At 41.3% G+C, this 56960-nt stretch carries 59 protein-coding genes (1 of these 59 running past the window's edge); 34 read left to right on the top strand and 25 right to left on the bottom strand.

What is annotated here, in order from left to right; all coding sequences use genetic code 11:
• The 3 genes from radC to ACM0OR_RS14430 all read right to left on the bottom strand — a co-directional run.
• A protein-coding gene (gene radC, locus ACM0OR_RS14440) for a RadC family protein (protein ID WP_190707602.1) crosses the window boundary here: on the bottom strand, positions 1-104 show its 5' portion. The gene continues 628 nt to the left of window position 1, outside the view; only the first 104 of its 732 coding nucleotides appear in the window; its start codon is at positions 102-104; its stop codon lies beyond the left edge, outside the window.
• Positions 105-236: 132 nt separating this feature from the next.
• A complete protein-coding gene (locus tag ACM0OR_RS14435) occupies positions 237-770 on the bottom strand; it encodes a rhodanese-like domain-containing protein (RefSeq protein ID WP_414576929.1) in 534 nt (177 codons plus the stop codon).
• Positions 771-797: 27 nt separating this feature from the next.
• Positions 798-1487 carry an MBL fold metallo-hydrolase gene (locus ACM0OR_RS14430; RefSeq protein WP_414576927.1) on the bottom strand — a complete coding sequence of 230 codons (690 nt, stop codon included), beginning with the start codon at positions 1485-1487 and terminating at the stop codon, positions 798-800.
• Between the two features lie 122 nt (positions 1488-1609).
• Here ACM0OR_RS14430 and ACM0OR_RS14425 point away from each other — a divergent pair, with 122 nt between their 5' ends.
• From ACM0OR_RS14425 to ACM0OR_RS14410, 4 genes are all read left to right on the top strand, one after another.
• The gene (locus tag ACM0OR_RS14425) at positions 1610-1993 is read left to right on the top strand and encodes an ArsR/SmtB family transcription factor (protein ID WP_414576925.1); all 384 of its coding nucleotides are present in this window, start codon (positions 1610-1612) and stop codon (positions 1991-1993) included.
• Between the two features lie 221 nt (positions 1994-2214).
• On the top strand, positions 2215-3804 hold the full coding sequence (locus ACM0OR_RS14420; RefSeq protein ID WP_323268742.1) for a B12-binding domain-containing radical SAM protein: 1590 nt from the start codon (positions 2215-2217) through the stop codon (positions 3802-3804).
• A gap of 127 nt (positions 3805-3931) precedes the next feature.
• Complete coding sequence (locus tag ACM0OR_RS14415; protein WP_414576924.1) at positions 3932-4291, top strand: VOC family protein; 360 nt, start codon at positions 3932-3934, stop codon at positions 4289-4291.
• Between the two features lie 50 nt (positions 4292-4341).
• The gene (locus tag ACM0OR_RS14410) at positions 4342-5634 is read left to right on the top strand and encodes a recombinase family protein (RefSeq protein WP_414576922.1); all 1293 of its coding nucleotides are present in this window, start codon (positions 4342-4344) and stop codon (positions 5632-5634) included.
• A gap of 81 nt (positions 5635-5715) precedes the next feature.
• Here ACM0OR_RS14410 and ACM0OR_RS14405 read toward each other — a convergent pair whose 3' ends face one another.
• The gene (locus tag ACM0OR_RS14405) at positions 5716-7302 is read right to left on the bottom strand and encodes a hypothetical protein (RefSeq protein ID WP_414576920.1); all 1587 of its coding nucleotides are present in this window, start codon (positions 7300-7302) and stop codon (positions 5716-5718) included.
• Positions 7303-7528: 226 nt separating this feature from the next.
• On the opposite strand from ACM0OR_RS14405, the gene ACM0OR_RS14400 reads away from it, so the two are divergent.
• Entirely contained in the window at positions 7529-9145 is a 1617-nt protein-coding gene (locus tag ACM0OR_RS14400) for a glycosyltransferase family 39 protein (protein WP_323268746.1), read from the top strand.
• Between the two features lie 107 nt (positions 9146-9252).
• On the opposite strand, the gene ACM0OR_RS14395 is transcribed toward ACM0OR_RS14400, so the two are convergent.
• On the bottom strand, positions 9253-9633 hold the full coding sequence (locus tag ACM0OR_RS14395; protein ID WP_414576918.1) for a hypothetical protein: 381 nt from the start codon (positions 9631-9633) through the stop codon (positions 9253-9255).
• 439 nt (positions 9634-10072) lie between these two features.
• Here ACM0OR_RS14395 and ACM0OR_RS14390 point away from each other — a divergent pair, with 439 nt between their 5' ends.
• On the top strand, positions 10073-11950 hold the full coding sequence (locus ACM0OR_RS14390; protein WP_414576916.1) for a chloride channel protein: 1878 nt from the start codon (positions 10073-10075) through the stop codon (positions 11948-11950).
• Between the two features lie 83 nt (positions 11951-12033).
• Here ACM0OR_RS14390 and ACM0OR_RS14385 read toward each other — a convergent pair whose 3' ends face one another.
• Positions 12034-12447, bottom strand: a complete 414-nt coding sequence (locus ACM0OR_RS14385; RefSeq protein WP_190707637.1) for an AbrB family transcriptional regulator — start codon at positions 12445-12447, stop codon at positions 12034-12036.
• Positions 12448-12916: 469 nt separating this feature from the next.
• Here ACM0OR_RS14385 and ACM0OR_RS14380 point away from each other — a divergent pair, with 469 nt between their 5' ends.
• From ACM0OR_RS14380 to pyrR, 3 genes are all read left to right on the top strand, one after another.
• On the top strand, positions 12917-13360 hold the full coding sequence (locus ACM0OR_RS14380) for an Rrf2 family transcriptional regulator (RefSeq protein WP_190707640.1): 444 nt from the start codon (positions 12917-12919) through the stop codon (positions 13358-13360).
• 75 nt (positions 13361-13435) lie between these two features.
• On the top strand, positions 13436-14419 hold the full coding sequence (gene cbiB, locus ACM0OR_RS14375; protein WP_414576914.1) for an adenosylcobinamide-phosphate synthase CbiB: 984 nt from the start codon (positions 13436-13438) through the stop codon (positions 14417-14419).
• A 110-nt stretch (positions 14420-14529) separates the two neighbouring features.
• Positions 14530-15072 (top strand): bifunctional pyr operon transcriptional regulator/uracil phosphoribosyltransferase PyrR, encoded by a 543-nt coding sequence (pyrR, locus tag ACM0OR_RS14370; RefSeq protein WP_190707645.1) that lies wholly within the window; start codon positions 14530-14532, stop codon positions 15070-15072.
• Positions 15073-15128: 56 nt separating this feature from the next.
• Here pyrR and clpB read toward each other — a convergent pair whose 3' ends face one another.
• Entirely contained in the window at positions 15129-17747 is a 2619-nt protein-coding gene (gene clpB / locus ACM0OR_RS14365; RefSeq protein WP_414576913.1) for an ATP-dependent chaperone ClpB, read from the bottom strand.
• 452 nt (positions 17748-18199) lie between these two features.
• Between clpB and ACM0OR_RS14360 the strand changes: the two genes are divergently transcribed.
• The 6 genes from ACM0OR_RS14360 to ACM0OR_RS14335 all read left to right on the top strand — a co-directional run bounded on the left by ACM0OR_RS14360 (position 18200) and on the right by ACM0OR_RS14335 (position 23189).
• Positions 18200-18541, top strand: coding sequence for a DUF3011 domain-containing protein (locus ACM0OR_RS14360; protein WP_414576912.1), 342 nt, complete (start codon positions 18200-18202; stop codon positions 18539-18541).
• A 218-nt stretch (positions 18542-18759) separates the two neighbouring features.
• Entirely contained in the window at positions 18760-19143 is a 384-nt protein-coding gene (locus ACM0OR_RS14355) for a hypothetical protein (protein ID WP_414576910.1), read from the top strand.
• Positions 19144-19213: 70 nt separating this feature from the next.
• Positions 19214-19471, top strand: coding sequence for a TIGR02450 family Trp-rich protein (locus ACM0OR_RS14350; protein WP_237995789.1), 258 nt, complete (start codon positions 19214-19216; stop codon positions 19469-19471).
• 540 nt (positions 19472-20011) lie between these two features.
• Positions 20012-20878 carry a ferredoxin:protochlorophyllide reductase (ATP-dependent) iron-sulfur ATP-binding protein gene (gene bchL / locus ACM0OR_RS14345; protein WP_323268752.1) on the top strand — a complete coding sequence of 289 codons (867 nt, stop codon included), beginning with the start codon at positions 20012-20014 and terminating at the stop codon, positions 20876-20878.
• 28 nt (positions 20879-20906) lie between these two features.
• Positions 20907-21617 (top strand): DUF5331 domain-containing protein, encoded by a 711-nt coding sequence (locus ACM0OR_RS14340; RefSeq protein ID WP_414576907.1) that lies wholly within the window; start codon positions 20907-20909, stop codon positions 21615-21617.
• 168 nt (positions 21618-21785) lie between these two features.
• Positions 21786-23189 (top strand): ferredoxin:protochlorophyllide reductase (ATP-dependent) subunit N, encoded by a 1404-nt coding sequence (locus ACM0OR_RS14335; protein ID WP_414576905.1) that lies wholly within the window; start codon positions 21786-21788, stop codon positions 23187-23189.
• Positions 23190-23249: 60 nt separating this feature from the next.
• Here ACM0OR_RS14335 and ACM0OR_RS14330 read toward each other — a convergent pair whose 3' ends face one another.
• On the bottom strand, positions 23250-23741 hold the full coding sequence (locus ACM0OR_RS14330) for a hypothetical protein (protein ID WP_414576904.1): 492 nt from the start codon (positions 23739-23741) through the stop codon (positions 23250-23252).
• A gap of 358 nt (positions 23742-24099) precedes the next feature.
• On the opposite strand from ACM0OR_RS14330, the gene ACM0OR_RS14325 reads away from it, so the two are divergent.
• Positions 24100-24351, top strand: coding sequence for a hypothetical protein (locus tag ACM0OR_RS14325; RefSeq protein WP_414576903.1), 252 nt, complete (start codon positions 24100-24102; stop codon positions 24349-24351).
• On the top strand, positions 24332-24592 hold the full coding sequence (locus ACM0OR_RS14320) for a Txe/YoeB family addiction module toxin (RefSeq protein ID WP_414576901.1): 261 nt from the start codon (positions 24332-24334) through the stop codon (positions 24590-24592). The genes ACM0OR_RS14325 and ACM0OR_RS14320 overlap by 20 nt, the downstream gene beginning before the upstream one ends.
• Before the next feature lie 101 nt (positions 24593-24693).
• On the opposite strand, the gene ACM0OR_RS14315 is transcribed toward ACM0OR_RS14320, so the two are convergent.
• Positions 24694-25743 (bottom strand): anti-sigma factor antagonist, encoded by a 1050-nt coding sequence (locus ACM0OR_RS14315; RefSeq protein WP_190707669.1) that lies wholly within the window; start codon positions 25741-25743, stop codon positions 24694-24696.
• A 194-nt stretch (positions 25744-25937) separates the two neighbouring features.
• Between ACM0OR_RS14315 and ACM0OR_RS14310 the strand changes: the two genes are divergently transcribed.
• Positions 25938-26732 (top strand): 7-carboxy-7-deazaguanine synthase QueE, encoded by a 795-nt coding sequence (locus ACM0OR_RS14310; protein WP_414576946.1) that lies wholly within the window; start codon positions 25938-25940, stop codon positions 26730-26732.
• Positions 26733-26807: 75 nt separating this feature from the next.
• Here ACM0OR_RS14310 and ACM0OR_RS14305 read toward each other — a convergent pair whose 3' ends face one another.
• The gene (locus ACM0OR_RS14305; protein WP_414576900.1) at positions 26808-27452 is read right to left on the bottom strand and encodes a DUF3318 domain-containing protein; all 645 of its coding nucleotides are present in this window, start codon (positions 27450-27452) and stop codon (positions 26808-26810) included.
• A gap of 77 nt (positions 27453-27529) precedes the next feature.
• Positions 27530-28087, bottom strand: coding sequence for a hypothetical protein (locus ACM0OR_RS14300; protein WP_190707708.1), 558 nt, complete (start codon positions 28085-28087; stop codon positions 27530-27532).
• 431 nt (positions 28088-28518) lie between these two features.
• Between ACM0OR_RS14300 and ACM0OR_RS14295 the strand changes: the two genes are divergently transcribed.
• The 5 genes from ACM0OR_RS14295 (at position 28519) to ACM0OR_RS14275 (ending at position 34306) form a co-directional block, all read left to right on the top strand.
• Complete coding sequence (locus ACM0OR_RS14295; RefSeq protein ID WP_414576898.1) at positions 28519-29571, top strand: amino acid ABC transporter substrate-binding protein; 1053 nt, start codon at positions 28519-28521, stop codon at positions 29569-29571.
• Positions 29572-29639: 68 nt separating this feature from the next.
• On the top strand, positions 29640-30566 hold the full coding sequence (locus ACM0OR_RS14290) for an amino acid ABC transporter permease (protein ID WP_414576897.1): 927 nt from the start codon (positions 29640-29642) through the stop codon (positions 30564-30566).
• A 71-nt stretch (positions 30567-30637) separates the two neighbouring features.
• On the top strand, positions 30638-31654 hold the full coding sequence (locus ACM0OR_RS14285) for an amino acid ABC transporter permease (RefSeq protein WP_414576895.1): 1017 nt from the start codon (positions 30638-30640) through the stop codon (positions 31652-31654).
• Between the two features lie 65 nt (positions 31655-31719).
• Positions 31720-32460 carry an amino acid ABC transporter ATP-binding protein gene (locus tag ACM0OR_RS14280; protein WP_414576894.1) on the top strand — a complete coding sequence of 247 codons (741 nt, stop codon included), beginning with the start codon at positions 31720-31722 and terminating at the stop codon, positions 32458-32460.
• 574 nt (positions 32461-33034) lie between these two features.
• Positions 33035-34306 carry a glycosyltransferase family 4 protein gene (locus tag ACM0OR_RS14275; RefSeq protein WP_414576893.1) on the top strand — a complete coding sequence of 424 codons (1272 nt, stop codon included), beginning with the start codon at positions 33035-33037 and terminating at the stop codon, positions 34304-34306.
• A 114-nt stretch (positions 34307-34420) separates the two neighbouring features.
• On the opposite strand, the gene ACM0OR_RS14270 is transcribed toward ACM0OR_RS14275, so the two are convergent.
• Positions 34421-34633 (bottom strand): hypothetical protein, encoded by a 213-nt coding sequence (locus ACM0OR_RS14270; RefSeq protein ID WP_414576892.1) that lies wholly within the window; start codon positions 34631-34633, stop codon positions 34421-34423.
• Between the two features lie 351 nt (positions 34634-34984).
• Here ACM0OR_RS14270 and rsfS point away from each other — a divergent pair, with 351 nt between their 5' ends.
• From rsfS to ACM0OR_RS14245, 5 genes are all read left to right on the top strand, one after another.
• Positions 34985-35443 (top strand): ribosome silencing factor, encoded by a 459-nt coding sequence (rsfS, locus tag ACM0OR_RS14265; protein WP_190707692.1) that lies wholly within the window; start codon positions 34985-34987, stop codon positions 35441-35443.
• Entirely contained in the window at positions 35440-35940 is a 501-nt protein-coding gene (locus ACM0OR_RS14260) for a CGLD27 family protein (RefSeq protein ID WP_414576890.1), read from the top strand. Before rsfS ends, ACM0OR_RS14260 begins: the two co-directional genes overlap by 4 nt.
• Before the next feature lie 76 nt (positions 35941-36016).
• Positions 36017-36970 carry an asparaginase gene (locus tag ACM0OR_RS14255; RefSeq protein ID WP_414576888.1) on the top strand — a complete coding sequence of 318 codons (954 nt, stop codon included), beginning with the start codon at positions 36017-36019 and terminating at the stop codon, positions 36968-36970.
• 446 nt (positions 36971-37416) lie between these two features.
• Positions 37417-37896 (top strand): group I intron-associated PD-(D/E)XK endonuclease, encoded by a 480-nt coding sequence (locus ACM0OR_RS14250; RefSeq protein WP_414576886.1) that lies wholly within the window; start codon positions 37417-37419, stop codon positions 37894-37896.
• A 41-nt stretch (positions 37897-37937) separates the two neighbouring features.
• Positions 37938-39380, top strand: coding sequence for a YcjF family protein (locus tag ACM0OR_RS14245; protein WP_414576884.1), 1443 nt, complete (start codon positions 37938-37940; stop codon positions 39378-39380).
• 213 nt (positions 39381-39593) lie between these two features.
• Here the strand turns inward: ACM0OR_RS14245 and ACM0OR_RS14240 are convergent, their stop codons facing one another.
• From ACM0OR_RS14240 to ACM0OR_RS14200, 9 genes are all read right to left on the bottom strand, one after another.
• Positions 39594-40103, bottom strand: coding sequence for a GNAT family N-acetyltransferase (locus ACM0OR_RS14240; protein WP_414576882.1), 510 nt, complete (start codon positions 40101-40103; stop codon positions 39594-39596).
• Positions 40103-40408: a DUF1778 domain-containing protein gene (locus tag ACM0OR_RS14235; RefSeq protein ID WP_414576881.1), complete on the bottom strand. Its 306-nt coding sequence runs from the start codon at positions 40406-40408 to the stop codon at positions 40103-40105. The genes ACM0OR_RS14240 and ACM0OR_RS14235 overlap by 1 nt, the downstream gene beginning before the upstream one ends.
• A gap of 121 nt (positions 40409-40529) precedes the next feature.
• A complete protein-coding gene (locus ACM0OR_RS14230) occupies positions 40530-41192 on the bottom strand; it encodes a Na(+)/H(+) antiporter subunit B (RefSeq protein ID WP_323268689.1) in 663 nt (220 codons plus the stop codon).
• Positions 41189-41773, bottom strand: a complete 585-nt coding sequence (locus ACM0OR_RS14225; protein WP_414576879.1) for a DUF4040 domain-containing protein — start codon at positions 41771-41773, stop codon at positions 41189-41191. Before ACM0OR_RS14225 ends, ACM0OR_RS14230 begins: the two co-directional genes overlap by 4 nt.
• A complete protein-coding gene (locus ACM0OR_RS14220) occupies positions 41766-42044 on the bottom strand; it encodes a monovalent cation/H(+) antiporter subunit G (protein ID WP_323268691.1) in 279 nt (92 codons plus the stop codon). Before ACM0OR_RS14220 ends, ACM0OR_RS14225 begins: the two co-directional genes overlap by 8 nt.
• Positions 42041-42298: a hypothetical protein gene (locus ACM0OR_RS14215; RefSeq protein ID WP_237991522.1), complete on the bottom strand. Its 258-nt coding sequence runs from the start codon at positions 42296-42298 to the stop codon at positions 42041-42043. The genes ACM0OR_RS14220 and ACM0OR_RS14215 overlap by 4 nt, the downstream gene beginning before the upstream one ends.
• A complete protein-coding gene (locus ACM0OR_RS14210; protein ID WP_414576876.1) occupies positions 42295-42681 on the bottom strand; it encodes a Na+/H+ antiporter subunit E in 387 nt (128 codons plus the stop codon). The genes ACM0OR_RS14215 and ACM0OR_RS14210 overlap by 4 nt, the downstream gene beginning before the upstream one ends.
• Positions 42678-44111, bottom strand: a complete 1434-nt coding sequence (locus tag ACM0OR_RS14205) for a cation:proton antiporter (RefSeq protein WP_414576874.1) — start codon at positions 44109-44111, stop codon at positions 42678-42680. Before ACM0OR_RS14205 ends, ACM0OR_RS14210 begins: the two co-directional genes overlap by 4 nt.
• Positions 44108-44443, bottom strand: a complete 336-nt coding sequence (locus ACM0OR_RS14200) for a cation:proton antiporter subunit C (protein ID WP_190710038.1) — start codon at positions 44441-44443, stop codon at positions 44108-44110. Before ACM0OR_RS14200 ends, ACM0OR_RS14205 begins: the two co-directional genes overlap by 4 nt.
• 447 nt (positions 44444-44890) lie before the next feature.
• Between ACM0OR_RS14200 and ACM0OR_RS14195 the strand changes: the two genes are divergently transcribed.
• The 6 genes from ACM0OR_RS14195 to ACM0OR_RS14170 all read left to right on the top strand — a co-directional run bounded on the left by ACM0OR_RS14195 (position 44891) and on the right by ACM0OR_RS14170 (position 51964).
• A complete protein-coding gene (locus tag ACM0OR_RS14195) occupies positions 44891-46036 on the top strand; it encodes a DNA cytosine methyltransferase (RefSeq protein WP_323268694.1) in 1146 nt (381 codons plus the stop codon).
• Between the two features lie 280 nt (positions 46037-46316).
• Positions 46317-46997 carry a deoxyribose-phosphate aldolase gene (deoC, locus tag ACM0OR_RS14190; protein WP_414576872.1) on the top strand — a complete coding sequence of 227 codons (681 nt, stop codon included), beginning with the start codon at positions 46317-46319 and terminating at the stop codon, positions 46995-46997.
• Between the two features lie 63 nt (positions 46998-47060).
• Positions 47061-48047: a DNA repair protein RecO gene (gene recO / locus ACM0OR_RS14185; protein WP_414576870.1), complete on the top strand. Its 987-nt coding sequence runs from the start codon at positions 47061-47063 to the stop codon at positions 48045-48047.
• Complete coding sequence (locus tag ACM0OR_RS14180) at positions 48031-49644, top strand: MFS transporter (protein ID WP_414576868.1); 1614 nt, start codon at positions 48031-48033, stop codon at positions 49642-49644. The genes recO and ACM0OR_RS14180 overlap by 17 nt, the downstream gene beginning before the upstream one ends.
• Positions 49645-50011: 367 nt before the next feature.
• The gene (locus tag ACM0OR_RS14175) at positions 50012-51160 is read left to right on the top strand and encodes a glycosyltransferase family 4 protein (protein WP_414576867.1); all 1149 of its coding nucleotides are present in this window, start codon (positions 50012-50014) and stop codon (positions 51158-51160) included.
• A 177-nt stretch (positions 51161-51337) separates the two neighbouring features.
• Positions 51338-51964 (top strand): Uma2 family endonuclease, encoded by a 627-nt coding sequence (locus ACM0OR_RS14170; protein WP_414576865.1) that lies wholly within the window; start codon positions 51338-51340, stop codon positions 51962-51964.
• A gap of 67 nt (positions 51965-52031) precedes the next feature.
• Here ACM0OR_RS14170 and ACM0OR_RS14165 read toward each other — a convergent pair whose 3' ends face one another.
• From ACM0OR_RS14165 to ACM0OR_RS14150, 4 genes are all read right to left on the bottom strand, one after another.
• On the bottom strand, positions 52032-52880 hold the full coding sequence (locus ACM0OR_RS14165; RefSeq protein WP_414576863.1) for a peptidase: 849 nt from the start codon (positions 52878-52880) through the stop codon (positions 52032-52034).
• 26 nt (positions 52881-52906) lie between these two features.
• A complete protein-coding gene (gene secG, locus ACM0OR_RS14160; RefSeq protein WP_190710024.1) occupies positions 52907-53140 on the bottom strand; it encodes a preprotein translocase subunit SecG in 234 nt (77 codons plus the stop codon).
• A 146-nt stretch (positions 53141-53286) separates the two neighbouring features.
• Positions 53287-54885 (bottom strand): 2,3-bisphosphoglycerate-independent phosphoglycerate mutase, encoded by a 1599-nt coding sequence (gpmI, locus tag ACM0OR_RS14155; RefSeq protein ID WP_414576860.1) that lies wholly within the window; start codon positions 54883-54885, stop codon positions 53287-53289.
• A gap of 214 nt (positions 54886-55099) precedes the next feature.
• A complete protein-coding gene (locus ACM0OR_RS14150; RefSeq protein ID WP_414576858.1) occupies positions 55100-56794 on the bottom strand; it encodes an ABC-F family ATP-binding cassette domain-containing protein in 1695 nt (564 codons plus the stop codon).
• Between the last annotated feature and the right edge of the window lie 166 nt (positions 56795-56960).

Raw genomic sequence — 56960 nt, 5'->3', positions numbered from 1 at the left:
GCTATCAATTCAGCTGTGGCTAGGATTTTGGGGCCGTGACTCATTAAACGTTCGCGGGGACGCTCATTTTCAGGTATATCAGCAATTCTCAGGCAATAGGTCATAAAACAACTAAAAAATAGCCACTTATGTAGATGCAACTATTTTTAGTTATGCCCTGTTTGCGATCGCAATTATCCTATCTTGAGCAAATCTTTAAATTTTAGAGATGATATTGTTTCTGCACGTTAGCAGAACTAAGGCTTCTGACGGTTATAAGGTAGTTTCTCTAGTAACATTCCCATTGCACAGGTATTTGTCACCCCAGCAAAGACTAATCCGCTACCTACAAAACCACTCAAAATTAAACACCAAGGTGAGACAAATGCACCAAGCACAGTTCCGATGACAACTAATGAACCTGCAACAATTTGTACTTGTCGCATCGTGCTAATTGGCGCATGAAGATTAATTTCGGTTGGTAAACCTGCTGCTTTCCAAGTTGGTAGTCCTCCTCGCAGTTGATAGACGTTGTGAATATCTGCGGCGATCAACTTTTTGGCTGCTTGGGCGGAACGATTCCCCGAACGACAGTATAAAACTATGGCTTCTCCTTGTGAGGTTACTTGGTTTGGCTGCAAATTAGAGAGAGGAAGTAACTTTGCACCGGAGATATGTTCTTCTGCATATTCAGAAGGTTCGCGCACGTCAATTAGTAAGACGTTGTTGTAGTCCAGCCATTGTTTGAGTGTGACTGCATCAATTTCAGCGAGTTTTTGAGTTTGTGTCATAATTCCTGATTTTGAATTTTGAATTTATTAGACTGCTCGTCCGCAGAGTTGATTGGCTGGTACTGCTTCCATAATCTTTGTCGGATTGGGTAGGTTTAAATTACCCATCAATTTGATAAAATCTGAGCGATCGCGTCCTACAAACCGAGGATTAAATTTTTTCTCCTCGCCAATAGTTGAAACCATGTGTCCCCGATAATCGTGTCCTGGATAAACGAGTGTGGTATCAGGTAGGGTGAATAAATTTTTGGTAATGCTGTTGTAAAGCGTTCCTGCATCACCGCCTTGAAAATCTGTGCGTCCACACCCGCGAATCAGTAGGGAATCCCCTGTTAGCAAATGGGTTTTGTTCACCAAATAAGCCATGTGACTGTCAGTGTGTCCTGGGGTGGCGATCGCTTCAATCACAACTGACCCCATTTCCAAGGCTTCACCAGGTTGAATTTTTCGGTCAGCACAGACTGCATTCGCCCCCATAGGTACAATACTTTGACATCCTGTTAACTCCCGCAGTTTCCCCGACCCAGTAATATGGTCGGCGTGGATATGGGTTTCTAAACAGTAACGCAGGGTCAAACCCAGTTCCTCAATTAGCTTTTGGTCGCGTTCGACTTGTTCTAGCACTGGATCAACTAAAATGGCAGTGTTGCTTGTCTCATCTGCAATCAAATATGTGTAAGTGCTGGTTTCTGGATCAAATAGTTGTCGAAAAAACATAGTCTCAACTCCTAGACAATCATCATGCTGGCTCTTTCATACTATACTACTATATAGTAATACAACATAAACATGGTACAATAGCTAGTGTTAACAAAAAATCTACTGAAATTGATTGCACTATGCTCGAATCGTCTCCTACGACACTCACACCCATTGCAGAGTATTTCAAAGTTTTATCTGAGGTGAGTCGCTTACAAGTTTTGTGTGCGTTGAAAACAGGTGCAAAAAATGTCACCGAAATTATGGAAATTACACAACTTAAACAAGCTAATGTTTCCAAGCACCTGCAAATTTTGGCGCAGACAGGTATTATCAAGCGTCAACCCCAGGGTGTGAGTGTGTTTTATGAAATTGCTGATCCGATTATTTTTGATTTGTGCGAGTTAGTTTGTCAGAGTTTATCAGTTCGATTAGTGCAACAGTCACAACAAATAAAGCAACTGGAAAATAGTGCGTTAGCCACTAGCGATGGTCTACGCGTTAACCTAGGCGATCGCCGCTAATTTTGTCATGTATCAAGCCTTTCAACCACAGAGACACGGAGACACAAAGAAATTGCTTTGAGTCTCTCTGTGTCTTAGTGTCTCTGTGGTTCAATATTTTTTACCACTAATTGCACAGTAAAAACCATTAGAGGTAAACTAAAGCCAATCTACTTAAAAGTCAATTAGTAATTATTTTCGTTAAATTGGGATCACAATCAAAGCGTGAGGATTGATACGAGATGCGTGTTCTACTGGTATATCCAATATTTCCCAAAACCTTTTGGTCATACGAAAAAATTCTGGCTTTAGTTGATCGCAAAGTGCTGTTACCACCATTAGGTTTAGTCACAGTAGCGGCGATTCTGCCCCAAGAATGGGAATTTAAGCTGGTGGATCGCAACATTCGTCCAGCCACAGAAGAAGAATGGGCGTGGGCGGATCTCGTGATTTTCTCCGCGATGATTGTCCAGAAACAAGATTTATTAGAACAAATCCAAGAAGCCAAGCAACGCGGTAAGTTGGTAGCTGTTGGCGGACCTTATCCCACATCTACACCCCATGACGTGGAGAATGTTGGGGCAGATTTTCTGATTTTGGATGAAGGGGAAATCACCCTACCGATGTTTGTGGAAGCAATTCAACGGGGGGAAACCTCCGGTAAATTCCGCACCGCAGAAAAACCAGATGTAACAAGTACACCCATCCCCCGCTTTGATTTACTAGAATTTAATGCTTATGACATGATGTCGGTGCAGTTTTCTCGCGGCTGTCCCTTCCAGTGTGAATTCTGCGACATCATTGTGCTGTATGGACGCAAACCCCGCACCAAAAATCCAGCCCAACTATTAGCCGAGTTAGATTACCTCTATGAATTGGGTTGGCGGCGGGGTGTGTTCATGGTAGATGACAACTTTATCGGTAACAAGCGCAATGTGAAGCTGTTACTGAAAGAGTTAAAAGTCTGGATGGCAGAACATCAGTATCCGTTTAAATTTGATACTGAAGCTTCCGTTGATTTAGCACAAGACCAAGAAATGCTAGATTTAATGGTTGAGTCTGGTTTCTCCGCCGTGTTTTTGGGAATTGAAACCCCAGACGAAGATAGCTTGCAAATGACGAAGAAATTCCAAAATACTCGGAGTTCTTTAACTGATGCAGTGCAAACCATCATCAAAGCTGGGTTACGCCCAATGGCTGGGTTTATTATTGGATTTGATGGTGAAAAAGCAGGTGCAGGCGATCGCATCGTCAGATTTGCTGAACAAGCTGCAATTCCCTCTACCACCTTTGCTATGTTGCAAGCCTTACCCAACACAGCATTATGGCATCGCCTGAAGAAAGAAGGCAGATTACGGGAAAATCAAGAAAGTAACATCAACCAAACTACGTTGATGAATTTTATTGCTACCCGTCCTTTAGAAGATATTGCTAGAGAGTACGTTGAAGCTTTCTGTGCTTTATATGATCCTGTGAAATATTTAGATCGCACCTATCGTTGTTTCCTGATGTTGGGTGCGCCACGTTACAAAACACCATTCAAGATGCCAGAGTTGGTAGTAGTTAAAGCCTTATTGATTGTAATTTGGCGACAAGGTATTAAACGAGAAACTCGCTGGAAATTCTGGCATCACCTGTTTAGCATCCTCAAGCATAACCCTGGAGTTGTTGAACATTACATTTCAGCTTGCGCCCACAACGAGCATTTTCTAGAATATCGTCAAATTGTGCGCGACGAGATTGAAAAACAACTAGCGGAATACTTAGCCCAAGGTGCAGAAACCCCCTATGTACCTGTAGTAGAGGCGAAGGCTGAAGCTGTCGTGAGTTAGTGCTGAGTGCTGAGTGTTGAGTGTTGAGTGTTGAATAGAGACGTAGCATTGCTACGTCTCTATAAGGTTTCATGGTATAAGGGCGAATGGGTGAAAATAGAATAAACGCGATCGCACTTTACCAACGATGCAGATTACTCAGAGTCTCCACACAGCAATTCTCGTGACTAACTTAGAACGGGCGGAAAATTTCTACAGCCAGGTTTTGGGCTTATCCAAAATCGACCGCACTTTAAAATATCCCGGTGCATGGTATCAAGTGGGTAACTATCAAATTCACCTGATAGTTGCATCCGATGTACCGACAGAAAAACCCAACGAAAAATGGGGGCGCAATCCCCACGTTGCTTTCTCGGTTGCAGATTTAGACGCAGCCAAACAAGAATTACTCAATCAAAATTATCTCATACAAGCCAGTGCTTCTGGTCGTGCTGCTATCTTTGTCAAAGATCCAGATGGAAATGTGATCGAACTGAGTGGGGGATAGGTGACAGGTGACAGGTGACAGGGAAGTAAAGAAAGAATTAATATTGACTATTGAAAAGTATTGCCTACATTTACACTGATCCTTTATTAGAAACCTCTCCCGTGTCAATTGATTGGGGACGAGAGGTGGATTTGGTGTATGCGGATTTGGGTATGCGATCGCAGTTGCAACAACTACTAATAGACTGCGAAACTCAATCTGTCGATTGTCTGCTGGTGCGTCGATTGGAAGAATTGGGGGATAATGTAGAAGAAGTTAGCGATCGCCTAATTCAACTCGAAGCTATGGGTGTGGCTGTCATCGCTACAGAACAAGCCTACAACTCAGCAACTTCTCATCTGCGTGCAGACTTGCTGAAGTTACTCCATGAAATTCAACTCCAGCAACGTAGCCGGCGCATCCGTCAAGGACACGCCCGTAATCGTCTTGAGGCTGCACCGCCTCCTGGTAAACCCCCCTATGGTTATCGTCGGGGTAAGGGTAAATACACAATAGACCGCAGCACATCGCCAGTAGTGAAGGATTTTTTCGATCACTTTTTACTCTACGGTTCTCTCAGGGGTGCAGTGCGTCACTTAGGGAAAAAGTATGGTAAAAAAATTTCTGTGACTACTGGTAAGCGGTGGTTGACTAATCACGTCTATCGGGGTGATACGGCTTATCACAATGGGGAAATTATCTCTGATACCCATATTTCTATTATTTCTAGAGAAGAAGCCGCCCAAGTTGACCGGATTCTCCGGCGTAATAGTCGTTTACCATCGCGCGCGGCTAGTGCGCCCCGTTCTTTAGCGGGGTTGGTTGTCTGTCAGCAGTGTCAGTCAAACACGACAATTACCCGCGTAACTCAACGCCGTCAAGATAAGGAATATCTATATTTACGCCCCATTAGTTGTCCACAAAGTCCCAAGTGTCGGGCTATTGCTTACCAAGAAATTTTAGAACGCACCATTGAAAAGGTGTGCTGTGATTTAGCCCCAGCCGTAGCGGGGTTGAATTCGCCGCAGTTAGATGGAGTTAAAAATAGTATAGGAGATGCGATCGCTCGTCAGCAAGAAATCCTCGAACAGTTACCCACTTTGATAGAAACTGGTGTTTTAGATACAGAAACAGCAAAGTTAAGAGCTTACAAACTCCGTACAGAAATATCTGCACTCCAAGCCAAGTTAGCCACTCTCCCCCCAGTCAATTTATTATCTGTAGCGCAGGCGGTTTCAATTCCCCAATTTTGGTTAGATTTATCAGAAGCAGAACGACGATTTTATTTTCGAGAATTTATTACACAGATCGAGATTGTCCGGCAAAATCAAGATTGGGATTTGCAGGTAATTTTTATTTTTTAACCTGATAATGCCATTATCCATGTTTGTTATTAGTTGTGTCAGTCCATTACTGGCTAATAACTACGAATTACGAATTACGAATTACGAATTATCCCCAACTTCCGACTTCACCGAAGACTTAGGACGCTTACCAGAATTACGCACATTCACAACCCTACCAATTAACTCAAACCAAAAAGGCGCACCCATTGAAATCGCTACACCACTGAGTAACCAACCAAAAACCATAGTTAAATAACTATTAATTAACACAGGATTTTTTTTATCTGATGTTAAGCCAAGCTGCTGTTCTAAGTTCACCTTGTTCCAACCAATTGGTAAAGTAATTTCTTCCAAAATACTATTTGTTTGTTCTCTCAGCAGTTTTATTTCTTCAGTTGAATTAACACTATTTGTCTGAACTACTTGTCCCGCATTACTGGCAATCGCTGTACGAATTGCTGCATCTTTAGATAAAATACTCACAATGTGAAATGTATCTGCATTAGCAATTACTGCAATACTAAAACCAATTAATAATGCTACGCCTTTGGCATTTCTTCTATAAACACCAGAGGCTCTTTCCATTGAATTATCAAAGGTTGCTGCAATTTCTTGGCGAAGTATATTAACACCTTCTTCTGTAGTTTTGGCTTTTAATTGAGCGCGTTTTGCTAATGTCGCCATATTGTCTACTACAGATTCTGGCAGTCGGTTACTGAATGTTTCTAGTTTTTGACAGAGAGATTGAAATGTTTGGTAAGCTTCACTTTCTTTATCTTTAAATTCATTGATAAATTCTTGTTGTAGTTCACTACCTACATTAATTAATTGCACAACCTCATTAATGTTTGGTCTTAAACCCTGTAAACAAATGGTTTGCTCAATATCATCAAAAATATCTTTTCTTAACAGTTTTAATCGCTGGAGAGCTTTGTGAATAAATTGATTATCTGGCATATCTAAGGCAAATATTTCGATAAATCTATCTAAACTCCTTGCCATGCGACTCAGACTAATGATTAAATCGGTTTTGTCTTTTTGGTAGTCATTAATAATTGTTTTAAATTCGTACTCTACTTTTTGTCTAAAATCTTGCTCAATATTGTCTAAAAATTTACATACTTCATCATCTGCATGGTATGACTGTTCACCTAATTTTATTAAAATACTCTGAACATCATGCAATTGTTGGTAAGCAAAATTTATTAATCTTGACTCAGTTAACTTTTGTACCAACTTAGGAATACCCAATGTTTCCATAAGGGTGGTAGCAAAGGTATCCGCAGGAATGTATGAAGGCGCACTATGTTTTTCTCCTTGCTGATTCTTGGATATGCCAAAAATACTGAGAGTCCGCTTTTTTCCAGATAGAGATAACTTGACTGGAAGAGTAGATAGAAACCAAATCAACTTACGAGGTAAGATAGTGAGAAAGCCTTTTGCTTCTTGATTAACACTTTTAATTAAAGGGTGATTGTATAAGTCGTTTACTAGTTCAATGATGCTGTCTTCCTCTGATTGACTAACATCACCTGCAATCAGAATTTCAATTGATTTTTTTAAATGCACAGCACGCCACTGTAATACAGTAGTAATTAGTTCCTGAATTTCTGAGGCTAATAAACTTAAAATTAAGTAAATAAAAACTAATCCAATGGTGATATCAAGTACAAACGGTAGTGTCATTGACAGATTCCTTAACTGGTAAATAGCACATCCTGGTTGGCAATATTTGTATCATTTTTAGCAAAAAAAAATTGTTAAATAAATTGAATCAAATCTTAGACAATTTTCTAAAAAATTATCGCTGTCCAGAGAAAATTGAGCTAACCTTGGAATTTAGTATTTGTTCAGCACAAAGGTTGTTACTAGGTGGCAACAACTGAGTTTAGTAAAATGATGATCATAGAATATGCGAGAAGGAAGCTTTATTTGGGGTCATCTAGAAAAACAGCACCGCACGGCTGAAAAATGGATTGACTGGTTATGGTTAGTAGTGTTGCTAATAGCAGCCTTACTCTTGTTTAGCGTTAATCTGGGAGACTTACCTCTAAGGGATTGGAATGAAGGGACTGTTGCACAAGTTGCCAAGGAAATTTGGCGCGCCCCAGCTGATGAGATGCGTTGGTTATACCCAACATTAGGGGGGCAAGCTTACCATAATAAGCCACCTTTGCTGCACATCCTGATTGCTACCGCCTACTCTCTCGGCGGCGTGAGTGAGTGGACAACACGTTTACCAGGAGCAATTATCACGGCTTTATCAGTACCTTTACTATATTGCTTGAGTCGAGAGATATTTCGCCATCGTTGGGCAGCTATTTATAGTGCCTTAGTTTATTTAACAATGCTACCTGTGGTGCGTCATGGACGGCTAGCAATGTTAGATGGAGTAGTGGTGAGTTTTTTGTTGGTGATGATATTGTGCATATTGCGATCGCGCCGAGATTTACGCTACTGCTTAGGTATAGGGTTGAGTTTTGGGCTAATTTGTTTAACTCAAGGACTTGCAGGTATTTTATTAGGTGCTGTGGCGATCGCCTTTTTATTTTGGGATACACCCAGATTACTAAATAACCGCTATCTCTGGATAGCAATTGCCTTGGGGATGTTACCTGTAGCGGGTTGGTATGTAGCGCAAATCATGCACTATGGTAACGATTTTTTCCAAAATGCCTGGCTAAATCAATCTCTTAATCAAAGTAATTTGACTCTGGATAATTCCCAAGCACCTTGGTTTTATCTTGTAGAACTGCTCAAATGGACTTGGCCTTGGTTAATTTTTTTACCACAGACTGCTAATTTAGTTTGGGAAAATCGCAATCTTAGTTGGGCAAGACTCATACTAGTGTGGTGTGGTGTTTATTTACTGCTGATTTCCTTGATGGGTGCTAAATATTCTTGGTACATCTTGCCAATTTACCCCTGTTTAGCTTTAGCTTTCGGCACACAGTTAGCAGAAATAGAAAACTTACCTTTATTTTCCACCTATCCCCGTACTTGGGTAGCTGGTTTATCCATCCTGGCCGTCGCAGCATCTTTTGGTAGCATTTATTTTAGTTGGGGAACACATCCCAAAACAGACTTACAGCTAATTTTTGCAGCTGTCGCTTTAACAATGATATTAGCGGCTATTTTGGCAGAACGTGGTGATGGACAATTTCTCAAGATTTTATTTTGGGGAACTTATATTTCCCTATTACTGTTAATGAAATCTAACTACTGGGTTTGGGAATTGTGGGAAGCTTATCCAGTCAAACCAGTAGCCGACATGATTAACCGCGTCAATCCCAGTGTCACCAATATTTATACATCTTTTCCCCAGCATCGCCCATCATTAAACTTTTATAGCGATCGCACTATCATTCCCGCTTCTGTTGATAGACTGCAATATTCTTGGCAATACGACAGACAACCCTACTTACTTATAAACGCCTCTGCTATCCAAAAACTCCACTTAGATTCTATGAAATTGCTTGATGAAGCCGAAGGCTGGAAACTAATCACCAAAGAAACCAAGCGGTTGTAAAGGAATTGGGGACAAATCAATTCAAAATTCAAAATTCAAAATTAAATAACTAAGCATCGGGGATTGGGGATTGGGGTAAAAACTCCCCTGCTCCCTGCTCCCTCCCCCTACCTCTTCCCATTTCCTTCAATCTTCTCTACTGGTGTTAACTGTTGTACTTCGTCATGTGTCGCTTTTTGAGTAATGGTAATCATCCCGAAGACAATGGCAATGCTGACTACCAAAGCTACTAAAGGACGCTTACATAAAACAAAATCGCGGATAATTCTGGCTAAAGGACTGCTTTGACGACGTAGTGCTGAACAAATCATCATTTGATTCAGAGCAAATGGATCGCGTACATAATGTCCGCTTTGACAAACAACTAATCTTTCTTGACAATACGGACAACTAAATAAGCCAATATAAGCTCTAAACACTTTTGCCTTAGTATGTCTTTGGCAAATGGGGCAAATAACATAATGATTATCAAAGGTGTGTGTATTCATCTACCTCGTCCGCTTAGTCCATTTACGCGCTCTACTAATATGCTTGTATTCAATTCCCTAGTTATGCTGAATGACTTTGGTCAGTATGTATAATGGTATTCATTAATTACACACTTAGTCATCAATACTGAGAATTACTCAATGGCTGCAACAAGAGGATAGCTATGCTGAGGCAAGGATGGTTACTATTACTGAATCTCAGTTTTGACAATACCTTATGGTTTAGACAATAAAAATAGTAATTACCCATACCTTGCTATTGAGCGTTGCTCATTAACCATCAGTTCTCTCTTATTTAACCATTATCTCCAGAAAAATTTGGAGTAGCAAAAATTTTTTTAACCAAAGCAATCTAGTTGTCTGGTTGATAAATAATGCCTGACAATAAGAAGTAACAGCTAAAAATTTAAACTTACTCCTACATTTACTTCGTTTTTCCATGACTCTATTGCCTCCTGCCAATCTGGGGAAGGCAAAGGAACAACTTGCCTTGCCTATACCTTCTAGCCGTTTATTACATCTCGTTAACCGTTTTCAACTGTCTCCAGAAACCGTCGTGCTGTTTTTAGCTCTGATTATTGGCGGTAGTACGGGTATGGGTGTGGTAACGTTTCACTATTTAATCGAGTTTATTCATGATCTATTGCTAGAAAATTTCATGGGTGCGATCGGGGTTTGGGGTGCTTGGACTTTAGCTTGTGTGCCTACTTTGGGCGGATTAGTTGTAGGGTTTATGCGCTGGCGGACTCAAGACTTTGGCCCTGGACTATCATCTTTGATTGCAGCCTCTGATGGTACGGAGATGAAGCGACAACTGCGGCCAGTCACCAAAATGTTAGCTGCATCGGTTTCTTTGGGCAGTGGTGCTTCTTTGGGGCCAGAGGGTCCGAGTGTGGAAATTGGTGCTAATTTCGGGATGTTGCTATCTTTAATCCTGCAAGTCTCACAAGAGAGGCGGCGTTTATTGTTGGGGGCTGGTGCGGCGGCTGGATTAGCTGCTGGATTTAATGCCCCAATCGCCGGGGTATTTTTTGCTTTAGAAGTAGTTATGGGGACAACATCTTTTGCTACTTCTGCGGTGAGTATTGTTTTACTAGCAGCAGTTGTTGCAGCTTTGATTGCTCAAATTGGTTTGGGGGCGCAACCTGCTTTTGCTTTACCTGTGTACGAAGTCCGCAGTCCTTTAGAGTTACCTATTTATTTAGGCTTAGGTTTGGGTGCTAGTTTAGTTTCTTTGGTTTATACACAATCAATTAGTTTGGCAAAGGCTTGTTTTGCTGGTTCAGTTCCAGGATTTAATTTTTTAGGTAAAATTCCTCAACCAATTCATCCTATTATTGGTGGTGTAATTATCGGTGCAGTGGCTTTACAATTCCCTCAAATTTTGGGTATTGGTTATGGTACAGTCCAAGCCATGCTGCAAGATGTAGAATTTTCCCTAGATTTACTTCTAGCTTTACTAGTAGTTAAGTTGTTGATGACTGCTATTAGTGCAGGTAGTGGTTTTGTAGGGGGTTTGTTTGCACCAGCAATGTTTCTAGGGGCTTCTTTGGGTTCAGCATACGCCAAAATTTTGCCCCTCATCATTCCCAGCATTAGTGGATATATGGCCGCACCCCCAGCTTATGCAATGGTAGGGATGGCTGCCGTACTAGCTGGCAGTGTGCGCGCACCATTAACGGCAATTTTGATGCTGTTTGAACTCACCCGCGACTATAGAATTGTTCTACCTTTGATGGCGGCTGTAAGTTTAAGTGTATGGTTAGTAGAACGGATCAAACCAAATGCTAACTCTAATTCCAACCTCCAACAAATTGGTCTTTCGGAATTGAAAGACGAAAAGGTAGAAATTTTGCAGCAAATTTTAGTAGAGGATGCCATGCTTTCTTGCCCAAAGACACTACCTGCAAGTTTAGGGGTGTTAGAAGCAGCAAAAGAAATGACCCGCGATCGCACACGTAGTGCTTTAGTAATTAATGAAGCGGAACAGTTGGTTGGTATCCTCTCTCTAGAAGACCTCAATCGTACCCTTGCTTTATGGCAAAATTCCCCTAATTCTTCCATCGAAAGCCAGAGTAATTTAGCCAGCCAAACCATCATAGATATCTGTACCACTGAAATCCTTTACGCTTGGCGTGATGAACCTTTATCTGAGGCTTTTGATCGAATGACTCTCAGAGGTTTGCATCAATTACCAGTGGTTGCACAAGATAACCATGATCTGATTTTAGGCTTGCTAGATCGAGAGCAAATTGCACTAACTTGTGAATTGGCATTCACACGTAAAGCAATTTATGGGTTAGTCAATAGTCAATAGTCATGAGCTAATTAACTGCTTCTACAATTCTGCTATAGAAGCTTAATACTGTTGACTATGGACTATTGACTGTTGATTATTTATTATGCTGTAGCTTCCTCTGCTTCCACACCTAGCTTTTCATCTTCATCTACTTGTCGCAGACGAATGTGCTTCTTCCCTAAAGTAATGAGAAACTCATCACCTGGTTTGAGGTTCATTTGTTTGGTGTAAGCCGAACCAATTAACAAGTTACCATTTGATTGCACACTAATTCTATAGCTAGCACTGCGTCCACCGCGTCCATTGGCATTGGGTGCGCTGTCTAACTGAATCCCTTCAGCATCAATTAAGGCATTCAAGAATTTCATCATATTAACGCGCTCTACACCATTTTTAGTAACGGTATAGTAGCCACACTGCTTTGCTTTTTCTTCTTTGCTAAGGCTCTCTAGCTCTTTGACTTTTTTGAGCAGTTCTTCACCGAGTAGTGGTTCAATTTTTTTCTGTTTAGGCATCAACTTAGGGCAAAAATCAATGGTTGAAGTAGTTGAATCAATTTCATTTTAGCTGACTTGAGCTAATAGGAACAGTATCCTTTAGTTTTTATCTCAGCCTAGCCAAGTATATTACACTCACAGGTAAAAATGTTGCAAAATTTCCAATATTCATCAGACAATCTATTTTTGAGAATGCTGATAACTATATTTAGTTAGTTGATCACTGCTAAACTATATTTATTTAAGTTTTCTAAAGTGGGGCAAAAAAACTTATCTATTTACTTAGATTGATCATTGGAGCGTAAAGTGATAAGCAAAACTGATCCTTAGTCAATAGTCATTAGGATGATGCGGTATCTAGGGTTGGTAATTGCTAATTGGGAAGAAAATATTATCTTACCCATTACCAGTCATTACCCTGAAACTCATACAACCAACATTAGGTTATTACTATGGACTGTTGACTAATAACTAATGACTAATACCAATGAAACTAACTACTAAAGGACATTACAGCGTCAAGGCGTTGCTTGACTTGAGTTTGCAACCAGATTATGGGCCTGCATCAGTGAAAGTGATATCCAAACGCCAAGATATCCCAGCTCCATACCTAGAGAAATTGCTAATAGAAATGCGCCGTGCTGGACTTGTCAAATCAATTCGGGGTAGTGTTGGCGGCTACCAACTAGCCAAGAAACCAGTCCAAATCTCTATAGGACAAATTTTAGAAGCAGTGGGTGAAACTATTACAAACTTACCTCGTCACACTCCCACTCCAGCACAAACAGAAGATTGGGTAACATTTAGCCTATGGCAAAGACTCAACCAAAAACTCAAAGAGGCTTTATACAGTATTACTCTGGCAGATTTATATTACGATGCTCGTAGTTGGCAAGCATCCCTAGGAGAAGAAGCAAGTTTTGTGGTTTAGTCATTAGTCATTAGTTTTTCTCCTCTGTCACCTGTCACCTATCACCTGTCTCCTGTTCCCTATTCCCATTCAAACGTGTCATCAGCTATTGTTCTCCTCATTGCGGCAATTTTAGATTACTTAATAGGTGATCCTTGGGGTTGGCCTCATCCGGTGCAAGTGATGGGGTGGATAATTTCTCGCTTGAGTAAATTTTTTCTGCAACTGAGCCACCAATCTCTCTCACAAAGGATAGCCGGAATTATGCTAGCTTTGTTTTTAATCATTGGTAGTGGTGGTGTAGGTTGGTTAATAGTTCAAGTAGCTAGATGGTTACATCCACTGTTAGCGATCGCCACTGAAAGTATTCTTTTAGCTAGCTGTTTTGCTTTTAGAAGTTTGCGAAATGCCGCAGTTGATGTTTTAAAACCATTAACAGCCGGAGATTTAACATTAGCTCGCCAAACTTTGAGTAAGTATGTAGGCAGAGATACCGAAAACCTGCCAGAATCTGAAATTTTACGCGCCATTTTAGAAACAGTCACAGAGAATGCCACCGATGGGGTTATCGCTCCACTTTTTTATGCAATTATTGGTGCTTTTATTCCCGGTGTGGGGCCAGTTCCCCTAGCGTTGGCATACAAAGCCAGTAGTACCCTTGATTCAATGGTGGGTTATCGAGAACTACCTTATACATATATAGGATGGTTCAGTGCGCGGTTAGAAGATGGCTTAACTTGGTTGCCTTGCCGTCTTACAGTTCTAACTTTAGGCTTATTATCAAGAAACCCTTTGTATGTATGGCGCATTTGTTACCGAGATGCAATTGCTGATCCTAGCCCCAACTCAGGCTGGAGTGAGTGCGTTTATGCAGCGATTTTGGGTGTACAAATGGGAGGTACAAATTGGTATCGGGGAGTTCCCAAACCGAAACCACTGTTAGGTGATCCCATTTATCCCATTAAACCCACTCACATTGACCATGCTTTACAACTAACTAGATATTGCTTTTTACTATGGTTGGGAATTGCGATCAGCTACGCTGGGTGGAACGCCATCGCCGTCCTTTTGTTACCCTAAACAAATAAATAGGTAAAATCTGCCCTAAGCATCTGCTTTCTTCTCCCTAGCCCCACTTCTCAGAAGTTATTTAATTTTGACTTGATTTGTCCCCAGTCCCTCTGAACACTATGTCTACGCCTGTCAAAGTGGTTGAAATCCTGTCCTCAGAAGACTTACGTCGGACTTTAACGCGTTTGGCTTCTCAAATTATTGAAAGAACCCGTGATTTATCTCAATTGGTATTGATTGGGATTTATACCCGTGGAGTACCGCTAGCTGAACTATTAGCACGTCAAATTGAGGCACTGGAAGGTATAAATGTGGCAGTGGGAGCATTAGATATTACTTTCTATCGAGATGATCTCGATCAAATTGGTTTGCGAACTCCGGCAAAAACCAACATCTCTTTTGATTTGACAGGAAAGACGGTTGTATTAGTAGATGATGTCATTTTTAAAGGAAGAACAATTCGGGCTGCGTTGAATGCAGTCAATGAGTATGGTAGACCAGAAGTAATTCGTTTAGCCGTTTTGGTTGACAGAGGTCATCGGGAATTACCAATTCATCCAGATTTTATAGGTAAGCAACTACCCACTGCGAAAGAAGAAGTAGTGAAAGTTTATTTGCAAGATTGGGATAGCAAAGACGCAGTAGAGTTAATAGGTTATTAGCTCTCTTTGCGTCTTTCCTGCGGAACGCTTCGCGAATGCGCCAACTAAATCTTTAATTAACTACTAAACACTTCAATAGGTAAACGACTGAAAGACAACCTTTCATTCTGCACGTCAACGAAAATCGTATCCCCATCGTTAAATTCACCACGCAAAATTGCCTTAGCAATTTGCGTTTCCAACTCGCGCTGAATTGCCCGCTTCAGTGGACGCGCCCCAAATACTGGGTCATATCCGACTTCCGCTAAAAAGTCAAGGGCAGCATCAGAGAGTCGCAGGGACATCTTACGATCGCCTAATCTTTCCCTTAACCTCTCCACTTGCAACTGCACAATCTGCCGCAATTCCCGCTTATCCAAGCTGTGGAAGATAATGATCTCATCAATCCGGTTGAGAAACTCAGGACGAAAACTATTCCGCATCGCTTCCATCACCCGGTGACGCATTTCATCGTAGCGGGAATCATCCCCAGCCACATCTAAAATGTACTGTGAACCGATGTTGCTGGTCATAATAATAATTGTGTTCTTAAAGTCCACAGTATGACCTTGGGCATCGGTGACGCGACCATCATCGAGAATTTGCAGGAAAATATTAAACACATCGGGGTGTGCTTTTTCAATTTCGTCGAACAGAATCACAGCGTAAGGACGGCGACGAATGGCTTCGGTGAGTTGTCCGCCTTCTTCGTAACCTACATAACCAGGAGGCGCACCAATTAGCCTGGAAACGGCGTGTTTCTCCATATATTCCGACATATCAATCCGCACTAATGATTCTTCAGTGTCGAACATATACGCCGCCAACGCCTTGGCTAACTCGGTTTTACCTACGCCTGTAGGGCCAAGGAAAACAAAGCTGGCTGTGGGACGATTCGGATCAGCCAAACCAGCCCGCGATCGCTGAATCGCATCGGCTACAGCTGTAACTGCTTCCGATTGTCCAATCACACGGTTATGGAGTTCGTCTTCTAGGTGCAGTAGTTTCTCTTTCTCAGATTCCACTAACTTGCTGATGGGTATCCCCGTCCACTTAGAAATAATTTCCGCAATATCAGCTTCGGTGACTTCCTCCCGCAACAGAGATTTACCTGTACCTTGGGCTTGGGCTAGTTCCCGTTCTGTGGCTTCCAATCGACGATGCAAGTCGGTTAAAGTGCCATATTTCAATTCTGCCGCCCGGTTGAGGTCGTAATTTCTCTCTGCTTGTTGAATTTCTAAGTTAACTTTGTCAATTTCTTCTTTGACAGACTGAAGTTTATTGATAACATCCTTTTCCGACTGCCATTGAGCATTGAGGGTTCTTTGTTCCTCTTTCAGATCCGCCAGTTCTTTTTCTAGTCTTTCTAAACGTTCGCGGGAAGCTGGATCACTTTCTTTTTGCAAAGATAGCTTCTCCATTTCCAACTGCAAAATCTTGCGGTCGATTTCGTCGAGTTCTTCGGGCTTGGAGGTAATTTCCATCTTCAGCCTAGCGGCGGCTTCGTCTACCAAGTCAATGGCTTTATCTGGTAAGAAGCGATCGCTAATATACCGACTAGATAATGTAGCGGCCGCCACTAAGGAACTATCAGAAATTTTTACCCCGTGGTGGACTTCATACCGTTCCTTCAACCCCCGCAAAATCGAAATCGTATCTTCAACGCTGGGCTGATCTACATAAACTTGCTGGAAGCGTCTTTCTAAAGCAGCATCTTTCTCAATATATTTGCGATATTCATCTAAAGTTGTCGCCCCAATACAACGCAACTCACCCCGCGCCAACATCGGTTTTAATAAGTTACCCGCATCCATTGCGCCTTGAGTTGCACCAGCACCGACAACGGTATGAATTTCATCGATAAATAAAACTATATTTCCGCCAGATTCAGTGACTTCCTTTAATACAGCTTTCAGACGTTCCTCAAATTCTCCCCGGAATTTTGCCCCTGCAATCAAAGCACCCATATCTAAGGAAATTAACTTGCGGTCTTTGAGGGATTGGGGGACATCACCAGCCACAATGCGCTGTGCTAAACCTTCCGCGATCGCAGTTTTACCAACACCCGGTTCACCAATCAACACAGGGTTATTCTTTGTACGGCGAGACAGAATTTGGATCGTGCGGCGAATCTCATCATCCCGCCCAATGACTGGATCAAGTTGACCTTTGCGGGCTGCTTCGGTGAGGTCACGCCCGTACTTTTCCAGTGATTGGTACTTCCCTTCTGGATTTTGATCAGTCACTTTCTGACTCCCACGAACTTGTTTAATAATATTTTTTAGTTTGCTTTCGTCTAACCCGAATTCTTGAAATAACCCCTTACCCAAGCGATCGTCTTTAGCGTAAGCCAGTAATAAGTGTTCAATAGAAATATATTCGTCTTGAAAATCTTTACGATATCCGTCAGCGCGGTCTAAGAGTGTATCCAAACTCCGCCCCAAGTATACAGAAGTGCTGTTACCTGAAACTTTCGGTTGACGTTGGATAAATTGTTCAGTGCGATCGCTAATTTTTTGTAAGTTTACACCCGCTTTAGTCAAAATCCCGCCAGCCAGTCCTTCTTGTTCCAGCAAGGCTTTCATCAGGTGTTCGCTTTCTATCTGCTGCTGTTGATGCTGTTTAGCAATATCAGGAGTGTGGGCGATCGCTTCCCAGGCTTTTTCTGTAAATTGGTTTGGATTAGTCGGTTGCATAGGCTGATTGAGGAACGTAGACGCGCAAATGCAGATAAAACAATAGTTTTTATTTGTTCTTATATGGTTATTTTATGAATAGTGGCACAACTAGCTAGATCGGTCTTCACGTCTTCATCAGGTAGTAGTATTACCTTTTATCTGGTGCTGTTGAATCTTCTTACCTGGAGATCACCGTGGGATTTTCAAATCAAGCGTTTTTTGTCAAACAGTTAAAATACTTATTTTCATACTACAAGCAACGGTCAGTACATAAATGCAAATTTGAGCAATCAATGAAGTTATGAGGCTTCATGCTACTGCATGGGAGACTGATTAGCTCAGAAATATGACTTTAATCACAGATAGATTCATGACTTTTGACCTATTTGTTCATTCGACTCTAAATTTTATGATCAACATGGTATCAATTAATTTTCATTTGCATTATATTCACGGAGCATTAATTTACTATGGTTGTCCGTTTTCCCATCGCGGCTGCTACTTTTATTGTTGCTAGTAGCATCACTACATTTTTTAGCTTTGTTCCCCCAGCTTCAGCGCAACAAATTATCACTTGTGAAAGCATAAATAATCGGAGGAACACGTGTGTAGTACGCACAAGAGGCCAAGTTAGATTTGTTAGACAATTGTCTAATGCTAGTTGTAGAGGAAATTGGGGTTATGTCCGCGATCGTGTTTGGGTGAGAAACGGTTGCCGAGCTGAGTTCTCAGTTGCCAATTCTAGATACGGCAGAGATGGCAGGTATAATAGAGATAACAGATACAACAGAGATCGTAGGTATAACAGGTAATAGACTGCAACAGATAATAATAAATTTCCCCGTTTTAAGAAACAAAATAGTTCGCAGAAGTGTTGCCAACTAGTGAGCATTCAGAGGTCTGAATGCTCACTAGTTGTTTGTGTAAGCACTTATAACCACTCGTGTAACCAGAAAACTAATAGCTACTTTTACTTTTCTTCCTCTCTTGCTCTCACACAGAGTTACCATAATTCCAGGTCAGATAGTGGATGCTGAAGATGATAGATCCTTATGACTTTGAAGATGATGAATTTGACTTTGACGATGAAGATGTATTTAAAATGAAGCGTCTGCGGGATATGACAGAAGGAGAAAAATTGCAGCGATTTAAAAGATTTTTCGACAGTAGCAGCCGCGCCATGTTGCAAAACTGCCTATTTCGCATCGTCAATCATGAAGATGGTACAGGCACATTAGAAATTCTCTGCCCCAATGAAATCGTTCAACAACGCCTCAGCAAAAAAAAGCGCAAAATCACCAACAACATAGACACCTGTTGGCATCATATTAAATCCTTTTCCCTATGTATCGAGCAAGAAGGTAAACTTTACTGTCAAAAGTTCACCCTCAACGGCGACTTGCTCACACCTTAGTACAACATTTCATAACTCCGCGCACCTCCGCGCATACCTCCGCGCTCCTCTGCGTTTAAAATCTCAACCCATGCCTAAAAAACAGAAATTTCCTTACTTAGTCGGTTCTAAATGGACAGCAACAACAAAAATAGACGGCTGGAGACACTTTCAAGTTGTCAACCGCAAAAATCAAGCTAAATGGGTTTATGCGGAAATGGTAGCAGCTTGTGATCCGAATGTCCGTTTTTGGATCAACGCCAAATTATTACAAGATGGTTTTCAGTGGCAAGCCGGATGGCAATCCCTCAAAGAAATAGAAGCACTTGAAGCTGAACCAAAATTTTAGTCAAGCCGAGATAATATTGGAAAAATTAATATTTTTTTACAAAAAAGTTCTATTTGGCTAATCTACATCAGGTCAGCAAGGTTCAGATATAGGTATAAGGGGGAAAATAGTTTATTGATCCCTGAGATTTTGCTGTATACCGCTCAGATCACTATATAATTTGCGATCGCCTCCCAGCAGATCAACTCTAGCCATATCATAATGCTCATGCCAGTCAGCTAAATCTATGCAAAATCTTGATAATACGTTATTTTTTATTTTGTCTTTTGTAACTAATTTTATATAAAAAAGTTACTAAATTTTTAAAGCCTAGTTTTTTGGAATAAAACAAGCATTTATATTTTATTTTATTGAGTTTAGCTTTAAATAGAGCTAATTAGCTTCTTTTATAGCTGTTTTTCATATTTACACCCCCTTTCTTTCTTGTGGAATTTCGTCAATAATCACATTCACATACCTCACACATCGCCACCGATTGGCTAGGTGAAGGAAAATGTTTTAGCCACAAGTTTGATAAAAAACGATAAGAGGCAAACAAAAGTGAAATTAGCAGTTTACGGAAAAGGTGGGATAGGCAAGTCTACAACTAGCTGCAATATCTCAGTCGCCCTAGCCAAACGCGGCAAAAAAGTGCTGCAAATTGGGTGCGACCCCAAACACGACAGCACCTTTACCCTGACTGGATTTTTAATTCCTACAATTATTGATACCCTACAAGAAAAAGACTATCACTACGAAGATGTCTGGCCAGAAGATGTCATTTACAAAGGCTATGGTGGCGTAGACTGCGTAGAAGCTGGTGGGCCACCTGCGGGTGCTGGCTGTGGTGGCTACGTCGTCGGCGAAACCGTAAAATTACTGAAGGAACTCAACGCCTTTGATGAGTATGATGTGATCTTGTTTGATGTTTTGGGTGACGTTGTTTGCGGCGGTTTTGCAGCACCCCTTAACTATGCTGATTACTGCCTGATCGTTACCGATAATGGCTTTGATGCCTTGTTTGCAGCCAATCGCATTGCAGCTTCAGTCCGGGAGAAAGCACGGACTCACCCACTGCGTCTAGCTGGATTAATTGGCAACCGTACCTCCAAGCGCGACTTGATTGAAAAGTATATCGAAGCAGTACCAATGCCCGTTTTGGAAGTCTTGCCATTAATCGAAGATATCCGGGTGTCTCGCGTCAAGGGTAAAACTTTGTTTGAGATGGCAGAATCTGACCCATCTTTAAACTACGTTTGTGACTACTACCTCAACATTGCCGACCAAATTCTGGCACGTCCTGAAGGAGTCGTACCTAACGATTCTCCAGACCGTGAATTATTTTCTTTATTATCCGATTTTTATTTAAATCCGCGTAAACCACAGGTTGCTAATCCTGAAGAGGAATTAGACTTGATGATTGTATAAATCATCTAGTTTCAGGATGGGGGTCAATATGGCTTTCTTTAATAGCTTTACAGATTCGATTAGACAGAAGTGGTTGCAATTTTTCCAAGCCAATCGCGATTGGATAAAACTCCACATGCAAGTGGAATCAGTCTATACACCTGATGGTGGGAAGCGTCCGCCTTCTTACCTCATCCTGGGAGTGCTAAATGCGCTAGAACCCAAATTAGCGCAGTTAATGTTTCCTTTTGCCAAACTCAATCCTGATGCCGATACCTTAATTGAGGTACTGGATTTAAATTTTGACCCAGACATGGCTCTCGGTAACAGTGTAATTCCTCAAGATGAACGAGATCATCATCAACACCAGTCAAATCTGCCAATGGAAGATAACAATGATGATGAAACCTTCATTGTTTCTCACCCCAATGGTTTTGGCGAAGATACCGATTCTCAAACGCTGATAGTCGGTAACATTGAAGATACCTTCAATGGACTCGAAGCATCCAGCCAAGAAGAAGACGATTTTGATGATGTTTCCTTTGATGTTGCAGCTGCATCAGTCGAAAATTTGCAAGATCAAATGCTTGAGGATCTGAATACACCTGATGAAAATGCTTTCAGTGACGTGTTATCAGATGTCTGGGGTGATGAAACATCCTTACAAAAGGATGAAGAAAGTAATGATTTCATGGGGGAAGAATTACCAGCAGGCGTTTTTGATGAATCAGAAATTGCCCGTCTCTTCCCCAACGCATAAATATTAACGTTGCTGTTGAATTTAGGGATTGTTAGTTGGTGCTATGTGCCACATACTACAGCGTGAGGCAGTGGGGAGTAGGGAGTAAAATTTATTACTTACAACTCCCCCATTGGATGCTGACCCTATTTTCACCTGCCTTTAAATATAAAGGGGAGAAAAACCAAAATGACCGTCGCGCAAGAACCAACAGCTTTAAACTTTGAGTGTGAAACTGGAAATTACCACACCTTTTGCCCAATTAGCTGTGTGGCATGGTTATATCAAAAAATAGAAGATAGTTTCTTTTTGGTGATTGGAACTAAGACTTGTGGGTATTTCCTCCAAAACGCGATGGGGGTAATGATTTTTGCAGAACCCCGCTATGCAATGGCAGAGTTGGAAGAAGGGGATATTTCCGCACAATTGAAGGATTATGAGGAGTTAAAACGATTGTGCGAGCAAATTAAGCGCGATCGCAACCCTAGTGTTATTGTGTGGATTGGCACTTGCACCACCGAAATCATCAAAATGGACTTGGAAGGTCTAGCACCACAGTTAGAAGGCGAATTGGGTATTCCCATTGTTGTGGCGCGTGCTAACGGCTTAGATTACGCCTTTACCCAAGGGGAAGACACCGTTTTAGCTGCAATGGCTAACCGTTGTCCTAGTCAAGTTCCAGTAACGGAAAATGAAAAAAGCGAACGGAACAGCATTCAAAAGCTGCTCAATTTTGGGAAGAAAAAAGAAGATGTAGCTCAAGAAGAATCAGAGTATGTAAATCATCCCCCCTTGGTTCTCTTCGGTTCGCTTCCTGATCCCGTCGTCACTCAGTTAACCTTAGAACTGAAAAAACAAGGCATCAAAGTTTCCGGCTGGCTACCCGCAAAACGCTTCACAGAATTACCAGTGCTGGAAGAAGGATATTATGTCGCTGGTGTCAATCCCTTCCTCAGCCGCACTGCTACTACCTTAATGCGCCGCCGCAAATGTAAACTCATCGGCGCACCCTTCCCCATTGGCCCTGATGGTACTCGCGCTTGGATTGAAAAAATCTGCTCGGTGTTTGGCATTACTCCCAAAGGGTTAGATGAACGGGAAGCGCAAATTTGGGAAGGTTTGGAAGAATACGTAAAATTAATTCGTGGTAAGTCTGTATTTTTCATGGGTGACAACTTACTAGAAATCTCATTAGCACGGTTCTTAGTGCGTTGTGGGATGACTGTTCAGGAGGTTGGTATCCCCTACATGGATAAACGCTATCAAGCAGCTGAATTGGCAATGTTAGAAAAAGCTTGCCATGAAATGGGCGTACCTGTCCCCACAATTGTAGAGAAGCCAGACAATTACAACCAAGTGCAGCGAATTTATGATTTGAAGCCAGATTTAGTAATTACAGGTATGGCGCACGCTAACCCCTTAGAGGCGCGGGGGATTAATACTAAATGGTCTGTTGAGTTTACCTTTGCTCAAATTCACGGTTTCACTAATGCGCGTGACATTTTAGAGTTGGTAACTCGTCCACTGCGTCGTAATAATAATTTGAAAGATTTGGGTTGGGATAAGTTAGTAAAGGAAGAAGCGAAGATTTAGATTTTGGGTTTTAAATAATTTTTTAAGAGGCGAACACAGGTTCGCCTTTTTTTGTTGCAGCTATGTTAATACAATTAATTGTTTTAGCCATTCACCTTTTTCATTTAATACACCTGTAACATAGTTTTGAAATGCAGCTAATCCGCCGCGCTGACTCCAATATTCATGAAAATCACTGATGTTTTCTAAAAAATAAGCTTTTCCCGACGGAGGAAAATTAATCGAGCAACCAAATATTTCTGTGTTATGCGGCGCATTGTTCAAATCATTTGCTCTCCAAAGTATTTGAACTAGACGACCAGTGCTAAAGTCATAACCAGAACCGTCATCATAAACAGTGTTATTAAAAAATTGAACAACGTGTGTGACACGGGCGTGTTGCCTGATTAGTAGAAGATCACCATCTTCTGGTTTTGCTGCATTAGCTTCACTGCTTTTTCTCCAATGTAAGATAAATATTTTTGACAGTTCATTTATTGGAAAATCCCAAAATGTTATTTTGCTATCATAACTTACGTTTTTACTCCACTTTAATCTAGATAAATCACTCATTACTACCTCTAATTTATTCTCAACCAGATTACCTTTATATTTCCCTATAATTAGAGTGAAATAACATGAATAAGTAGGTTCGTAGTAAGGACTTTAGTCCTTTTTCGAGAACTAAAGTTCTCTCTGCGTTCTCTCCGAGAGGCTACGCGTTGGCGTAGCCTCTCGGAGACCGAAGCTCTTGCTAGCTTGCTTTGCTACGCAACGCTACCGCGAACCCCGCAGGGGTACACTAAAAATATTTAATTATTTACCCTGTTTTACTTAGCGATCGCACAAAAATACTATTATTTCAATAGAGTTAAAATAAAGTTATGCAATTTTGTCAATATCCTGGTTAGGAGAGGAGTACCTAAAAATCATGCTCAGTGAAATTAAGCAAAAGGCTATTGTCGGTAAAGATGGGAAAATTGAACTTTCTACAACCGAATTACCAGAAGGGACTATTGTAGAAGTGATAGTTCTAGTTGCACAGCCAACTGAAGAAGATGAAACTACTTATCTTCTTAAATCAGAAGCTAATAAAAAACATCTACTTAAAGCTTTAGAAAATGTAGAGAAAGGAAATCTAATCTATGTTGATTTAGATGAATATGAAAAAAGTAGCATTTGAACCAGAAGCCTTTGAGCAATTAGGTAAGTGGACAATAGAAGATAAGAAAATTTTAAAAAAGATATTGGATCTAATCAAAGATATCCAAAGAGAACCATTTTCAGGAATCGGTAAGCCTGAACCCCTTAAGTATGAATTACAAGGTTATTGGTCAAGGCGAATTACAGATGAGCATAGATTAGTTTACAAAATAGAAGAAGATTTAATAATTATTTTGTCATGCAAATATCATTATAATTAATAAAAAATCTGCCCAAAACTAAAATAAGCTTGGGCAAATTTATAGATAAATTTTTATTGGTAGTTACAAACTATAACAAAATTACCAATGCAAGTAATTGGTTAACAAGCACCACTATTTCTATTAAATAGAATAGTAACAGTCTTGAAAATTAACTGCAAATCATACATTAAACTCCAGTTTTTCTGATATTGTAAATCTAAGCGAATCACATCTTCAAAACTACGGACTTTAGACCTGCCGTTAACTTGCCATTCTCCAGTCATACCGGGTTTAACATCCAAACGTTGCCACTCTGGAACTTCATAGCGTTCTACTTCATCGGGTGTGGGTGGTCTAGTCCCTACCAAACTCATGTCTCCTTGTAAGACGTTCCAAAATTGCGGGAATTCATCTAGGCTAGTGCGACGTAAAAACCTACCTACTCGTGTAATTCTGGGATCATTTTCATTCTTAAAAAAAGCACCCTGTACCTGATTTTTAACTTGAGATTTTTTCGCCTCGGCATCCACACACATCGAGCGAAACTTCCAAATTTTAAAGCGTTTCCCCATCCAACCACAGCGAATTTGTCCAAAGAAAATGGGGCCGGGATCATCTATTTGGATAGCCACCACGATGGGGATAAACAAAATACCTGTAATTACCAAACCCACCAAAGCACCAATAATATCTATAAATCGTTTCATCCAAGAGGCGACAGATGGATGAGTTGTCGGTAGTTGCTCTACTTTACGAGCAGATCCCTTCTGATTGTCTATGGTATTATCAGCTTCGATTGGTAATGCTTCGCTATTAGACTCAATAGAAAAAACCTTATCTAATCCTGTGAGGTTTAGCACTGCCATAACCTGGGGAGTAACATTCCGCAGGCTCATTACAATTCCTTTTTCTTGGGTAGTTTTATAACTACTCACTAAAGCTCCTAAACCACTACTATCCATGAAAGTAGTTTGCTGAAAATCAATAATGATTTGTTTGGGATGGGTATTTCCTTGGGTTAAATCTTGGCAGGTTTGCTTAAAGCTAACTGCTTCAAGCACGCTTAACCGCGCAGACACCTGCACTATAACCGTTTCATTTAGGGAAGTAACTAGAAAATTTACCTCATTGGGTTGGCTAGTCATGAAGCTCTGCACTTTCGTTGCCATATAAATTTAATCTGCCAAACTTTATTTTGTCCTAGAAAATCACCTAACCTCATGTTAAATAAGCAGTAATAATAACTCATAGTGAGTTTTATAGGGTGAGTGAGAGATTACCTGCACCATTCACAATAGAACAAGAAGTTAAAAACATACTTGTTGTTGCACTGAATGCAGCGCGATCGCGTTGCTACTATCCTATGACTGCTAATACTACGGCCGAACCTACTGCACGTCTGATAGAGGTCTTTTCTGCTATTCAAGGGGAAGGACTGAATGTCGGGACACGTCAGATTTTTATTCGCTTTGCTTTTTGTGACTTACGTTGCCACTTTTGCGATAGTGTCCATACTTGGAATGCACCTGCTAATTGTAGGATAGAGCGATCGCCCGGATTCCGAGATTTTGAAACTCACTCCAACCCTGTTCCACTACCAATCTTATTGGCATGGATTGAACGGCAGAATTTACCTTCCCTACACGATAGCATTAGCTTAACTGGTGGAGAACCTCTTCTTCATGCAGGTTTCTTAAAGGAATTTCTGCCCCAACTGCGATCGCTCACTGGTTTACCCATATACTTAGAAACCGGCGGACATCGCCCAGAACAATTGGCAATGATATTACCCTACTTAGATTCTGTGGGTATGGATTTGAAACTGCCCAGTGTCAGTGGTGAATCCTACTGGCAAGAGCATATGAAGTTTCTACAAATTTGTTATCCACATCTAGAAACTTTTATTAAAATAATTGTTTCTCAGCATACAGATGTCGCTGAATTGGAACAGGCTGCTTTGTTAGTGGCAGATGTCAGTTCTGATATTCCCGTATTTTTACAACCTGTTACGCCTTTAGCTGAGTCTGAGCAATCAACCAAAACCCCTATCCTTGCTCCCACTCCCGAACAGGTTTTGACATGGCAAGCTTTGATGAGGCGGGTTTTAAAACACGTTCGCGTCGTACCTCAGACGCATAAAATGCTCAATCAGCTTTGAGCAGTGAACATTTATTAACACTGTTCACTGTCCAATGATGGTGTGGGTATTGCCCACCCACATTAATTTTGCAGACTAGATTTCGCCTTCATCTGTGGTTCTAGATTTAGCTTTGGCTTTGTTAGCACTGCGCTTGAGGGCAGACAGTCTGGCTTCATAGCGAGAACGTTGACGCTTGCCAGGGGTATTATCGATCATGGTTTTTAAGGCACTGCCTAGACTCTTGTAGGCATTAGGGAGGCTATAACCAAAACGAGTTGCTAGAGCGATCGCTTTCTCGTCAGCATCCAGCAATTCTCTCATTTGCTTTTCGCCATTATTCTTTTGATATAGCCGCCAACCTGACACGCCACACAGTGCCAAAGCTAAAACTAACAATAATCCATCCTGTACCCACAACTCGCCTACAGCACCACCTAAACCGATGGCTAAGGCTGCCATTTCCCAACCATCTTTGGGAATTGTGTCATTTTGAATCCGGGCGACTTCATGCCAGAACAGCAAATTACGCTGATCCATTGCTAGAGCGTCCCATTTCACCAAGTCAATTTGAATCTCTACCTGGTCTTTACCAATTTCTTCGCTGCGGATCAGGGGTGGATTGACCTCAGTTGTGCCTTCAACCGTGACCCAACTCTGCAATTCTGGCGGTAGTAAGCCTTTTAACCGCCGGAGTTCACTCATTTCCGCTTTGGCTGAGGAGGTTGCATAGGATGTCATAAAATCCAGCCCTAGAAAATTTCAGTATATTGTGAGGGTATCACTTTGGAGTATAGCTATTTAAGTGATGTTTCGTCTCACTCTGTAGGAAAACTTCCTCTTCTCTTCCTAGCTTCCATTGCTTTTGCGAGCAATTCCAGTAATCCTGGTGCTTCTTCCTGGATACTCAGTAAAATTCTTTCCCCAAGTTCTATATTCCCAGGATCGCTTCCTGTCGTCATGACTTCATGCAAACGCGGGATGGCTACATTGTCAACGATTTGAATTAATCCACTCAAACAGCGATGAAATTGTCTTTCTGTGAGAATTGAGTCTTCCAGAGGAAATTCAATAATGGCGCGGATTTCACCATCAGATGGATCATATTCCCATTGCAGCATTTTTGTTTCCCAAGAAATAGCCAACATCGTCTGTAAGATTGCGCCCTTGTGAGGATGATCTTGCACTCCTGGAAGAACTTGAGGCGCAAACAAGCGAAAAAATTTTCCGTCTTCATCTAATTGGACAACTATGAGAAAATCTTCTAAGTTATCAGCTTCTACACCTGTGATAATCCTGTCTTCTCCCTCATCTAGACGGTAGTCCCAGCCGAGTTTGTCTAAGTAATTAGCAATCTGCTTGAGGTTAGCTCCCATAAAAGCCTCTTTAATTAACGGTGGAGCATCTTTCACCAGAACTAGTTTAACCCCTTAGTGGCGATCGCTTAGGTTGAATTAATCAAAAACAATATCCCCAACTTATTAAATAAGTTGGGGATCTATGACTTTTCTAGTTCTAACCGGGATAGAATGTTAATATTAATTAATTCCAATAAATCAAACATGGTAACATAATTTTTATTTCCAAATTTACGGATTTTTATTGATTAATAATCAAATTGGTACTTTTGACATTTCTATATTAATATCTAAAACAAAAATCTAATTCCAGAAAATTATAAATATTTTATCTCTGCATGAAAGTGCAGCGTTAAGTGCTAAAAAAGTTTTATATTACAGCAATATATTTGTTTTAATACAAGTATTGCATTCACAAATACATTTTTAGCAACATTAATCTTTGAATTATGAGGAAATCAGCTTTAATTTTGGGGGCATCCTTAATTTTTGCTACTACTGCCTGTGGTGGAAACACAGTACAAACAACAAATGCAAGTAGTACATCAGCACCTGATCGCTGGGATACTGTCAAAAACCGTGGTCAGTTGATTTGCGGTGTCAGTGGCGAAGTACCAGGGTTTAGTTTTGTCGGAACTGACGGCAAATACAATGGCATCGATGTAGATGTCTGTCGCGCCGTAGCAGCCGCTTTATTTGATGATCCAAATAAAGTAGAGTTCCGTAACCTCAACGCCAAAGAACGATTTACAGCTTTACAAACAGGGGAAGTAGATATCCTCAGCCGTAACACAACTTGGACACTGAGCCGCGCCACATCAGTAGGCTTAGAATTTGCACCTGTAGTTTTTTATGATGGTCAAGGGATTATGGTTCGCAAAAATAGTGGCATTACATCTTTAGCAAACCTCAAAGACAAAACCATCTGCGTACAAACAGGGACGACAACTGAGCAGAACCTAGCAGACCAAATGCGGAAACGAAGTATTACCTACAAACCAGTTGTATTTGAAGATATTAACGTTACCTTTGCTACCTATGCCGAAGGTCGTTGTGAAGCCGTCACAGCCGATCGCTCTGCCTTAGTTTCTCGGCGTACAACTCTCCCCAAACCAGACGATAACGTCATTTTAGATGAAGTAATTTCTTCCGAACCCCTTGCACCAGCAGTTGCTAAAGGAAATAGCAAATGGCGTGATACTCTCACCTGGGTAGTGTATAGCTTAATCAAAGCTGAGGAGTTGGGTATTAATTCTCAGAATATAGGACAATTCGCTACTAGTGAAGACCCAGACATCAAGCGATTTTTGGGAACTGAAGGCAATTTAGGCGAGGGACTAGGCTTACCCAAAGACTTTGCAGCCAAAGTGATCAAACACGTTGGTAACTACGGTGAAGTTTACGATCGCAATCTCGGCCCTCAAACAAAACTCAACTTACCTCGCGGTCTAAATCAACAGTCGGTAAAAGGGGGACTTTTGTATTCGCCACCGTTTAGGTGACAGGTGACAGGTGACAGGTGACAGAAGAGCAGGGGAAGCAGTACCGCTTGATAATTGACTAATAACTAATGACTAATTCCAAACCCCCTTTATGGCGTGACGATCGCTTTTGGCAGATTACTGGGCAAGTAATTGCTGTACTTTTAGCATTAGCTATAGTGGCGATACTATGGGGAAACCTTAATCGCAACTTACAACAATTAGGCATTCAATTTGGATTTGGGTTTCTCAAACAACAAGCATCTTTTGATATTGGCGAAACGCTAATTTCTTATCAACCAACTGATACTTATAGGCAAGCCTTATGGGTGGGACTGATTAACTCATTGCGAGTAGCAGTTTTAGGAATCATCTTCACAACCATTATCGGCGTAATGGCTGGGATTGGCAGACTTTCAGATAACTGGTTAGTGCGGAACATCATGCTAGTTTACGTAGAGATTTTCCGCAATACGCCATTACTGTTGCAGTTGCTATTTTGGTACTTCGCAGTTTTTTTGAGTTTTCCCAGAATAGACAATAAAATCACCCTTTGGGGATTATTAGGGGTGAGTCAAAATGGCATAGAACTACCTTGGTTTACCCTATCTCCAGAGTTTGCTGCTTTACTTTTGGGGTTAACCTTTTATACTGGTGCATTCATTGCAGAAATCGTTCGGGGTGGGATTGGGTCAGTCTCTAAAGGACAATGGGAAGCAGCGCGATCGCTAGGATTAAAACCCAGTTCTATCATGCGCTTAGTTATTTTACCCCAAGCCTTGCGGGTAATTATTCCCCCACTAACTAGTCAGTATCTCAATCTCACCAAGAATTCCAGTTTAGCGATCGCGATCGGCTACCCTGATCTCTATTTTGTCGCTTCTACCACCTTTAGCCAAACTGGGAAAGCAGTAGAAGTCATATTACTAATTACCCTTACCTATCTCACCCTCAGTTTGACTATCTCCCTGATGATGAATTTATTCAATCGCAGAGTCCAGATCAGAGAGAGGTGAGGAATATTGGGGACTGGAGGGTAGATAACGTAGAGAGTCACTAATACTCAATGACTAATAACTAATGACTAATGACTAAACAACTAATTTGGCTACGTAAAAATCTATTTAGCAATTGGTATAACAGTTTATTAACAATTGTTTGTTTAGTATTGCTATTTTGGGTAGTGCAGGGAGTGCTAATTTGGGCAACTACTCAAGCACAATGGGCAGTAATTCAAGCCAATTTACATTTATTTTTAGTTGGTAGATATCCTCAAAATCAATATTGGCGCATTTGGGTTGTATTCGCAATTACTGCAACTTTAGGTGTTGTAACTGCGGGTGTATTCTTGAGTAAGCAAAAGTTTTACATTACTAAATTGATAGCACCTTGGCTTTCGTTTATATGGTTGCTATCTTTCCCCATCATTTTATGGTTAATTGGTGGTGGATTTGGTTTGCCATCTGTCTCTAGTAATTTATGGAATGGATTGCTACTTACCTTACTCATGGCCGCAGTTAGTATTGTGCTTTCCTTTCCCATTGGGGTTTTACTTGCTTTAGGACGAACTAGCAATTTACCTGTAGTCCATTGGTTTTCTATCTTATATATTGAAATCGTTCGAGGCGTTCCCCTCATTGGGATTCTATTCCTCGCCCAAGTCATGTTACCCTTATTTCTCTCAGCAGATGTACGTTTAGATCGGGTCTTAAGAGCGATCACTGGTTTAGTATTGTTCAGTGCTGCTTACATGGCGGAAAATGTACGCGGTGGACTCCAGGCTGTTTCCCGTGGACAAGTAGAAGCAGCCAAAGCACTAGGATTAAATACACTTCTAGTAGTTATATTTATCGTTTTACCCCAAGCTTTACGTGCAGTAATTCCCGCCATTGTGGGGCAATTTATCGGCTTATTTAAAGACACTTCCCTATTATCCCTTGTTGGCTTAGTAGAACTTACAGGCATTGCCCGTTCAATATTGGCACAGCCTCAATTTATTGGGCGTTATGCAGAAGTATATTTATTTATTGGTTTGATTTACTGGCTGTTCTGCTATTCTATATCACTGGCTTCTCGACGTTTAGAGAAACAGTTGAGTCAATAGTTATTAGTCATTAGTTATTCTTCCCTACACCCCGCATTCCCTAAGAAAATTTGAAGTTAAAAGCTATGAGCGAACAAATACCCATAATTATTGCTGAAGATGTTCATAAATGGTACGGAAAATTCCATGCTCTCCAAGGTGTGAGTTTAACAGTTTATCGCGGAGAAGTTGTAGTGTTGATGGGGCCTTCTGGTTCAGGTAAATCAACATTTATCCGCACATTTAACGCTTTAGAAGAATACCAAAAAGGCAAAATTAACATGGATGGAATTACCCTCAGCCATGATTTGCGAAACATTGATGCAATTAGGCGAGAAGTGGGGATGGTATTTCAGCAGTTTAATTTATTTCCCCATTTAACAGTGCTGCAAAATATCACCTTAGCTCCTATTTGGGTACGTCGCTGGAAAAAAGCCAAAGCCGAAGAATTAGCAATGCAGCTATTAGAAAGAGTAGGAATCTTAGCCCAGGCGCACAAATATCCAGGACAACTATCCGGTGGACAGCAGCAAAGAGTAGCGATCGCCCGCGCCTTAGCCATGCAACCTAAAATTATGCTATTCGACGAACCCACCTCCGCACTAGATCCAGAAATGGTCAGAGAAGTTTTAGATGTCATGCGAAACCTAGCCAGCGAAGGAATGACAATGGTAGTAGTCACCCATGAAGTCGGATTTGCCCGTGAAGTCGCCGACCGAGTAGTCTTAATGGATAGTGGCTACTTAGTCGAATCCGCCACCCCCGATAACTTTTTCACCAACCCCCAAGAAGAACGAACCCGTAAATTCCTCTCACAAATTCTCTAAACCTCCGCGCTACTTTGCGCTTCACTTCGCGCCCCTCTGCGTTTTAATTCCCTTCTTACTCACAATTTCCGAAATTAGAACTAGTTTCACTGGAGTTAACTACAGATCACCATCAAAAAACACTGATAAATTCTGGGATTTATGTTAAGTTTTGTTTATTAACCTTTGTCAATGACACACATCTTACGAGTGTATTCACAGAGAAACATTAATTATGGTTATGCTGTCAACTCATTTAGGAAATTATCTGAATTTTACTGACACTTTACAAATATCTGCTAATCGATGCTGGAAACTTTAATTAATTACAAGAGAGTTTATGCTTATATCTTAGGTAAGTGAATACAAGTAATTGTTTTAAAAACAAAAGTAAGAATTATACCATGATTCACTTAGGGGAATAACAGCAAGATTTACCGAATCTTCAAAGAAAAGGCACTGACAAAAAAAGAGTCTAAAGACAAAATTAGATATAGATGTCTTAATAGACGCTTTCCAGCAAATAGCGATCGCCATGTTAAGGCAAAAATTTTTCATATTCTAAAAATAGCCAGGGACTTCTGACTAATTTGTTATGCGGATTTTAATCTACTCTTACAATTACTATCCAGAACCAATTGGGATTGCCCCCCTGATGACGGAATTAGCAGAGGGGTTGGCCAAACGGGGACACCAAGTTCGTGTAGTCACCGCGATGCCTAACTATCCTGAGCGTCAAATTTACGAAGGATACCGTGGTAAATTCTACGTCAACGAGTATAAAAACAGTGTCCAAATCCAACGCAGTTTTGTTTGGATTCGCCCACAACCTAAGCTGATAGATCGAGTGTTACTCGATGCTAGTTTTGTAACGACTAGCTTCTGGCCTGCTCTTTTTGGCTGGCGGCCTGATGTCATTCTTTCAACATCCCCTTCACTACCCGTTTGTGTACCTGCTGCACTGTTAGGATGGCTGCGTGGTTGTCCTGTAGTCTTAAATCTTCAAGACATCCTACCAGAAGCAGCTATCCACGTCGGATTACTGAAAAACAAATGGCTGATCAAAATCTTTTCCGTCTTAGAAAAATTTGCTTACCGCAGTGCGACTAAAGTTAGCGTGATTGCTGATGGGTTTGTAGAAAATTTACTTTCCAAAGGCGTACCACAAGAAAAAATAGAGCAAATCCCTAATTGGGTTGATGTAAATTTTATTCGCCCTTTACCTAAACAAGACAATTCTTTCCGCGCTACGCACAACCTCAATGACAAATTTGTAGTGCTGTATTCAGGGAACATTGCTTTAACACAAGGCTTAGAAACTGTAATTAAAGCGGCGGCCATGTTACGCGACGTTCCAGAAATTGCCTTTGTGATAGTTGGTGAAGCCAAAGGCTTGCAGAGACTACAAAAATATTGTTTAGATTGCGGTGCTGATAATGTCTTATTACTGCCATTTCAACCCCGTGAACATCTACCACAAATGTTAGCAGCCGCAGATGTTGGTTTGGTAGTGCAGAAGAAAAACGTGATTTCCTTCAATATGCCATCGAAAATTCAAGTCTTACTAGCTAGTGGTAGAGCAATGATAGCTTCTGTACCCAAAAATGGCACAGCTGCGAAAGCGGTTAGACAAAGTGGCGGCGGTATTGTAGTTCCCCCCGAAGACCCTGAAGCTTTAGCGATCGCCACTTTAGACTTATACAAACATCCAGAAAAAGCCAAAACCTTGGGTTATAACAGCCGCAAATATGCTATGGAGCAATATGCTTTTGAGCAGGCTTTAAATCAATACGAGAATTTATTCTACTCTGTAACTGCGGACACTCAAACAGTGGAATCAAAAGTAGTTTCTAAGCAAGAAGTCTAAGTTGCCAAAGTAGCTTTACTTATTGGCTGCATCAGACAAACTACTAAAAAATATTCATTCAGGATATATGGATCAGAACTGCTTGATTTCCTATGTCCTGTTTTTGTTTATGACTTAAGGTAAATTCAAGCTGTGGATAGTTGCTATCGTTTTTTGAGAGGGCAAGGTAAGACACAAACAAGCAATACTTTTCGGATAAGCACTACCAATCATCAAACATAGGGGTAAAACTTTTGCAACTTCATGAGTAAAAGTCACTCCAAATACTTTAACCGAAAGGTATTGCACAAACAAGTATGAATCATACTTGGGGTTGAATCTGTTCATGTCAGTTATGCTATATACTGTTTTTAGCAGATTTTATAGCCTTAAGCAGCAGTGATAGTGATTTATTCTTCGCTTGATGAGTCTGTTATTTGTCTTAAAAAAGACATCGCCACCCAAGTATTACTTTTGGATGATTGGATCGGTTTGATAGCTAGCCTTTGGTGGATGGAACGCCACAAGAATCCCATCTATGAGAGGCTCTCATCAGTGTTGCAATATATGAGCCAATCCCATAAACACCTGTTTTTTTGTTAGTATTCAAAAAAACCAACATACACAATTATCGCTTGGTTGTGGTTTGTAAGTCATTCTCAAAAAACGTAACAAAAGGGATAAAGTACCTGAGGTTTAATGTCTGATTATTTCCAAGGAAATTTACCATTACAATCCGTCTCTGTCACCAAGAGCGCAGTCAAAAGTTCAGTAGGTGAAAATGATGAGAGTGGAAAGCTTGCTCTCACGATCGCCGATGCTGCATCAGATCGCAAAGCTGGTGACATTTTAGTCCTAAAGGTAGGAGAGGTCTCGTACCTAGCAGATTATTTTGTAATGATAACCGGCTATTCTAAGGTGCAAGTGAGGGCGATCGCTCAAGCAATTGAAGCAGAAGTCGAAAGTGAGTGTCACCGCCGTCCGTTGCGGACAGAAGGCAAAGCTGAAGGTAGCTGGGTATTACAAGACTATGGCGACGTAATTGTACATATTATGATGCCAAAGGAACGGGAATTTTATAATTTAGAAGCATTCTGGATTCATGCAGAACGTATTTCCCTTCCCAACTCGCAAGAAGGTGGTGATAGTCCCCTATGATGAATTCCTCACTGGCAAATTGCCCAGTACCCACAGAACAACAGCCGCTAAATGAGTACGAAGAGCTAAAAACCTCTTGGCTATTTCGTGATTGCACCTTAAATGAGCAGCAGTATATCAAAAAACTAGTTTGGATTTGGACTTTATCATGGTTGATAGCTGGGCCAGTAGCCGCAGCTAGCTATCCCCCAACCAAACAGCTAGCTCATTTTCTGCTGTGTGGTGCAGCTGGGGCCAGTGTAGGGGTAATTTTGGGATTAGTACGTTTGTATCTAGGCTGGATATATGTACGCGATCGCCTACACAGTACGACTGTATTCTATGAAGAATCAGGCTGGTATGACGGTCAAACTTGGCTCAAGCCACAAGAAGTGCTGAACCGCGATCGCTTGATTGTCACCTATGAAATCAAACCTATTCTCCAACGGTTACAATTTACCTTTGCTGGCTTGGCGGGAATGTTTCTTGCTGGTACTATAGTTTGGCATTTGTTTTAAATAGTCATTAGTCATTAGCTAATGACTAGTGACTAATGACGAATAACTAATAACTAAAAAGTGATAGATTTAACCCATGACAATGGGAAAACGAACTCAGGCAGCAGCACTGGAAGTCCGGTTGTTGCGGGAAGGTATTATTGAATCCAGGCATATAGTCCAAGCGGTTGTATGCGACGAACGGGGACGAGTGCTAACTGTTGCTGGCAATGCAGAAACAGCTACCTTTGTCCGTTCAGCACTAAAACCATTTCAAGCACTGGCTGTCACGACTACAGGCACACTGGAACGTTATGAGTTAAGCGATCGCGACTTGGCCATCATCACCAGTTCTCATAAGGCAAGTATCGAACAAGTACGACAGGTATTTAACATCCTGTGGCGAGCCGATCTTGATCCCTCTGCCCTCCAGTGTCCCATCCCCAAAGACAAGCGCAGTCCTCTAGAATACAACTGTTCTGGTAAACACGCTGGGATGTTGGCTGTTTGTCAACAACGTCACTGGCCTTTGAATAATTACTTGGAACGCAAGCACCCAATCCAGCAATTAATTGTCGGTAAAGTAGCTGAATTGCTGCGGATGCCATCTGAAGAATTTATCAGCGCACATGACGATTGCGGCGCACCCACCTATCTGATGCAACTAGGTCAAATAGCTTCCTTATATGCGCTGTTAGCCTCTAGCACTAACTTAGATATGGAGCGTATTATCCGCGCTATGACCCACCACCCATCAATGGTGGCAGGTGATGGCGAATTTGATACAGAACTGATGCGCCTCACCCCAGGAGAACTGGTAAGTAAATCTGGTGCAGAAGGAGTTCAGTGTATTGGCAGACTCGGTGAAGGCATGGGATTGGCAATTAAAGTTATGGATGGTTCTAAACGAGCCAAATATGCTGTCGCGATTCACTTGCTGCAACAGATGGGCTGGATTACTCCTAGCGCGGCCGAAAGCTTGGCAGAAAAGTTTATGAACCCAGGCAAATACACGCGTCTAGAGGTTGTTGGAGAATTATCGTTTTTATAGTTGCCAAACTTGAATTTTTGGGTTATAGTAAAGAGGTCGAAGAGCGACGCGGGATAGAGCAGCCTGGTAGCTCGTCGGGCTCAACTGGCAAAACTGATTACGCGCTTATTAGTTTGTTTTGCAGTGGGCGGTACATGGAGAAACTCATGTGCGATTACCTGTCAAACTCGGGGAAGCCACTAGCGCGGTAATCCCGAACCAAGCTCTGGAAACAGAGAAGGTGTAGAGACTGGAAGGCAGGCACCCTAACGATAATGCCGAGGGTGAAGGGACAGTCCAGACCACAAACCAGTTAATCTGGGCAACGAAAGTTGTAGATGGTAAGCATAACCCGAAGGTCAGTGGTTCAAATCCACTTCCCGCCACCAAATGAAAAATAAAACCCTGTAATCTTTAAAGATCACAGGGTTTTGTTTTATGCTGATATAAGCTATCTCGTCTAACGAATGGACACAAAACTGAGGGGAGACATAGCAGAACAAGCTGCTGTTCTTAATGCCTTAAAGCGTGGCTGGGGTGTGTTAAGACCGATTGGAGATCGGTTAGCATACGACTTGGTATTTGATATAGAGGGAATTCTAATTAAAATCCAAGTAAAATATGCTTGGTTGCATGAGGCATCTGGTAATTATGTTGTAGACAATCGCCGCACTAAAACAAATCGCCGACTCATGCTGAGAGCAGCATATCAGCCATCAGACTTTGATTTTGCCCTAGCCTATATAGAACCACTTGATATATTTTATGTCTTCCCAGTAGATGTGTTTATCGGATATGGTAGCGAAATACACCTTGTCGAAGCTGAAAAACGACAGCGTAAACCTCGTTCAGCAAAATATCGTGAGGCTTGGGAGTTAATCTTACAGGCTGTAGATAAAGAAAGTTTTGTCTTTTCACCTGTACAATTCGGTGAAGCAAGGTTTTGATCTATTCTTGAGTTGGGATCTTCCAAAAAGCGCGGAGAATCATGGTTGTGAAATTACAGCGACCAATTTTAGTCGGAGGATTGGGTATATCCTTTTCCTTGTGGATGGTGCAAAGTTGGCATCATTCAATTATGCAGGTAGGTGAGCTAAGTTTATTAAGCCTCTTAGCGGTTGGTGGTGGTTTGTGGCTGTGGAAGCGCAAGTTCCCGCAAGAAATTGCCGAACAGCCAAGTGGTATGATTACAGATAGGGAAACAGCAGTTAGTGCGATCGCTAAAACTGAAACGGTAATTAACCAGTTAGCGCAAGAAGCAGAGAACCATCCAGCTTTAGAGACACTGAAAACAAAGTTAGCCGAACTACCTCTAGAGTTAGACAGACAAGATTTGAGATTAGCTATCACTGGTGGTAAATCCGTTGGTAAAAGTACCTTAATTCAGGTGCTACAGTCTAGCAATTGGCAAAAAACACAGCAAAAAGTCACATTGCAAGAAACAGCACCTTTATTGCGAGAAATAGAACACTCAGATGCTGCTATTCTCACAGAAGTAACAAAATCTGATTTGGTTCTGTTCTTAACCAACGGTGATTTGACTGATTCAGAATTTCAAGCCTTGCAGCAACTAAAAGCAGTCAATCAGCCACAAGTCTTAGTTTTCAACAAACAAGACCAATATTTGCCAGATGAACGTGCTAGCATCTTGCATTCATTAAAACATCGAATGCAAGATAACGTAGTCGCTGTTGCAGCTTCTCCCGTGGCTGTGAAAGTGCGGAAACATCAGCCTGATGGTACTGTGCAAGAGTGGATGGAACAGCCAGCACCAGATATACAGCAGTTGACGCAGCAATTAAATGAAATGTTGGTGCAGCAAAGTCAACCGTTGGTGTGGACAACTACCACCAGACAGGCATTTTTGTTGAAAGCTGAGGCGAAAAATTGTTTGAATGGGGTAAGATGCGATCGCGCTACGCCAATTATTGAACAATATCAATGGATAGCTGCGGCTGCTGCTTTTGCTAACCCAGTTCCAGCACTGGATATTTTGGCAACGGCGGCGATTAATGCTCAAATGGTGATGGATTTAGGTAATGTATATCAGCAGAAGTTTTCCCTAGAACAAGCGCAAACGGTAGCGGGAACAATGGGAAGTTTGATGCTGAAGTTGGGTTTAGTGGAACTTTCTACTAAAGCTATTAGCACAGTTCTCAAAAGTAATGCTATCACCTTTGTCGCTGGTGGTTTAGTGCAGGGTGTGAGTGCTGCTTATCTAACTAGAGTAGCTGGTTTAAGTTTAGTTACCTATTTTGAGCAACAGGAAATTGCTTTAGATTCTGGTAATAGTTTGAACTTAGATACATTGCGTCAAACCTTACAAAATGTCTTCCAACAAAATCAGCAGTTAGCTTTTCTGCAAGGTTTTGTGAAGCAAGGAATGAAGCGTTTAGTACCAGAAGCACAGCAGGTTGAAGTTGTGGGATAATTTCACGCATTCGCGAAGCGTCTCGCAGGGAAGGCGCATTCGCGAAGCGTCCCGCAGGGAAGACGCAATTTACGCCTTTGCTTAATAACCTGAGTTCTGGTTAGACATTACAAATTAGATGAGAATAATAAGACGCAAGAGAGTTTTACAGGCAACAAAAAATGTTGTTATTTAAAGCTTTTAATTAAGTATAGGTAAAAATTATATGAGTAGTTAATCTTTAAGGCTGGCTCGAATATCTTTTATAGTTATCATTAGGGTTAATGGTTCTATTGGTGATGCTTGAAATCTATGTTTTAAATAAAATTTTTTGGCTTCTTCATCTTTAGCATGAACCAAAATACATCTAATACCAACTATTTGAGTTAATTTTAAAATCCGAAAAATAGCATCTCTTAATAAGCCAGAACCTATGCCTTGACCTTCCCATTTTATGTCTACAGCTAGTCTACCAATAAGCATACAAGGTATAGGGTCTGGTGCATTTCTTTTCGCTTTGCTAGTAGCTATTATATGAGCCACAGAGGAAGTTGCTAAACAGTAATAGCCTATTACTTGATTTTCTATAGTAACTACATAAGTTCTGGCTGTAACTCCCTCATTTTTTAAAGCTTTTTCCTTCAGCCATTGATTCAGAGCTTCTGATTTAGAATTAAAATCTAATACATTATGCTCAGGAGTAATTAGCTGAGGAGCATTAATAGTTTTGGTTTGTTTAATCATTAATCCCAAGGCGATTTAGTCGATAAGAATTTACGAAGTTCTTCATCCGCTTGAGGTGGTGAATCCAAAATCGCCAGGAATTCTTGATATTTTTCTTCGTCTAAGGCAAAAAAGGTGTTGTCACAAATGACATTCTCCGCTTCTCGACAGGCTACTTCTAACATAAAGTCAGAACGGCTTTTGCCCAGAATCGATGCGGCATAATCAATTAAATCCCGTTGTTGTTCTTGAACTCTAATATTAATCACTTGGTTACGACCAAGGTTATCCATTTTAGAACGGGAAACCATTGTTTCTCTATCCATGTTTATGTCACGCTGCTTGGGATTGCCTAATTGAGCAAGTTCACTTTGGCAACGCCTAATATTTAATCTAGACTATTGTATATACAATGTCAACACATAATAGTGACAATTTCCCAGCCTTTTACAACAAACCTCGATAACGAATAAAAATCAAAACTACCGCCCACGAACCCAAGGCGACTTTGATGGCGACGATAATATTTAATATGGGGAGAATACCACCACTAAACAAAGCCCCTAATTCTCCATGTGGTAACTCTACTCCGGTGAGAGTGATGACCGCGAGGACGATAAAAAGTAATACTGAAACCTTCTCCCATTTAGCAGCGTGCCAACGTTGGTAGATTTCCTGCATCCAGGGGTAGGATGAAGTTATAGCTATTAGTCCGATCGCAGTTCCACCAGCTACGCCAGCAGCAAAACCACCACCCGGACTGAGATGTCCACGAATCGCTAGTTCAATACCGACTAAGGCGGTGATTGTTGCACCCAAACGCGCCAGAACAATAGATGGTTGGTCTTTGAACTGATACATTGTGCAGGACGGACTCTCATTGGAAAGAAGAAAATTTACACCCAAGATTGAGATCGAAAATACAACGACTTCAAAGATGGTGTCGTATAAGCGATTGCGGAAAATAATCCCTGAGACTGCATTGGGAACACCACTATCTTTGACGACCAATTCGACAATAGAAATCTGTGATGAATCGATATCAGGATTGGGTAGAACCAGCATTTTGACGTACAGTGCTATCCCCGCTACGATGTAGATCCATTTCATGAATGCTGCTCCTGTAAGTCTGAAACGTTTACATAGGACAGGATTGTTTGTGGTGTAGAAAGTTCAGTTTGCATGATGTCATAAAGGCGTTGGATTCTGGTTGTTGTTTGATAGGGTTGCATTTTGTCCCCATCTTCTACGCCGTTCTGCTGACTTTGTGCTGTAGAGATACAGGTAGCGTGAACTTCTTTATCGATTAACGCCCTCTGCAAAGCTTGGGTATTAGTGTAAGGAACGATTTCTAAACGCAGATAGTGTTTGTTAACAACGGCACGTAGATTATCGATGATTTTTTCACAATCTCTATCTTGTGCCTCAATTGACTCATCTTGGATCACCCCCAGACGCATCACCATTGATGAACGTACCGCTACTGCATAGAGGGTAGTTGCCAGCATACTACCCATCAAGGCTTCAGTTAAAGCCACATCTGCCGCGCCTAAAATCGCATCTACTAAGGCGGCGACTGCACCCAATACACCACGAATGACTAAAGCATGGTATGGATTGGTCTGAGTTACCAACATCCCACCAGCTAAGGGCAATAAGGCAATAATTATATAGATATAGCTATCATTCATGTTCACCCTCTTCATAGGAACAGTGCGCCAATACGTAACCCAACATGGTATTCCAGACTGCTAAGGAGATAATGCCAAGGATGAGCAACGGCCATTCACTGGGTATCTTCAGCAGCAATCCAACGATCATCAGCATTGAGCCGAGAGTATCAGCGACGGAAAGACCATGAAGTTTGAATAAGACTGAGCGATCGCTAATTAGATGAACAGTTCCCCAAAACCAGAAAATCAGACCGATGAATATACAGGTATAACTAAGAATGTTGATCATACGTCACTCAATCGTTTCAATATTTGCGCTAGTAGCATTAAGCCAGCATTACCCACACTCAAAATAATCACCGCCACCACCCCAATCATCCAATCATCGCGGAGAACAGAGACGAACAAGATCATGATGGCTATCTTGCTAGAGATGCTGCCAAAAGCCAACATGATCTGCCAGATATCATCACTCTTCCAGGTTTCATAGATGGGGATGAGTAAGGCCACAATCATGGCAATTATGACTATTTCCAGGTTCATGGTTTTTTCTTCCTCCGTTGAATCTGGTGGACTTCGTACCAACCCTCTTCGCGGTAATTCACGACAATGGTTTTGGGTGTAAAGGTAATGATGAAGATATCCAAAAATATGAGATTCGGCGATCGCTTGGGCTTGACTCGTTCCAGAATCATATCTTCCTGTTTATGGGGACGGAAAATGATTTCAAAGGCTTCAATATAAGCCACTGGAATCGCCACAATGGTTTTAACTAATACCTGTAGCCAATCTTTCAATTTTTCTGGAGATGTGTAACCGCGTGGTAGTAACAGGGCAATGGCTACACCGATGAGAATATTTGTCAAACTCACATTAGCAGTGAGTAGAAGCCAAATTACCATTCGTAATATGAAATGCCCAATCATGCTAACGCCATCCAAAACAGTAGGATTAAAATCAGACTCATCATGCCAATGAGATGGTCGAATTGCTCAAGTACACGAGGTAGAGATACTGCTACTCGTTGAAAAATGAAAGTATAAGCTAACCAACTTCCGCCAATGATGGCGATCGCTTTAGTGATGTCAGCAATGTTATATGCCTGTAGGTAGATGACATTAGCTGCAACTAGCCCAGTAATCAACAATGTCACTGCTGGCCAAAAACCAGGTTTCACTGCTTGTTCCCCCTGTTGGGTATGGGGTAGGAAGATGAATTTGGCAAAGGTGATGGCTGTTCCTAGTGCTGCTACATTCATGGCGATCGCTTGCCAGGGTAGCAAATTCTTTATAGTTAACACCTTCGCCCCAAAGCCACATAATAAGGGCAAGCCGGAAATGGAGAGGCTGGCTATGACTAAGATGATCCAGATTTTGGTATCGATTGGCTTTTGTTGCAGTTCCTTAAAGTTGCGACTGGGTAAAGCACCTGCTGTTAGGAAAAGTGACGATTTCACCAGTCCGTGGGTTAATGTATAAAAACCACCTACTGCTGGTGCGGCGAGTATCCAGCCCAATTGCGAAATCGTACTCATCGCTAGCATCCGCTTGCTATCCTTTTCAAAGACGGCATAGCACACTCCCATCAAAGCCGTTCCTACACCGAAAATTCTGACTATGGTATCAATTTCTGGGGAAATAGCAGCGCAACGCAATAATGGTAAAACGCTGGCTTTGACGACAACTCCCGATAGTAAAGCTGATACTGGGGTGTCGGATTCAGAGTGAGTTAAGGGTAGCCACAATCCTGAGACAAATATTCCCGCTTTACCCAATAGTCCTAAAAATATGAGGGCGATCGCCTCTGGTGGTGATCCTTTTAAACCTGCAAAACCGAAGGAATGATGTGTCTGATAAACCAGTACCGCGCCTACCAGATAAAACAGCATGGCTGTGTTGCTGACAAAAAGATAACGCAAACCCACCCAAATCGAGCGATCGCTGCGGGGATAGGCAATTAAGAGAAAAGCTGCAATCCCGCTTACCTCTAAGGCTACGTATAAACTAATAAAGTCCGCACAGACAAAGGCTGCATTCAGGCTACCATGCACAATAATCATCTGGGCGTAAAAAAAAGCCTTCTTATCACTGCGCCAACAGTAGATGATCACCGCAGTTGTTACTAGTGCATTCGTTAAGATAAAGTAGCCGCTTAATTGATCTACTTCTAACGTCACACCGAAATTATCGAGTAACTTCAGTGTGAGGGGTGTTGGCTCGACAAACAACTGCAACGCATAGGCGGCGGAAGCAATAGACCCCCACAGTGTCAAATGGCGGTTGAGTTTGGGGACTAGAAAAATCAAGAACCCCAGAAAAAATGGTAGTGCAATCCAGGCAATCGTAATGGCAGTCATGGCGTATTATTCTTCTCAATCTCGTTGATTTCCAATGTGGGATTATCCCGCGCCAGCTTCATAACACCGACCAGCATTAATGCCTGGATTGAAAAGCCAATGACGATCGCTGTCAAAATCACTGCTTGGGGAACTGGATCAGAGTACGCAGCATTTTCAACTTTGCCAACAATCGGCGAAAACAAACCATCTCGTGATGCAATTAGCACGTAATAGGCGATAACCCCGGTACTCATGACATCCATTGAGATGATCTTCATCAACAGGTTCTTTTTAAGAATGATGCCGAAAAAGCCGCATAATATTGTGGCGAATATAAAAGCTTCTAACACGGGTATTATCTGTTGAGTAAGGGTAGAGCGTAATTATTTTTGAATAAAAAGAGTATCAAGAGTACAAAAGGAAGTGCCTTTTTTCGGTACTAATTGAGCAAACTAAGAAGATTTTCTGGACACATACATTACTTTCGGGGCTTCACTTTGCTATTTATTAAGAATATGTGATGTTGGGTATCTAAAGCAAGAGATTGAACTAACTATAAGACTACAAGAAACTCAAAAATAATCTCTTAAGTCCACAAATCTTACCATTAATCGACATCTCTGCTATCATCAAAAGAACTTATGTAAATCATTGATGATTGCCAAAAGACTTAAATTACCGTGCTTTTGTTAATACTGCAAAATTATATTTCATGATTTTGCCAATATCTGCAAACTATTTTCACTGCACGATTTCTAGTTAATTGATAATTTTTATTATTCATATAAAATATAAAGATGAGTTTGATTCCTTGTATTTTCTCCTTCTTCTCTGGTTCAGGGTTTCTAGATTTAGGTTTTGAAACTAGTGGTTTTAATATCGTTTATGTCAATGAAATATTTTCCCCATTCATGGCAGCATATTGTTATTCACGGGAGATGCTGAAATCACCATTGCCAGCATACGGATATCATCATGGGGAAACAGGAGACATAACTAAACTTATTGATGGGTTAGAAGCACAGCGTCTTGGGGAATTAGTACAGGATTGTCGTAAGTCAAATAATATTGTGGGCTTTATTGGTGGGCCACCTTGCCCTGATTTTTCTATTGGGGGGAAAAATCGGGGCTATTTAGGAGAAAATGGTAAGCTTTCGGCAGCTTATGTAGAATTAATCTGTCAGAATTTACCAGATTTCTTTCTATTTGAGAATGTTAAAGGTTTGTGGCGAACAAAGAAACATCGTTTGTTTTTTGAAGCTATTAAAATACAATTACAAAATGCAGATTATTTATTTACAGAAAAGTTAATTAATGCTATTGAATATGGTGTACCTCAAGATAGAGAAAGAATTATTTTATTAGGATTTAGAAAAGATTTCCTCAAGAATATAGCCATAAAGATTAGTAATGATTCTGGATTATCGGAAGTGTATTTTCCTTGGGCAAGTCAAACTATATATCCTCAAGAAAATATTTTTGCTTACCCTTGGAGTCAATATGAACCATTTGAAGAGGACTCTGTAATGCCTTGTCCTGATGGTATTCCTCAAGAACTGACAGTTGAATATTGGTTTAGAAAAAATAATGTTTCAGAGCATCCTAACTCTAACCATTACTTTAAACCAAGAGCAGGGATGAAAAGATTTACTACTATTGCCGAAGGAGATGATTCTAAGAAATCTTTTAAACGTTTACATAGATGGCGTTATTCTCCTACTGCTTGTTATGGCAACAATGAAGTACATCTACATCCCTACAAAGCAAGGCGGATTTCTGTGGCAGAAGCTTTAGCAATACAATCTTTACCTGAGAATTTTGTTCTGCCAGAAAATATGTCACTTACAAATATGTTTAAAACTATAGGTAATGGTGTGCCATATTTGGCATCGAAAGCATTAGCTCGAACAATTTTTGATTTCTTGTCCTCTGGTGGTTACTGAATTTGCCCCGGCTTGTTAATTAAAATACTGGATTTTTACTGTAATACTCAATAATTTTCTATATCTAATCAGCCTAAATCATTCGTAAGGCACAAGAACCCCTGTTTTTACGAAAAAGCAGGGTTCTGAATTTTCCCAATTCTCAAAAATTAAATAGGATTGCCATAGGACTCAGCCCTTTGTCGGTTTTCAGGCTACACTCGAAATAGATGTGATTTAATTTATAAGAAGAATCTTATTTTTTTATAAAGGTTTATAATCTTCGTTGGTAAAAAATACGATGGCAGCAGACTATCCAGACATTGATATCGCGCCATTGATCGATCATGCCCTGTTAGACCCAACAGCAACTCCAGAGCAGGTTGAGCAATGGTGTGAACAAGCAGACAGATTTAATTTTGCGTCAGTTTGTGTTTACCCTGTTTATGTAAAACAAGCCGCAGAACTTCTGCATGGCAAAAAACCTAACGTTTGTACGGTAATTGGTTTTCCCACGGGAGCAACTACTGCGGCTGTCAAGTTGTATGAGGCTCAAGAAGCTGCGGAAAATGGGGCTACAGAGTTAGATGTAGTGATCAATTTAGGTTGGGTGAAAATTGGCAACACTGAGGCAATTCACCGAGAAATTGCCGAAATTTGTGAAGCGACAGGACAGACAGTGAAAGTAATTTTGGAAACTAACCTCCTGACGGATGCGGAAAAAAAACTCGCAGCCGAAATCGCTATGGATGCAGGAGCAGCATTCTTAAAAACCAGTACCGGTTGGAGTGGTGGGGCGACTGTAGCAGATGTGCGGCTGTTGAAGGAAGTAGCACGAGACAGAGTAGGAATTAAAGCCTCTGGGGGGATTAGTACGATTGAGCAAGCTTTAGACTTAATATTAGCGGGTGCTACTAGATTAGGCACATCTCGTAGTGTCGATTTGATCCACCAGCGCGATCGCATGGGAAAAGGTGGATAGTCTTGGTCATTTGTCATTTATTTTTGGCTTCACTAATGACTAATGATTAAGGACTAATGACTAATGAGTAGAACCTATAAAGCAACTGGTATTAATCTCAAAAGCCAGGTGCTGGGCGAATCAGATAGAATAGTGACGATATTAACACGAGAATTTGGTTTGATTCGAGCCGTTGCCCCAGGCTCACGTAAGCACAATTCTAGTCTTGGTGGTAGAAGTGGGATGTTTGTAGTTAATGAACTACTAATTTCCAAAGGGCGATCGCTCGATAGAATCACTCAAGCCCAAACACTAAAAACTTATCCAGGTTTGTCCCAAGATTTGGGAAAATTAGCTGCTAGTCAGTATCTAGCAGAAATAGTTCTTTGTCAGGCATTGAGTGAACATCCCCAAGAAGAACTATATGAATTACTCAATGAACATCTCCAGCGTTTGGAATCTTCACCTAAAACAGAGCCATCTAACATCCTCGCCTCCCTAGCTCATGCCGTTTTTCACCTCTTAGCCTTAGCAGGACTCACCCCACAAGTCCAAACCTGTTGTTTAACTCAACGCTCCCTCACTCCAGACCTAACAAATCCCAACTGGCAGGTAGGTTTTAGCATCCCTACTGGTGGAATTATTTGTTTAGAAGCTTGGGACAATTTACGAAAAGAAGCCAACAGGAGAGCAGGGGAGCAAGGAAGAAGAACTTTGACCCAATCCCCAGTCCCCAATCCCCAATCCCTAATCCCCAATCCCCAATCCCCAGTCCCCAGTCCCCAGTCCCCAGTCTCCAATCCCCAATCTCCAAAACCTGACTACCAAACAGTTATACATCGACAAGAAATTCCAGTAATTTCTGTGCGTTTAAATTCTATTGAACTTAATATGCTCCAACAGCTCTCACAACCAGAGATAATGCAAATTAGCACCACTAGAGATGAAAGCTGGTTATCTGTAGAGCAGATTTTGCGCCAGTATGCTCAGTATCATTTAGGTCGCCCTATTCGCTCCGCTATTCTCATCGATTCTTATTTTGCTGCCAACCATCATGATGCAACCGTCTGATTTTGATAAGAAGATTCTGCCGTTGTCACCCACTCACGCCAGAACCCAGAATAGGGCATCAGCTCCAACTGCGCCAAATTATTTGAGTGTTGTACCTCATTCTCTTCCTAGCCACACCAACAACCAAGAGATGTCTTCACCAGACATTTCTACACAAGATAAAAGTTGGACATCGGAAATTCCAAAAACTGATTTACCAGAGTCATTAACTGATATTGAATCAGATGATGCTGTTAGTCAAAGGAATGGATACACTAAGCCAGCCTCTACTAGTGCAGATAATTCTGGTGCTGGTGGGGTAGCAACATCAGGAACTATGGAACAGCAGGGGTTTGCAGCTATATTCAAAAACCCCAATTTCCTTGCACTTTGGGGTGGTCAGGTTTTTTGCCAACTCGCCGACAAAGTTTATTTGGTACTGATGATTGCTTTGATTAACTCTGAGTTTCAAGGCAGTAATCAAAGCATCAGTGGTTGGGTTTCAGCATTGATGATGGCTTTCACTATTCCCGCCGTGCTGTTTGGTTCGGTGGCGGGTGTATTTGTCGATCGGTGGTCAAAAAAAGCTGTGTTAGTAGCCACCAATGCTTGGCGCGGCATTTTGGTGTTAGTGATTCCCTTACTGTTGTGGTTGACTCATGATTGGCAACCGATAGGGATGATACCTGTAGGCTTTGCCATTATTTTAGGTGTGACTTTTTTAGTATCTACATTAACCCAATTTTTTGCCCCAGCAGAACAAGCAGCAATTCCTCTGGTGGTGAAGGAACAGGATTTACTGTCAGCTAATTCCTTATATACGACAACGATGATGGCATCGGTAATCGTGGGGTTTGCGGTGGGAGAACCGCTATTAGCGTTAGCAGATAGTATTTGGGCGCAACTGGTTGGTAATAACGGATTTGGGAAAGAACTTTTAGTTGGTGGTAGTTATGCGATCGCTAGTATTATTTTGCTATTGTTAGCAACTAACGAAAAAACCCACGCACCTGAAACCGAATTTCCTCACGTATTTTCTGACTTGCAAGATGGGTTGCGCTATCTCAAAGAGAATTCTCGTGTCCGTAATGCTTTACTACAATTAATGATTTTATTTTCTGTCTTTGCCGCCTTAACAGTTTTAGCTGTTCGCATGGCAGAAATTATTCCTAACTTAAAAGCTTCTCAGTTCGGCTTTTTACTAGCTGCTGGCGGTGTGGGAATTGCTGTTGGAGCTACAATAATTGGTCAGTTCGGTCAACGCTTTTCTTATAGTCAACTAAGTCTATTTGGTTGTATTGGTATGGCAGCATCTTTGTTGGGTCTATCGCTGTTTACAACCCAACTATGGGCTGTGTTACTTTTGGTAGCACTACTGGGTGTGTTTGGGGCTTTGGTAGGTATCCCCATGCAGACAGCTATTCAAACCGAAACCTTGCCCGAAATGCGTGGTAAAGTCTTCGGGTTACAAAATAATGTCGTTAATATTGCCTTGTCTCTACCCTTAGCATTAGCAGGAGTAGCAGAAACCTTTGTTGGTTTAAGAGCCGTGTTTATGGGATTATCTGCGATCGTCATTTCCTGCGGTATTTTGACTTGGTATAACTCCCGCGATTAATATCAGATACTTAGCCAAAGTGATGCACCAGTGAAAAGCTAAAGTTAAAGGCGATCGCGCATTAACTGAAAGCAAAAGCTTTCATGCTAAACTTATGTCAGGAAAATCTGATTATAAACCTGCTGGCTATTGATTTGATATTATCCAGACTACTTCGTTGTAAACGTACTTTTCTGTACATCTTAAAAAGACAATAAATAAGTTCATAAATTACCTACTTTAGTAAACATAAAGTTTGGTTTTATGGCTAATTTGTAGTGGAAATATATACTAAGTAAATAACCAGCAAGTAAAAATTAAGATACAACACAACAAACAAAAATTCAAAATAAATAATCAACCCCGATCTTCTGATAGCTGATAAAGAATGCGTATAGCCTGGATTGGAAAAAAATCACCCTTTTGTGGCAACGTCACTTACAGTAGAGAAATTACCAACGCCTTGTTAGATAGAGGGCATCAAGTTAGCTTTCTCCACTTTGCTCAAGAAGACTCTGAAGCCCACAATTGGCCAAATTGTCAGGAAGTTTCCTTACCCTTCCTTTATAAGTCACAGGTTTACACCATACCCACTTTCAAAGCCACAAAGCTATTAACTGAGTCACTCAGGGAAATTAAACCAGATATTGTCCACGCTTCTTTGACTTTATCTCCCCTGGACTTTTTTCTACCAGAAATTTGTGACCAATTAAATTTACCTCTCATTGCGACGTTTCACACACCATTTGCAGGTAAAGGCGCAAAGCTAATCTCAGGAACACAACTTTTGGCTTATCAACTTTATGCACCTTTTTTAGATAACTACCATCGGGTGATTGTGTTTTCTCAAATTCAGCGAGAATTGTTAGCTAATATGGGTGTGCGGGAGAAAAAAATCGCAGTTATCCCCAACGGTGTAGATATTGATAGATATTCTCCTGGATATTCTACAGTTAAAACAGAATTTAAAGCAGAACGTTTATTTGTTTATCAAGGAAGACTAGCCCCAGAAAAAAATGTAGAATCACTGCTGAGAGCCTGGAAGCAAGCCAATATGGCGGCGGGTAGTAAGTTGTTAATGGTTGGTGATGGCCCTTTAAGAACTTCTTTAGAACCATTTTATGGTGCTGACTCCGGTGTTATTTGGTTGGGATTTGTTGCTGATGAAGAACGGCGGATCAACATTTTACGGGGTGCAGATGGATTTATTTTGCCCTCTTTAGTAGAGGGTTTATCCCTATCACTATTAGAGGCGATGGCTTGTGGTTTAGCCTGTATAGCTACAGATGTAGGTGCAGATGGAGAAGTATTGGAAAAAGGGGCAGGGGTAGTCTTAAATCCTAAAACAGTGCGATCGCAATTACGCACACTGTTACCATTATTCCAAGACCATCCTGAGTTAACAACCCTACTGGGACAAAAAGCCAGAAAACGTGTATTAGACCTATATACTCTCAGTAAGAATATTACTCATTTAGAAGAACTTTATCGAGAAGTTTTAGCGCAGCAACCTGTAAAACTCAAATGGGGAGCTTAATCAGTATTGCCACTCAATCTAGCATTAACTGAACTGTATTCATCTACAAAGGACTTACAAATAAAAAATCCAAAATGTAGGGTGCGTCAGTAGGAGAAACCCTAGCCACACAAAAAAAATATTCATACTGACGCACCTTCATAACTTTTTATTCCTACTTAAACCAACGTAGAAACAATGGCACAATCTCTAGAAAAAGTATTTACATTTGATGAATTTTTGGATTTTTTGGCAACACAACCAGAAACTGTTCGCTATGAATTACATGATGGAGATATCATTCAAATGCCTCCACCACCAGGTAAACATGAACAAATAGTAGCATTTTCAACAATGATTCTAGGCTATGAGTGTCTTCGTCTCAAACTTAATTACGGTATACCTAAAACAGCTACAGTAAAGCCAGAGAATAAAACATCAGGGTACTATCCAGATGTTTTACTAATTAATTTTTCTAACTTGAGAAATGAACCACTGTGGGATAAACAATCAATCCTTAGTCAGCGAGATTCAATCCCATTAGTAATTGAAGTTGTCAGTACTAATTGGAGAGATGATTATCATAAAAAGTTTGCTGACTATGAAGAAATGGGTATCCCAGAATATTGGATTGTGGATTATGCAGCTTTGGGTAGTAAGGAGTTAATAGGCGACCCCAAACAGCAAACAATCACAATTTACTCTTTAAGTGATGAGGGAGAATATCGTGGTAAACAGTTTAGAGGAGATGACCGTATAGAATCCCCAATATTCTTAGATTTAAATCTAACGGTTGAGCAAATTTTTCACTGTGTTATTGAGTGATGAAAGAGCGATCATCAATGATGACTCTATTAAAAGGAATTGTCTCTAAATTTGTTTTGAGATCGCCTTATTTTTTAGAAATTTCTAAAGCCCAACCCAAACTAGTTGGCTGCTGATAAACTCTTTTCAAAGTATTTACATCTCTGGGAGAAATTGGCGGTGAGTTGCGGACTTGAGAAAAGTAAAGTGCATCAGTTTCTATTGGACTATGACCCCAAATTCCCAAAGCGTGACCGAGTTCGTGACGCGAAGCAGCTAAAAGATGACGACCAGTTTGGCTGGGACTTAATAAAATACTGAAGCGGTGTAATAAAACATGATGAAGAGTGTATAGCTCGTAGCTGGTCAGAGCAGAACGCGCACGAGGGATTTTCTGGTCACGGGAAAACTCCAGAGGTGGGGTTTTGCGCTCAATTGTAATATCAGCAATTTCTGGCTGTTCTACTACTTTTAAAGGCAAATAATTATTCCACTCTTGCACAGTCTGTAAGACACTATCAACCCATTCTTGAGCCTGTTGGTTGTTGATTCCTGTTGGTCGTTGAATTTGAACTTTAACAGGAAATTTTGTCCACACTAAATAACCTACTTCAGTTTTTGTGACTTGGGAGAAGTAGTCACCGCTATTTGTGCTATCTTCCCATTTTGTGAGTGTAGGCGGTAAGGAATGGATTTTGGATTGAGAAATGTAGAGACGTTGCATTGCAACGTCTCCACAGGTGTGATTATTTTCGCAAATTATCTGATCCAAACCGGATTGATCCCACAGGCTAGAAGGTGTAGCTAATGTGAAATGAAGATTGATAAAAATAACTAGCAATCCTATGCTGATAGCTAAGACAAGGGCTGCTAGTAACTGCTTTGTCATTAAATTTTTCAGGGTATTAGGTTTTGGGTGTTTAATCTTTATTCCCATCTACCTATCTCCTGCTGATTTGATTTTTACTTAGTGAGCCAACCAGCACTTAACACCACTGTTAAACCCATGAAAATTACTGTTAACGCCCAAGTAATGCGGTTTAAAGTATTTTCTGCGCTTTTGGTGCTGCTAAACAACTGGGCTTGTCCACCAATTGCACCAATACCATCTCCTTTGGGGCTATGAAGTAATACTAAAATAATCAGACCAAGGGCAGAACCAGCCCAAATAAATTGCACGATACTAGTAACTGTCATAACAAGAATCTCTTTGATCAGAAGTTTTAAAACAAAGTTAGAAAACAGTCAACAACTTAATGTTAACTGTTTTCTCGTAGCTCACAGGTTAGATTAAAACCCTACCCATAAAGAGTAGCTGATTTTCCCCTGTCACCTGTCCCCTATCATAATCCTACTGGCATAGGAGTGCGAGAGCGTTGCACGTCATATTCTGCTGTTTGTAGCAGCGATCGCCCGGTCATTTCTGGTGGTTGGGGTAGCTGTAAAATCTCTAGAAGGGTAGGGGCTATGTCGGCTAGTTTGCCATCGCTGCGTAGTTCGACATTTGTACCACATCCAGGGATTTTGACCTTCTCTCCTTCCACTAAAATTAACGGTACAGGGTTAGTTGTGTGAGCCGTCCAGGAATTACCTGCTTTATCTAGCATATACTCAGCGTTGCCGTGGTCGGCGGTAATAATTGTTGTACCGCCTGCTTTGCTCACACCTTCTAACAGGCGACCTAAACAGCGATCTACTGTTTCAACTGCGGTGACAGTAGCATCCATTTGACCAGTATGTCCTACCATATCTGGGTTAGCATAGTTAATCACTACGAGAGAGTAGATACCCTTCTTAATGGCGGCGATCGCTGTATCGGTGACGGCTGCTGCTGACATGGCGGGAGCTTTGTCGTAAGTCGCTACCATTGGACTGCTGACTAATTCCCGGTCTTCCCCAGCAAATGGTTCTTCTAAGCCACCGTTGAAGAAATAGGTGACGTGGGCGTATTTTTCGGTTTCGGCGGTGCGAAACTGCTTTAAACCGTGGTTGGCGATGACTTCACCCAGAATATTACTCAAGTTCTGCGGCTCAAAGGCTACAGGTACTGGTAAATCAGAATCGTACTGCGTAAATGTCACCAAGGACAGAGGTTTGATTTGTTTCCTGGTAAAACCTGTAAATTCAGGACTGACAAGGGCTTGAGTCAGTTGTCTGGAGCGATCGGGGCGGAAGTTAAAGAATATCACCCCATCTTCTGGTGCGATTGCACCGGGAGCGAGACGAACAGGTATGATAAACTCGTCTGTCACCCCTTCAGCATAGGATGCTTTGAGGACATCTACAGCTTTGCGACCATCCCCCGTGCCATCTTGGGTCATGACATCGTAGGCTTTCTGGACTCGATCCCAACGGCGATCGCGATCCATCGCGTAGTAACGACCACTGAGAGTAACTATGCGTCCAATTCCTACACTGTCTATGTAATCTTCTAAGGCTGTGATTGCCTTGATACCGTCTGTTGGTGCAGTGTCACGTCCATCGGTAATGGCGTGAATACAAACTTCTGAAATTCGCTGTTCTTTGGCTAAGTCAAGTAGTCCAAACAGATGGGTGATATGCGAGTGTACACCCCCCTCAGAACAAAGCCCAACTAAGTGCAGTTTGCCATTTCGAGAGCGAACTTCCTGGCAAATTTTGACAAGAGCTGAGTTGCTGAGGATAGAACCATCTTCCACTGCATCAGAAATGCGTACCAATTCTTGTGGTACAACCCGTCCAGCACCAATGTTCAAATGACCAACTTCTGAGTTACCCATTTGACCTTCTGGCAATCCTACGGCTTTCCCTGACGTGTGGATGAGGGTACGCGGATAAGCTGCCCATAGACTGCCCATAACGGGAGTTTTAGACGCAGCAATAGCATTTCCTCGCTTCTCCTCGCAGTAGCCCCATCCGTCTAAAATGACTAGCACCACAGGAGCAACAGGTGCTTTGGTCATAATAAATTGCCCTTTACTTTTTGTAATACCCGAATGATACCACTGCTAAATACCACCGCAAGTGAATTTCTGCTTATTAAGTTTTTTTATGAAATAATTCTATGTTTTTTAGCTTTTTTTTAATCTTAGTAACTGTTGCATATATTTTGTGATAAACCAGCGACCAAATAATTGAGTAGTAGCAGCGTGAAAATGCTACTACTCAATTATTGTCTTATTTCTTTTTGGCAGCCGATTTGGTAGATTTAGCGGATTTTTTCGCCGCTTTTTCCGCAGCGATCGCAGCTAATCTTGCTTCTTCTTTCTCTTCGGCAATTTTTGTCAAATAATAGTGATAGTCTCCCAAATAGACACGAAAATCGCCATCACGAATTTCCACGATTTTATTGGCTATTTGAGAAATAAAATAACGGTCGTGAGAAACTACAATCGCTGTCCCGTCATAATTTTGCAGTGCTTCCTCTAACATTTCCTTGGCGGGAATGTCTAGGTGGTTAGTAGGCTCATCTAGAATAATTAAGTTCGCTGGACGCAACAGCATCTTTGCTAAAGCCAGTCGCGCTTTTTCTCCCCCACTCAATGCACCGACTGCTTTAAATACCGTATCTCCAGTAAATAAGAAGCGTCCTAAGAGTGTGCGGACTTCTTGATTATCCCAGTCAGGAACTTCATCATGGATGGTTTCCATGACAGTTTTTTGTAAGTCCAAAGCCTCGGCTTGGTTCTGCTCAAAGTAACCAGGAATAACGTTGTGTTCACCTAGTTCTACATTGCCATCTGTGGGTGTTTCTAAACCCATAATCATCCGCAGGATTGTAGATTTTCCTGCACCGTTGGGGCCTAAGAAAGCAATGCGATCGCCTCTTTCAATTAAGAGATTCGCACCCAAAAACAAAATCTTATCACCGTAGGTATGAGTTAAATCCTTCATTTTCACTACCTCGCGTCCGCTACGAGGTGCGGGAGGAAAGCGGAAATGTAGGGTTCTTACTCCTTCTATCGGTGCTTCGATGCGTTCGATTTTATCGAGTTGCTTTTCGCGGCTTTTTGCTTGGGTGCTGCGGGTAGCACTGGCGCGGAATCTATCTACAAAAGTCTGTTGTTTTTCGATTTCTTTTTGCTGGCGTTCGTAAGCACTCAGTTGCGCTAGTTGACTTTCAGCTTTTTGTTGTAGGTAAGCCGAATAGTTCCCCAGGTAGGTGCTAGAAACACCGCGTTCAGTTTCTACAACTTGGGTACAGAGGCGGTCAAGAAATTCCCGGTCATGGGAAACTATCACCATTGGAGTAGTCAGCTTTTTCAGGTAATTTTCTAGCCACTCAATCGTTTCTAAATCCAGGTGGTTAGTTGGTTCATCCAGCAGTAAAACATCTGGCTTTTGCAGGAGGATTTTACCCAAACTCATCCGCATTTGCCAACCACCAGAGAAACCACTCACGAGGCGATCGCTATCTTCTTGCTCAAATCCCATTTCTGGTAGAATCTTGCCGATGCGTGCCTCTAAACCGTAGCCGTCTAAAGCTTCAAACTGACGCTGCAATCGGTCTAATTTATTAATTAGCGGATCGAGTTCTTCTAGCGTCGCCTTTTCCATGTCGCGCTGTACCTGTGTCAAGGCTAGCTGTGCTTGGTTAGCCTCGTTAAATACAGTCCAAAATTCTTCTCTAACTGTGCGGCCTGGGTCTACTTCAAATTCTTGATTCAGGTAAGCTATATGCAAGCTAGCCGGACGAATAATTTCGCCAGCCGTCGGTTCAATTTCCCCGGTGATAATTTTCAGTTGGGTGGATTTTCCCGCACCGTTAACACCGACTAACCCAATGCGATCGCCTGGTTTCACTTCCCAGTTGATATCTTTGAGAACTTCGCCTGTAGGATAAATTTTACTAATATGTTCTAGTCGCAGCATCAAGTTTCTCTCAGTTAGGAATTTAGGAATTATGGATAGTTGCGGACAAAGCACCTGCACTGTGTCTAATATTAACAAAAATTAACCAACAATTCGTCGTTAGTAACTCTTTTTAGGGCTTGCTGAAAAAGTCATTCCAAGGCAAGAGAAAAATTGACTCCGTAGT

The organism is Anabaena sp. CCY 9402-a, assembly GCF_963920945.1.
GTDB classification, from domain to species: Bacteria; Cyanobacteriota; Cyanobacteriia; order Cyanobacteriales; family Nostocaceae; genus Trichormus; species Trichormus minutissimus.
Note: the sequence above shows the minus strand (reverse complement) of the source record. Positions and strands in the feature narration are given on the sequence as shown.

Bases quoted from the DNA above. Each gene is read 5' to 3' on its own strand.
- ACM0OR_RS14435 (WP_414576929.1), bottom strand. From the start codon at position 770: ATGACACAAACTCAAAAACTCGCTGAAATTGATGCAGTCACACTCAAA.
- ACM0OR_RS14430 (WP_414576927.1), bottom strand. From the start codon at position 1,487: ATGTTTTTTCGACAACTATTTGATCCAGAAACCAGCACTTACACATAT.
- ACM0OR_RS14425 (WP_414576925.1), top strand. From the start codon at position 1,610: ATGCTCGAATCGTCTCCTACGACACTCACACCCATTGCAGAGTATTTC.
- ACM0OR_RS14420 (WP_323268742.1), top strand. From the start codon at position 2,215: ATGCGTGTTCTACTGGTATATCCAATATTTCCCAAAACCTTTTGGTCA.
- ACM0OR_RS14415 (WP_414576924.1), top strand. From the start codon at position 3,932: ATGCAGATTACTCAGAGTCTCCACACAGCAATTCTCGTGACTAACTTA.
- ACM0OR_RS14405 (WP_414576920.1), bottom strand. From the start codon at position 7,302: ATGACACTACCGTTTGTACTTGATATCACCATTGGATTAGTTTTTATT.
- ACM0OR_RS14400 (WP_323268746.1), top strand. From the start codon at position 7,529: ATGCGAGAAGGAAGCTTTATTTGGGGTCATCTAGAAAAACAGCACCGC.
- ACM0OR_RS14395 (WP_414576918.1), bottom strand. From the start codon at position 9,633: ATGAATACACACACCTTTGATAATCATTATGTTATTTGCCCCATTTGC.
- ACM0OR_RS14390 (WP_414576916.1), top strand. From the start codon at position 10,073: ATGACTCTATTGCCTCCTGCCAATCTGGGGAAGGCAAAGGAACAACTT.
- ACM0OR_RS14385 (WP_190707637.1), bottom strand. From the start codon at position 12,447: ATGCCTAAACAGAAAAAAATTGAACCACTACTCGGTGAAGAACTGCTC.
- ACM0OR_RS14380 (WP_190707640.1), top strand. From the start codon at position 12,917: ATGAAACTAACTACTAAAGGACATTACAGCGTCAAGGCGTTGCTTGAC.
- pyrR (WP_190707645.1), top strand. From the start codon at position 14,530: ATGTCTACGCCTGTCAAAGTGGTTGAAATCCTGTCCTCAGAAGACTTA.
- clpB (WP_414576913.1), bottom strand. From the start codon at position 17,747: ATGCAACCGACTAATCCAAACCAATTTACAGAAAAAGCCTGGGAAGCG.
- ACM0OR_RS14360 (WP_414576912.1), top strand. From the start codon at position 18,200: ATGGTTGTCCGTTTTCCCATCGCGGCTGCTACTTTTATTGTTGCTAGT.
- ACM0OR_RS14355 (WP_414576910.1), top strand. From the start codon at position 18,760: ATGCTGAAGATGATAGATCCTTATGACTTTGAAGATGATGAATTTGAC.
- ACM0OR_RS14350 (WP_237995789.1), top strand. From the start codon at position 19,214: ATGCCTAAAAAACAGAAATTTCCTTACTTAGTCGGTTCTAAATGGACA.
- ACM0OR_RS14340 (WP_414576907.1), top strand. From the start codon at position 20,907: ATGGCTTTCTTTAATAGCTTTACAGATTCGATTAGACAGAAGTGGTTG.
- ACM0OR_RS14335 (WP_414576905.1), top strand. From the start codon at position 21,786: ATGACCGTCGCGCAAGAACCAACAGCTTTAAACTTTGAGTGTGAAACT.
- ACM0OR_RS14330 (WP_414576904.1), bottom strand. From the start codon at position 23,741: ATGAGTGATTTATCTAGATTAAAGTGGAGTAAAAACGTAAGTTATGAT.
- ACM0OR_RS14325 (WP_414576903.1), top strand. From the start codon at position 24,100: ATGCTCAGTGAAATTAAGCAAAAGGCTATTGTCGGTAAAGATGGGAAA.
- ACM0OR_RS14320 (WP_414576901.1), top strand. From the start codon at position 24,332: ATGAAAAAAGTAGCATTTGAACCAGAAGCCTTTGAGCAATTAGGTAAG.
- ACM0OR_RS14315 (WP_190707669.1), bottom strand. From the start codon at position 25,743: ATGGCAACGAAAGTGCAGAGCTTCATGACTAGCCAACCCAATGAGGTA.
- ACM0OR_RS14310 (WP_414576946.1), top strand. From the start codon at position 25,938: ATGACTGCTAATACTACGGCCGAACCTACTGCACGTCTGATAGAGGTC.
- ACM0OR_RS14305 (WP_414576900.1), bottom strand. From the start codon at position 27,452: ATGACATCCTATGCAACCTCCTCAGCCAAAGCGGAAATGAGTGAACTC.
- ACM0OR_RS14300 (WP_190707708.1), bottom strand. From the start codon at position 28,087: ATGGGAGCTAACCTCAAGCAGATTGCTAATTACTTAGACAAACTCGGC.
- ACM0OR_RS14295 (WP_414576898.1), top strand. From the start codon at position 28,519: ATGAGGAAATCAGCTTTAATTTTGGGGGCATCCTTAATTTTTGCTACT.
- ACM0OR_RS14290 (WP_414576897.1), top strand. From the start codon at position 29,640: ATGACTAATTCCAAACCCCCTTTATGGCGTGACGATCGCTTTTGGCAG.
- ACM0OR_RS14285 (WP_414576895.1), top strand. From the start codon at position 30,638: ATGACTAAACAACTAATTTGGCTACGTAAAAATCTATTTAGCAATTGG.
- ACM0OR_RS14280 (WP_414576894.1), top strand. From the start codon at position 31,720: ATGAGCGAACAAATACCCATAATTATTGCTGAAGATGTTCATAAATGG.
- ACM0OR_RS14275 (WP_414576893.1), top strand. From the start codon at position 33,035: ATGCGGATTTTAATCTACTCTTACAATTACTATCCAGAACCAATTGGG.
- ACM0OR_RS14270 (WP_414576892.1), bottom strand. From the start codon at position 34,633: ATGAACAGATTCAACCCCAAGTATGATTCATACTTGTTTGTGCAATAC.
- rsfS (WP_190707692.1), top strand. From the start codon at position 34,985: ATGTCTGATTATTTCCAAGGAAATTTACCATTACAATCCGTCTCTGTC.
- ACM0OR_RS14260 (WP_414576890.1), top strand. From the start codon at position 35,440: ATGATGAATTCCTCACTGGCAAATTGCCCAGTACCCACAGAACAACAG.
- ACM0OR_RS14255 (WP_414576888.1), top strand. From the start codon at position 36,017: ATGACAATGGGAAAACGAACTCAGGCAGCAGCACTGGAAGTCCGGTTG.
- ACM0OR_RS14250 (WP_414576886.1), top strand. From the start codon at position 37,417: ATGGACACAAAACTGAGGGGAGACATAGCAGAACAAGCTGCTGTTCTT.
- ACM0OR_RS14245 (WP_414576884.1), top strand. From the start codon at position 37,938: ATGGTTGTGAAATTACAGCGACCAATTTTAGTCGGAGGATTGGGTATA.
- ACM0OR_RS14240 (WP_414576882.1), bottom strand. From the start codon at position 40,103: ATGATTAAACAAACCAAAACTATTAATGCTCCTCAGCTAATTACTCCT.
- ACM0OR_RS14235 (WP_414576881.1), bottom strand. From the start codon at position 40,408: ATGGATAGAGAAACAATGGTTTCCCGTTCTAAAATGGATAACCTTGGT.
- ACM0OR_RS14230 (WP_323268689.1), bottom strand. From the start codon at position 41,192: ATGAAATGGATCTACATCGTAGCGGGGATAGCACTGTACGTCAAAATG.
- ACM0OR_RS14225 (WP_414576879.1), bottom strand. From the start codon at position 41,773: ATGAATGATAGCTATATCTATATAATTATTGCCTTATTGCCCTTAGCT.
- ACM0OR_RS14220 (WP_323268691.1), bottom strand. From the start codon at position 42,044: ATGATCAACATTCTTAGTTATACCTGTATATTCATCGGTCTGATTTTC.
- ACM0OR_RS14215 (WP_237991522.1), bottom strand. From the start codon at position 42,298: ATGAACCTGGAAATAGTCATAATTGCCATGATTGTGGCCTTACTCATC.
- ACM0OR_RS14210 (WP_414576876.1), bottom strand. From the start codon at position 42,681: ATGATTGGGCATTTCATATTACGAATGGTAATTTGGCTTCTACTCACT.
- ACM0OR_RS14205 (WP_414576874.1), bottom strand. From the start codon at position 44,111: ATGACTGCCATTACGATTGCCTGGATTGCACTACCATTTTTTCTGGGG.
- ACM0OR_RS14195 (WP_323268694.1), top strand. From the start codon at position 44,891: ATGAGTTTGATTCCTTGTATTTTCTCCTTCTTCTCTGGTTCAGGGTTT.
- deoC (WP_414576872.1), top strand. From the start codon at position 46,317: ATGGCAGCAGACTATCCAGACATTGATATCGCGCCATTGATCGATCAT.
- recO (WP_414576870.1), top strand. From the start codon at position 47,061: ATGAGTAGAACCTATAAAGCAACTGGTATTAATCTCAAAAGCCAGGTG.
- ACM0OR_RS14180 (WP_414576868.1), top strand. From the start codon at position 48,031: ATGATGCAACCGTCTGATTTTGATAAGAAGATTCTGCCGTTGTCACCC.
- ACM0OR_RS14175 (WP_414576867.1), top strand. From the start codon at position 50,012: ATGCGTATAGCCTGGATTGGAAAAAAATCACCCTTTTGTGGCAACGTC.
- ACM0OR_RS14170 (WP_414576865.1), top strand. From the start codon at position 51,338: ATGGCACAATCTCTAGAAAAAGTATTTACATTTGATGAATTTTTGGAT.
- ACM0OR_RS14165 (WP_414576863.1), bottom strand. From the start codon at position 52,880: ATGGGAATAAAGATTAAACACCCAAAACCTAATACCCTGAAAAATTTA.
- secG (WP_190710024.1), bottom strand. From the start codon at position 53,140: ATGACAGTTACTAGTATCGTGCAATTTATTTGGGCTGGTTCTGCCCTT.
- gpmI (WP_414576860.1), bottom strand. From the start codon at position 54,885: ATGACCAAAGCACCTGTTGCTCCTGTGGTGCTAGTCATTTTAGACGGA.
- ACM0OR_RS14150 (WP_414576858.1), bottom strand. From the start codon at position 56,794: ATGCTGCGACTAGAACATATTAGTAAAATTTATCCTACAGGCGAAGTT.